Annotated in this window: 56 protein-coding genes; 32 read left to right on the top strand and 24 right to left on the bottom strand. The window is 61.9% G+C overall.

The genetic code is table 11. The features are described from left to right. Positions 1–88: 88 nt before the first annotated feature. The gene (locus L4923_RS11045; protein WP_239364808.1) at positions 89–412 is read left to right on the top strand and encodes a hypothetical protein; all 324 of its coding nucleotides are present in this window, start codon (positions 89–91) and stop codon (positions 410–412) included. 94 nt (positions 413–506) lie between these two features. Here L4923_RS11045 and L4923_RS11040 read toward each other — a convergent pair whose 3' ends face one another. Continuing rightward, complete coding sequence (locus L4923_RS11040) at positions 507–938, bottom strand: hypothetical protein (protein ID WP_239364807.1); 432 nt, start codon at positions 936–938, stop codon at positions 507–509. A gap of 218 nt (positions 939–1156) precedes the next feature. Between L4923_RS11040 and L4923_RS11035 the strand changes: the two genes are divergently transcribed. Then, complete coding sequence (locus L4923_RS11035) at positions 1157–2137, top strand: threonine ammonia-lyase (protein ID WP_239364806.1); 981 nt, start codon at positions 1157–1159, stop codon at positions 2135–2137. A gap of 24 nt (positions 2138–2161) precedes the next feature. Here L4923_RS11035 and L4923_RS11030 read toward each other — a convergent pair whose 3' ends face one another. From L4923_RS11030 to L4923_RS11010, 5 genes are all read right to left on the bottom strand, one after another. Next, entirely contained in the window at positions 2162–3298 is a 1137-nt protein-coding gene (locus tag L4923_RS11030) for an ABC transporter permease (protein WP_239364803.1), read from the bottom strand. Further along, positions 3295–4215 (bottom strand): ABC transporter ATP-binding protein, encoded by a 921-nt coding sequence (locus L4923_RS11025; RefSeq protein ID WP_239364800.1) that lies wholly within the window; start codon positions 4213–4215, stop codon positions 3295–3297. The genes L4923_RS11030 and L4923_RS11025 overlap by 4 nt, the downstream gene beginning before the upstream one ends. A gap of 144 nt (positions 4216–4359) precedes the next feature. After that, positions 4360–5310, bottom strand: coding sequence for an HlyD family secretion protein (locus tag L4923_RS11020; RefSeq protein ID WP_239364797.1), 951 nt, complete (start codon positions 5308–5310; stop codon positions 4360–4362). After that, positions 5307–6014 (bottom strand): CerR family C-terminal domain-containing protein, encoded by a 708-nt coding sequence (locus tag L4923_RS11015; protein ID WP_239364794.1) that lies wholly within the window; start codon positions 6012–6014, stop codon positions 5307–5309. Before L4923_RS11015 ends, L4923_RS11020 begins: the two co-directional genes overlap by 4 nt. Before the next feature lie 52 nt (positions 6015–6066). Further along, positions 6067–6975 carry a LysR family transcriptional regulator gene (locus L4923_RS11010; protein WP_239364791.1) on the bottom strand — a complete coding sequence of 303 codons (909 nt, stop codon included), beginning with the start codon at positions 6973–6975 and terminating at the stop codon, positions 6067–6069. A gap of 103 nt (positions 6976–7078) precedes the next feature. On the opposite strand from L4923_RS11010, the gene L4923_RS11005 reads away from it, so the two are divergent. From L4923_RS11005 to L4923_RS10995, 3 genes are all read left to right on the top strand, one after another. Further along, a complete protein-coding gene (locus L4923_RS11005; protein WP_239364788.1) occupies positions 7079–8308 on the top strand; it encodes an MFS transporter in 1230 nt (409 codons plus the stop codon). Positions 8309–8381: 73 nt separating this feature from the next. Continuing rightward, positions 8382–8855 (top strand): CYTH domain-containing protein, encoded by a 474-nt coding sequence (locus tag L4923_RS11000; protein WP_239365037.1) that lies wholly within the window; start codon positions 8382–8384, stop codon positions 8853–8855. Next, a complete protein-coding gene (locus L4923_RS10995) occupies positions 8852–9778 on the top strand; it encodes a CHAD domain-containing protein (RefSeq protein ID WP_239364784.1) in 927 nt (308 codons plus the stop codon). The genes L4923_RS11000 and L4923_RS10995 overlap by 4 nt, the downstream gene beginning before the upstream one ends. A 46-nt stretch (positions 9779–9824) precedes the next feature. Here L4923_RS10995 and sigJ read toward each other — a convergent pair whose 3' ends face one another. The 7 genes from sigJ to L4923_RS10960 form a co-directional block, all read right to left on the bottom strand. Beyond that, positions 9825–10700 carry an RNA polymerase sigma factor SigJ gene (gene sigJ / locus L4923_RS10990; protein ID WP_239364781.1) on the bottom strand — a complete coding sequence of 292 codons (876 nt, stop codon included), beginning with the start codon at positions 10698–10700 and terminating at the stop codon, positions 9825–9827. Continuing rightward, positions 10693–11256: a hypothetical protein gene (locus L4923_RS10985; protein ID WP_239364778.1), complete on the bottom strand. Its 564-nt coding sequence runs from the start codon at positions 11254–11256 to the stop codon at positions 10693–10695. Before L4923_RS10985 ends, sigJ begins: the two co-directional genes overlap by 8 nt. Next, the gene (locus L4923_RS10980; protein WP_239364775.1) at positions 11253–11624 is read right to left on the bottom strand and encodes a hypothetical protein; all 372 of its coding nucleotides are present in this window, start codon (positions 11622–11624) and stop codon (positions 11253–11255) included. The genes L4923_RS10985 and L4923_RS10980 overlap by 4 nt, the downstream gene beginning before the upstream one ends. Before the next feature lie 115 nt (positions 11625–11739). After that, positions 11740–13449, bottom strand: a complete 1710-nt coding sequence (locus L4923_RS10975) for a SulP family inorganic anion transporter (RefSeq protein ID WP_239364772.1) — start codon at positions 13447–13449, stop codon at positions 11740–11742. A 105-nt stretch (positions 13450–13554) separates the two neighbouring features. After that, on the bottom strand, positions 13555–13806 hold the full coding sequence (locus L4923_RS10970; RefSeq protein ID WP_239364769.1) for a helix-turn-helix domain-containing protein: 252 nt from the start codon (positions 13804–13806) through the stop codon (positions 13555–13557). Positions 13807–13893: 87 nt separating this feature from the next. Next, positions 13894–14598, bottom strand: a complete 705-nt coding sequence (locus L4923_RS10965) for a phosphatase PAP2 family protein (protein ID WP_239364766.1) — start codon at positions 14596–14598, stop codon at positions 13894–13896. A 61-nt stretch (positions 14599–14659) separates the two neighbouring features. After that, positions 14660–14998 (bottom strand): hypothetical protein, encoded by a 339-nt coding sequence (locus L4923_RS10960; protein WP_239364763.1) that lies wholly within the window; start codon positions 14996–14998, stop codon positions 14660–14662. A gap of 232 nt (positions 14999–15230) precedes the next feature. On the opposite strand from L4923_RS10960, the gene L4923_RS10955 reads away from it, so the two are divergent. After that, a complete protein-coding gene (locus tag L4923_RS10955; protein ID WP_239364760.1) occupies positions 15231–17237 on the top strand; it encodes a PhoX family protein in 2007 nt (668 codons plus the stop codon). Between the two features lie 32 nt (positions 17238–17269). Here L4923_RS10955 and L4923_RS10950 read toward each other — a convergent pair whose 3' ends face one another. Next, positions 17270–18400 carry a flavin-containing monooxygenase gene (locus tag L4923_RS10950; RefSeq protein WP_239364758.1) on the bottom strand — a complete coding sequence of 377 codons (1131 nt, stop codon included), beginning with the start codon at positions 18398–18400 and terminating at the stop codon, positions 17270–17272. A gap of 159 nt (positions 18401–18559) precedes the next feature. Here L4923_RS10950 and L4923_RS10945 point away from each other — a divergent pair, with 159 nt between their 5' ends. Continuing rightward, positions 18560–19600 (top strand): phosphatidylglycerol lysyltransferase domain-containing protein, encoded by a 1041-nt coding sequence (locus L4923_RS10945; RefSeq protein ID WP_239364756.1) that lies wholly within the window; start codon positions 18560–18562, stop codon positions 19598–19600. 19 nt (positions 19601–19619) lie between these two features. Here L4923_RS10945 and L4923_RS10940 read toward each other — a convergent pair whose 3' ends face one another. Both L4923_RS10940 and L4923_RS10935 read right to left on the bottom strand, forming a co-directional pair. After that, a complete protein-coding gene (locus L4923_RS10940; protein ID WP_239364754.1) occupies positions 19620–20384 on the bottom strand; it encodes an ABC transporter permease in 765 nt (254 codons plus the stop codon). After that, entirely contained in the window at positions 20381–21307 is a 927-nt protein-coding gene (locus L4923_RS10935; RefSeq protein ID WP_239364751.1) for an ABC transporter ATP-binding protein, read from the bottom strand. The genes L4923_RS10940 and L4923_RS10935 overlap by 4 nt, the downstream gene beginning before the upstream one ends. Before the next feature lie 288 nt (positions 21308–21595). Between L4923_RS10935 and L4923_RS10930 the strand changes: the two genes are divergently transcribed. Next, positions 21596–21859 (top strand): PepSY domain-containing protein, encoded by a 264-nt coding sequence (locus tag L4923_RS10930; RefSeq protein ID WP_239364748.1) that lies wholly within the window; start codon positions 21596–21598, stop codon positions 21857–21859. Positions 21860–21931: 72 nt separating this feature from the next. On the opposite strand, the gene msrA is transcribed toward L4923_RS10930, so the two are convergent. The 4 genes from msrA to L4923_RS10910 form a co-directional block, all read right to left on the bottom strand. Beyond that, positions 21932–22675, bottom strand: coding sequence for a peptide-methionine (S)-S-oxide reductase MsrA (gene msrA / locus L4923_RS10925; protein ID WP_239364745.1), 744 nt, complete (start codon positions 22673–22675; stop codon positions 21932–21934). Between the two features lie 103 nt (positions 22676–22778). Continuing rightward, positions 22779–23027, bottom strand: coding sequence for a hypothetical protein (locus L4923_RS10920; RefSeq protein WP_239364742.1), 249 nt, complete (start codon positions 23025–23027; stop codon positions 22779–22781). A gap of 98 nt (positions 23028–23125) precedes the next feature. After that, positions 23126–23821 (bottom strand): DUF1223 domain-containing protein, encoded by a 696-nt coding sequence (locus L4923_RS10915; RefSeq protein ID WP_239364739.1) that lies wholly within the window; start codon positions 23819–23821, stop codon positions 23126–23128. A 162-nt stretch (positions 23822–23983) separates the two neighbouring features. Next, on the bottom strand, positions 23984–25015 hold the full coding sequence (locus L4923_RS10910) for a TadE/TadG family type IV pilus assembly protein (RefSeq protein WP_239364736.1): 1032 nt from the start codon (positions 25013–25015) through the stop codon (positions 23984–23986). Positions 25016–25163: 148 nt separating this feature from the next. Between L4923_RS10910 and lepA the strand changes: the two genes are divergently transcribed. After that, positions 25164–26972 carry a translation elongation factor 4 gene (gene lepA / locus L4923_RS10905; RefSeq protein WP_239364733.1) on the top strand — a complete coding sequence of 603 codons (1809 nt, stop codon included), beginning with the start codon at positions 25164–25166 and terminating at the stop codon, positions 26970–26972. 840 nt (positions 26973–27812) lie between these two features. On the opposite strand, the gene L4923_RS10900 is transcribed toward lepA, so the two are convergent. Further along, positions 27813–28421 carry a hypothetical protein gene (locus tag L4923_RS10900; RefSeq protein WP_239364730.1) on the bottom strand — a complete coding sequence of 203 codons (609 nt, stop codon included), beginning with the start codon at positions 28419–28421 and terminating at the stop codon, positions 27813–27815. A 509-nt stretch (positions 28422–28930) separates the two neighbouring features. Here L4923_RS10900 and L4923_RS10895 point away from each other — a divergent pair. From L4923_RS10895 to trmB, 15 genes are all read left to right on the top strand, one after another. After that, the gene (locus L4923_RS10895) at positions 28931–30952 is read left to right on the top strand and encodes a hydantoinase/oxoprolinase family protein (protein ID WP_239364728.1); all 2022 of its coding nucleotides are present in this window, start codon (positions 28931–28933) and stop codon (positions 30950–30952) included. 288 nt (positions 30953–31240) lie between these two features. Continuing rightward, positions 31241–33412: a malate synthase G gene (locus tag L4923_RS10890; protein WP_239364725.1), complete on the top strand. Its 2172-nt coding sequence runs from the start codon at positions 31241–31243 to the stop codon at positions 33410–33412. 559 nt (positions 33413–33971) lie between these two features. Next, complete coding sequence (gene tsaB, locus L4923_RS10885) at positions 33972–34646, top strand: tRNA (adenosine(37)-N6)-threonylcarbamoyltransferase complex dimerization subunit type 1 TsaB (RefSeq protein ID WP_239364722.1); 675 nt, start codon at positions 33972–33974, stop codon at positions 34644–34646. Next, positions 34646–35140, top strand: coding sequence for a GNAT family N-acetyltransferase (locus L4923_RS10880; protein WP_239364719.1), 495 nt, complete (start codon positions 34646–34648; stop codon positions 35138–35140). Before tsaB ends, L4923_RS10880 begins: the two co-directional genes overlap by 1 nt. 27 nt (positions 35141–35167) lie before the next feature. Then, positions 35168–35962 (top strand): lyso-ornithine lipid O-acyltransferase, encoded by a 795-nt coding sequence (gene olsA / locus L4923_RS10875; protein WP_239364716.1) that lies wholly within the window; start codon positions 35168–35170, stop codon positions 35960–35962. A 55-nt stretch (positions 35963–36017) separates the two neighbouring features. After that, on the top strand, positions 36018–37409 hold the full coding sequence (gene miaB / locus L4923_RS10870) for a tRNA (N6-isopentenyl adenosine(37)-C2)-methylthiotransferase MiaB (protein WP_239364713.1): 1392 nt from the start codon (positions 36018–36020) through the stop codon (positions 37407–37409). Between the two features lie 96 nt (positions 37410–37505). Continuing rightward, positions 37506–38498 (top strand): PhoH family protein, encoded by a 993-nt coding sequence (locus tag L4923_RS10865; protein WP_425530935.1) that lies wholly within the window; start codon positions 37506–37508, stop codon positions 38496–38498. Positions 38499–38535: 37 nt separating this feature from the next. Beyond that, positions 38536–39018 (top strand): rRNA maturation RNase YbeY, encoded by a 483-nt coding sequence (ybeY, locus tag L4923_RS10860; protein ID WP_239364707.1) that lies wholly within the window; start codon positions 38536–38538, stop codon positions 39016–39018. 26 nt (positions 39019–39044) lie between these two features. Next, a complete protein-coding gene (locus tag L4923_RS10855; RefSeq protein ID WP_239364705.1) occupies positions 39045–40121 on the top strand; it encodes a hemolysin family protein in 1077 nt (358 codons plus the stop codon). A 58-nt stretch (positions 40122–40179) separates the two neighbouring features. Beyond that, a complete protein-coding gene (locus L4923_RS10850; RefSeq protein WP_239364703.1) occupies positions 40180–40524 on the top strand; it encodes an ArsR/SmtB family transcription factor in 345 nt (114 codons plus the stop codon). Further along, a complete protein-coding gene (locus L4923_RS10845; protein WP_239364701.1) occupies positions 40521–41018 on the top strand; it encodes an SRPBCC family protein in 498 nt (165 codons plus the stop codon). The genes L4923_RS10850 and L4923_RS10845 overlap by 4 nt, the downstream gene beginning before the upstream one ends. A gap of 98 nt (positions 41019–41116) precedes the next feature. Further along, positions 41117–42706, top strand: a complete 1590-nt coding sequence (gene lnt, locus L4923_RS10840; protein ID WP_239364699.1) for an apolipoprotein N-acyltransferase — start codon at positions 41117–41119, stop codon at positions 42704–42706. Positions 42707–42845: 139 nt separating this feature from the next. Beyond that, positions 42846–43265 carry a helix-turn-helix domain-containing protein gene (locus L4923_RS10835; protein WP_239364697.1) on the top strand — a complete coding sequence of 140 codons (420 nt, stop codon included), beginning with the start codon at positions 42846–42848 and terminating at the stop codon, positions 43263–43265. A gap of 200 nt (positions 43266–43465) precedes the next feature. Beyond that, entirely contained in the window at positions 43466–44749 is a 1284-nt protein-coding gene (metK, locus tag L4923_RS10830; RefSeq protein WP_239364694.1) for a methionine adenosyltransferase, read from the top strand. Positions 44750–44766: 17 nt separating this feature from the next. After that, a complete protein-coding gene (gene trmB / locus L4923_RS10825) occupies positions 44767–45468 on the top strand; it encodes a tRNA (guanine(46)-N(7))-methyltransferase TrmB (RefSeq protein ID WP_239364691.1) in 702 nt (233 codons plus the stop codon). Here trmB and L4923_RS10820 read toward each other — a convergent pair. Then, positions 45455–46873 (bottom strand): sensor histidine kinase, encoded by a 1419-nt coding sequence (locus tag L4923_RS10820; protein WP_239364688.1) that lies wholly within the window; start codon positions 46871–46873, stop codon positions 45455–45457. The genes trmB and L4923_RS10820 overlap by 14 nt on opposite strands. 24 nt (positions 46874–46897) lie before the next feature. Continuing rightward, positions 46898–47563, bottom strand: a complete 666-nt coding sequence (locus L4923_RS10815) for a response regulator transcription factor (RefSeq protein WP_239364685.1) — start codon at positions 47561–47563, stop codon at positions 46898–46900. 122 nt (positions 47564–47685) lie between these two features. Here L4923_RS10815 and L4923_RS10810 point away from each other — a divergent pair, with 122 nt between their 5' ends. The 4 genes from L4923_RS10810 (at position 47686) to L4923_RS10795 (ending at position 52019) form a co-directional block, all read left to right on the top strand. After that, complete coding sequence (locus L4923_RS10810) at positions 47686–48750, top strand: ABC transporter substrate-binding protein (RefSeq protein WP_239364682.1); 1065 nt, start codon at positions 47686–47688, stop codon at positions 48748–48750. A gap of 308 nt (positions 48751–49058) precedes the next feature. Then, the gene (locus L4923_RS10805; protein WP_239364679.1) at positions 49059–50003 is read left to right on the top strand and encodes a Bug family tripartite tricarboxylate transporter substrate binding protein; all 945 of its coding nucleotides are present in this window, start codon (positions 49059–49061) and stop codon (positions 50001–50003) included. Next, a complete protein-coding gene (locus L4923_RS10800; RefSeq protein ID WP_239364676.1) occupies positions 50000–50488 on the top strand; it encodes a tripartite tricarboxylate transporter TctB family protein in 489 nt (162 codons plus the stop codon). Before L4923_RS10805 ends, L4923_RS10800 begins: the two co-directional genes overlap by 4 nt. A 16-nt stretch (positions 50489–50504) precedes the next feature. After that, on the top strand, positions 50505–52019 hold the full coding sequence (locus tag L4923_RS10795) for a tripartite tricarboxylate transporter permease (protein WP_239364673.1): 1515 nt from the start codon (positions 50505–50507) through the stop codon (positions 52017–52019). A gap of 82 nt (positions 52020–52101) precedes the next feature. Here L4923_RS10795 and L4923_RS10790 read toward each other — a convergent pair whose 3' ends face one another. Continuing rightward, the gene (locus L4923_RS10790) at positions 52102–52260 is read right to left on the bottom strand and encodes a hypothetical protein (RefSeq protein WP_239364670.1); all 159 of its coding nucleotides are present in this window, start codon (positions 52258–52260) and stop codon (positions 52102–52104) included. A gap of 286 nt (positions 52261–52546) precedes the next feature. Here L4923_RS10790 and rimP point away from each other — a divergent pair, with 286 nt between their 5' ends. The 4 genes from rimP to L4923_RS10770 form a co-directional block, all read left to right on the top strand. After that, a complete protein-coding gene (gene rimP, locus L4923_RS10785) occupies positions 52547–53164 on the top strand; it encodes a ribosome maturation factor RimP (RefSeq protein WP_239364668.1) in 618 nt (205 codons plus the stop codon). Between the two features lie 44 nt (positions 53165–53208). Further along, positions 53209–54801: a transcription termination factor NusA gene (gene nusA / locus L4923_RS10780; RefSeq protein ID WP_239364667.1), complete on the top strand. Its 1593-nt coding sequence runs from the start codon at positions 53209–53211 to the stop codon at positions 54799–54801. Positions 54802–54833: 32 nt separating this feature from the next. Further along, positions 54834–55484: an RNA-binding protein gene (locus L4923_RS10775; protein WP_239365036.1), complete on the top strand. Its 651-nt coding sequence runs from the start codon at positions 54834–54836 to the stop codon at positions 55482–55484. After that, positions 55481–55762, top strand: a 282-nt coding sequence (locus tag L4923_RS10770) for a translation initiation factor IF-2 associated domain-containing protein (protein ID WP_239364666.1), incomplete at its 3' end; no start/stop codon positions are given. The genes L4923_RS10775 and L4923_RS10770, both read left to right, overlap by 4 nt.

Here is a 55762-nt window from a genome sequence, read left to right as displayed (position 1 = left end):
ATTCGCTGCGCGGCGAGAGCAGTGGCGGTTGCCCTTTTTATCGGCGAATGTTCACCTATATGAAGGAAAACCAACCTGGAGATTTTGCATGACGACTGCCAAGCGCGCGAAGCATATCGATGCCAAACCGGTACTCGACCTCATCGCCTCGATAGAGGCGGACCTTGCCCGCTTGAAAGACATGGTGTCGGCGCAGATCGAACCCTTCGATCCCGCCAATCCGCATAACAAGACAACGGACGGTAAACTGACCGACGAGGGTGTCGAATGTTGCTACCGGCTCTTCGACAGAGGTGAATCGCGCTATTCGGTCTCGCAGAAGATGAAGATTTCTTTCGCCGCCGCCACTCACCGCTTCAACGCCTGGCGCAAGGTCGGCGGCAACAAACGCAAGCCTACGCTGCTGGGCTAAAAAACGGCCCACATCACCGAAAGGTCGCATCTCCGCCTTCAAAGCAAAACGGGCGCCTGATGGCGCCCGTTCGCATTGTAACCGTTGAAACAGGTCAGCTCATCAGCGGGCAGCGCGGATCGCGGCGACCGAAGATCAGGCGTACGCGCTCCCCGCTGCGGGAGATGCCGCGCACTTCGATGGTACGGCGCCCGACGCCGACGACGCGGGCACGGCGTACGCCCATGCGTTCGGCCTTGTCGAGCGCACGGTCGGGGTTGCATTCGCGGCGGCGGTAGCCGTCATCATCCTCGCTGCGCCACTCGTCGGAGCGGCGACGGCCGTAGTCGTCCTCGCTGCGCCATTCATCGGAACGGCGGCGTTCGCCGCAATATTCGCGGTCCGGGTCGCAGCGACGGTCGCGCATGATCACCGGGCCGTCGGGGCCGATCTGGATGTTCAGATCTTGGGCCGATGCCGTGGTCAGCGGCAGACTCGTCAGCGCCAGCGTCATGGCGAGGGTGGAAAGGGTAAGGAACTTGCGCATTTGGAGGCCTCCTCTCATCGCCGCACAAGGTCAGGCGGCACCATCCTGTTCAAGTCAGATTTCGCTTAAGTCAGAAACAATCGGTGAGCACCTCCGACGTCCCTGATGAACCGCTGATATGAAGCGAATGAACATTGTCACGGTTACATCTTTTCATTGGCGCTCGCCCCTGCTTCGCGCACATGATGAAGGCGAATATGTGTCTTGGTGGGTTCCGCATGACAGCTTCACTTCCCGATATTGCCGACGTTCGCGATGCCGCCGAACGCTTGGCGGGTCTGATCGTGACCACGCCTTTGATCGAATCTCCGGTGCTCAACGAGCGTTTCGGCGGCCGAATCCTGTTCAAGCCGGAAACGCTGCAGCGTACCGGTTCGTTCAAATTTCGTGGCGCCTACAACAAGATTTCCTCGTTGTCGCAGGAGGAGCGCCGTGGTGGCGTAGTTGCCTTCTCTTCGGGCAATCACGCACAAGGCGTCGCGGCGGCCGCAGCCATGTTCGGCCTGAAAAGTGTGATCGCGATGCCTTCGGATGCGCCCGAAACCAAGGTTGCCAATGTGCGGCGCATGGGCGCCGAGGTGGTGCGCTTCGATCGCTTCCGCGATGACCGGATGGCGGTGGTGAAGCCGTGGATGGAGCAAGGCATGGCGCTGGTGCCGCCCTTCGACGACCCGGCCATCATCGCCGGTCAGGGCACGATCGGGCTGGAACTGATGGCTCAGGCTGCGGCCTTGGGCGTAATGCTCGACGCCGTGGTGATGCCCTGCGGTGGCGGCGGCTTGTCCAGCGGCATTTCGATCGCGGTCAAGGATGCCTCGCCGCAGACCGCTGTCTGGGTGGCGGAGCCCGAATATTTCGACGACACCCGCCGTTCACTCGTCGCCGGCCGGCGCGTCGGCAACGAACCCGGTCACGACTCAATCTGCGATGCCATTCTCACCCATGAGCCGGGCGTGATCACTTTCGAGATCAACCGCAGGAATCTCGCCGGGTCCATTGCCGTATCGGAAGAAGCGACGGCGGCGGCCATGCGCGATGCCATGGCCTGTCTCAAGCTGGTGGTGGAGCCCGGTGGCTGTGTCGGATTGGCAGCCCTTTCGTCCGGCGAAATCGACCTTGCCGGAAAATGCGTTGCGGTGGTGCTTTCCGGCGGCAACGTCGATTTCGGCACCTACGCCAGGATCATGGCAGCGGCTTGATGCAGATGCGCTGACCCCGTCGTTTTAGTCGAGTGTACGGCGGAACCGCAGCAGCGCCAGCCCCGCAAACAGCGCCACGAAGAACAGCAGCCAGCCGACCTCGGAGGCGATGGCAGGGAATTCCGCGCCTTTCAGCATCACTGCGCGCACGATGCGCAGGAAATGCGTGAGCGGAAAAATCTCGCCGAGTGTCTGCGCCCAACCCGGCATGCCGCGATAGGGAAACATGAAGCCGGATAGCAGGATCGACGGCAGGAAGAAGAAAAAGGTTAGCTGCATGGCCTGCATCTGCGTCCGTGATACGGTCGAAATCGTGTAGCCGAGCAAAACCAGCCCCAGCACAAAGACGAGGATCGACGACAGGAGCAGTCCGATGCCGCCGACGAAGGGCACATGGAACAAGAGCTTTGCTGCGAACAGCACCACCACCACCTGCACTGCGCCAACACCGGCATAGGGCAGCACCTTGCCCAGCATGATTTCCAACGGGTTGGCCGGCATGGCGAGCAGGTTCTCCATCGTGCCGCGCTCGGTTTCGCGCGTCAGCGCGATCGAAGTCATCATCACCATGGTCATCTGCAGGATCACCCCGAGCAGGCCGGGCACGATGTTGTATTGCGAGATGCCTTCGGGATTGTAGAGGCGATGGGCGATGACATCGAGTTGACTTGCCTTGCTCTCGGCGGCGGCCGCCTCCATGCCGCGGGCGCGCAGCAGGGCCTGGGACGCAACGGTGCCCAGGGTGGAGATGGCGCCGCTTGCCGATGACGGATCGGTCGCGTCGGCCTCGATCAGGATTTGTGGACGATCTCCGCGCTCGACCCTCTTGCCGAAATCAGCCGGGATGGTGACCACGAAAGAGACATCGCCGCGCGCCAGCAGGAAGTCCGCTTCGGCCTCCGTGCGGGCGATGTAGTCGAAGCGATAGTAATTGGTGTTCTCGAGCGCCGAAACCATGGCGCGGGTGTACTGGTCGTTGCTCATTGCCAGGAGCGCCGCCGGCAGCCGCTTGGGGTCGCTGTTGATGGCGAAGCCGAACAGGATGAGCAGCATCAGCGGCACACCCAGCATCATCGCAAAGGTGACGCGGTCGCGCCGCATCTGGATGAATTCCTTCGTCAGCAGCGCGCCGAGCCTGGCGGGAGAGAACAGGTTGCTCACGCCATATTGTCCTTCGAGCCGGCCATGAACTGGATGAAGACGTCTTCTAGACTGGTTTCGCCGGGCCTCACCTTGACCCCGGGATGCGTCTTCTCGATATCGGCCAATGCACGTTTGAGTGCGGTAGCGTCTGAACCCACGACATGCAGCGTCGCGCCGAAGGGGGCCACCTGATCGACGCCTGGCCGGCCCTCGAGAGCGGTCGTCACGGCGTCGAGGCGCGGCCCTTCGACGATGAAGGTGGTGAGGCCGGCATTGTCCACCACCTCGGCCACGGTGCCGGTGGCGAGGAGCTTGCCATAGGAAATATACGAGATGCGATGGCAGCGCTCGGCTTCGTCCATGTAGTGGGTGGAGACCAGGACGGTGAGCCCGCCATGTGCGAGGTGATGGATCTCGTCCCAGAATTCACGCCGCGCCTTCGGATCGACGCCGGCAGTCGGTTCATCGAGCAGAAGCAGGCGCGGCTTGTGCATGATGCAGGCAGCCAGTGCCAGCCGCTGCTTCCAGCCGCCAGAAAGGGTGCCGGCAAGCTGGTTGCGCCGGCTGGCCAGGCCAAGCTCTCCCAGCGTCCTGTCGACATGATCCTCTATCGGCTTCAGGCGATAAAGGCGGGCGACGAATTCAAGGTTCTCGGCGATCGTCAGGTCCTCGTAGAACGAGAACTTCTGCGTCATGTAGCCGACCTCGTTCTTGATCTTCAGGCTTTCAGTCCTCAGATCGTAACCAAGCACGGTGCCTTCGCCTTCGTCGGCTGTCAAAAGCCCGCACATCATGCGGATCGTCGTGGTCTTGCCGGAGCCGTTGGGACCGAGAAAGCCGACGATCTCACCCTCCGCCACGCTCATCGAGACGTGGTCGACGACGGTGCGGTCGCCGAAGCGTTTGACCAGATTTTTGACGTCGATGGCGTTCATCGGGTGCTGCGCCAGGGGACGAACTGGTTGAAAACAGGCAGTAGGCAGTAGGCAGTAGGTGACGGGGCCTTTGAAGGACCCCACCACGTGTATCTTGAAACGCTTGGCATCTCGGATGTCTCTCTACCGCCTACTGCCTACTGCCTACTCGTTATTCGCCAGATCCACGTCGACGATCTGTCCCGGCTGCAACGGCCCTGCGTCACCGATGGGTCGCGCCTCAACGAGGTAGACAAGCTTCTGGCGGTTCTCGAGGGAGTAGATGACCGGCGGCGTGAATTCGGGATCGGAAGATACATAGCTGATACGCGCCTTGAGGCCTTGCGGGCAGCCGTCGCAGCGGACGGCAAGGTCGCCTCCGACCTTGATCGAAGAGAGGCTGGCTTCAGGCACATAGACGGTCAGCTTCACGGCGCCGTCCGGCAGCACCGAAAGCACCGGTGCGCTTGGCCCCGCAGTGTCACCGGCATGGCGGATGATGTCGTCGACGCGTCCGGCAGCAGGCGCCACAAGCGTGCGCTTGGAAAGTTGCCACTCCGCCTGGTCCAAAGCGGTCCTTGCCTGCTTCACCTGGTTTTCGGCCGCCTTGATCGTCTCGGGTCGTGCCGGCAAGTTGCCGACCGCGAGATTGGCGGTGGCCTGGCCGATGGCCGCTTCGGCGACTTCGGATTGTGTGGCCGCATCGTCAAACTGCGCCTGGGTGGCGACGCCGCGCTTCAGCAGATCCTGCGTGCGGGCGAGCGTGCGGGCCGCATCTGCAGCCTGCGCCTTGGCCGAGCGCAGGGTGGCCTCCAGCACGGCGATCTCTTCCGGTCGTTTGCCCACCTGCAGGTCGGCGAGCTGTGCTTGCGCTTGGGCGAGTGCTGCCTTGGCCTGGGCCACGGCGATTTCGGCGTCGGCACTTTCCAGCGTCGCGACCGGTTGACCGGGGCCGACACGATCGCCGCGGCGGGCCGAGACAGCTTTCACTTCTGCCACTTCGATGGGAGCAAGCAGGACGAAGTCGCCTTCGACATATCCGACGGCGAGTGGAGTGGCTGCGCTGCAGGCGGAAAACAGCTGCGCTGCCAAGGGCAGTGAACACAACAAGCTCATTTCGCATCGCCCCCTTCGTGGCGTCTGGTTGTTGCGCTCCTTACGCCGAGCATCGCGTCGAGATTGGCGTGCAACGTCGCGACGATCTTGCTGGCTTCATCCTGGCCGATTGTTGTCCAGCCCATGCGGCGCATCACGGGCTCCCGGCCAATGCGGAAATAAACGGCCTGGCCGATCAGCGAGAAGATGGTTAGCCGGGTCGCCTCGCTTTCCGCCGGCTCGCCGGTGGCGCGCTCCCAGATGAGGCAAAGCCTTCTGTGCGTCGGCTCGAACAGTCCGGCATAGATGCGGTCGAGTGTAGGCGTAGGATCGGAGAGTTCCCGCAGCATGAACTGCACGATCTCGCCGGCTTCCGGGCGTGCCACCAGGAAGGTAACCATGCCTTGCAATGTGGCTTTCAGCTGCTCGCGCGCCGTCTCCGGTGTCAAGGTGGCGGAGTCAGGACCGCTCATGCCGCCCAAGGCTTGGTTGGCAATGGACTGGATTGTCCCGACTATATGGTCGGCAACGGCGGCTCGCAGACCCTCCTTGCCGCCGAAATGATAGGCGATCGAGCCGATATTGGCCTTGGCGGCCGCGGCTATCTCCCGTGTCGAGGTGCCGTCATAACCTTGCCGGCCGAACAGTCTGAGCGCGGCGCGCACAAGCGCTGCTTTCGTCATATCGGCGGGCGAGGAAAGTGGTTTTTGCGATTGGGTCGACATCACTGCAATTTAATCAATCGAATGATTAAAGTAAAGTGGACACCCGTTCTTCTTACGAAATGAAGGGAGAAGGCACTTTCAGCCCCTCAAGCAGCGCGTCGCGAAAGACTGCAATCGGCCGCGCAAGCCGTCCGGCGGGCGGGCGATGTAGCATCCAGGCACGCACCAGAGGGCGAAAATCCCGCACCTCGAGGACCTGGACTTGATCCTGCCACGGGCTTCCAGCTAGGGCGGCCGGCGTGATGATGCCGATGCCGTGGCCGCGCGCTACCAGCGACAAACGCAGGTCGGCACTCAAGGCCTCAACCCCGACATTGAAGGGCAGCCGCGCCGCCTCGAACTGGCGACGGATGAAGGCGCGGAAACCACATCCGGTCTCGTTCATCACCCAGGGGAATTTCGACAGGTCTTCCAGGCTCGCCGGCTTTGGCAGAAGAAGGCCGTTTGCCGCGACGAGCACTACAGACTGTGTTCCAAGGTCCTCGCTGACGAGTTCATCCGGGGGCTGCAGACCGTCGGCGAGGCAAACCGCTGCGGCGTCGAGTTCGCTGCGCAGAACCTGTTCCACGAGGCGCGGTGACCAGCCGGAAGTGACGCGCAGCGTCAGCTTCGGGAAATCGGTCCGCAGCCGCTCGATCGGAAGGGCGAGCGCCGCATCGGAAAGATAAGGCATGATGCCGAGCCTGAATTCGCCCTCGATATCCCCGACCGGCGAAACGCCAGCCTTCAGATCATCCAGTGAGCGCAACACGCGGCGGCCATGCTCATACGCTTCCCGGCCCGCGGCTGTTGGCTTGAACGGCTTCGACTGGCGGTCAAGAAGCGTCGCCTTCAACCTGTCTTCAAGATTCTGGATACGTCGCGTCACACCCGGCTGGGTCAGGTTCAATCGCGCCGAAGCTCCTACGATGGAGCCGGTCTCCACCACAGCAACGAACGCTTCGAGATCTTGAAGATTCATGCGAAACTCGCATAATCATTATCCGCAATTTTGATTTGTATCATAATGCAAGATGCAAATAAAGCTCTCAACGAACATGCGAGTTTGTTTGGGGAGCATTTCCATGTCCTGCGATATCACCGATGCAGCCAGCGGCATCTCGCGTCCCGATTCCATCACCGGTTGGCAGGTGTTCCTGTTCGCGGTTGCGGTCGGCGTCATCGTGACGAACCTCTTTGCTCCGCAGACCCTTGTCGGCATGATTGGGCCAACCCTCGGCTTCGAGGCAGGGACAGGCGGGCTGGTGGCGATGGCGACCTTGCTCGGCTACGCCGCAGGCCTCTTCTTCCTCGTTCCGTTGGCAGACCTGCTGGAGAACCGCACGCTCGTCCTGCAGATGCTGGGCTGCGCCGTGCTCGCCGCGACTGCCGCGGCATTTGCTCCCAGCGCCGCTCTGCTGATGGTGGTTCTTTTTGCTCTCGGCGCAGCCTGTTCGGCGATCCAGATCCTTGTGCCCATTGCGGCGTCGATGGCGGAGCCCGAGCGGCGTGGCCGCGTCATCGGCGATGTGATGAGCGGATTGATGATTGGCATCCTTCTGGCCCGCCCCGCTGCCAGCATGATCGCGGACACCTTCGGATGGCGGGCTTTCTACGCCACCAGCGCTGCCGTGATGACATTGCTGGCTGTGGTTTTGGCGATGCGATTGCCGCTACGGCGACCACTGGGCGATACCGGGTATCCGGCATTGGTCGCGTCGCTCTGGCACCTGCTGCGCTCGGAGCCTGAATTGCGGCGCCACTCTTTCACCGCCAGCCTCTCCATGGCGGCATTCAGCCTGTTCTGGACTTCCGTGGCGCTTCGGCTGGCCGAGCCTCCTTTCGGTCTCGGTCAGCGTGGCATAGCCCTCTTTGCCCTTGCGGGCGCCGGGGGCGCGGTGGTGACGCCGTTGTTCGGGCGTGCTGGTGATCGCGGCTGGACGCGAACGGGTACGATCTTTTCGCATTGTCTCATGGTTCTTGCTTTCGCCATTTCTGCGTGGGCGGGCTTTGCTCGGTCCGGTTCCGGTTCGTGGCTTCTGCCGCTCCTGCTGCTCGGGACCAGCGCGATTATCCTCGATGTTGGTGTCACCGGCGACCAGACGCTCGGGCGGCGTGTCATCAACCTTTTGCAGCCGGAAGCGCGGGGCCGGCTCAACGGTCTGTTCGTCGGTCTGTTTTTCCTTGGCGGCGCTGCCGGTTCTGCAGTCGCCGGCGTTGCCTGGGCGTGGGGTGGCTGGCTGACGGTTTGTGTTATCGGCACCGCCATAGCCGTCGTGGCGCTACTGGCGGATTGTGTTTTCCGCACACAGTGACGTACCGCCGGCGCATGCCCACCACCAGCAATTGCGGTTGATTTGCAACCGCCGCCGCGCTTTATTCCTGCTGATGGCCAAGGAAGTCGAACGCAAGTTTCTGATAAGGGACGAGAGTTGGCGCAAGGCGGTTGAGCGCAGCGTCGCTATCATCCAGTTTTATCTGGCCATTTCCGCGGAGCGGTCGGTACGCATGCGCATCAGCGACGGCAAGGCTGCCAAGCTGACGCTGAAGTTCGGGTCCGACTTGCGCGTCCGCGACGAATTCGAATATCCGGTGCCGCTCGCCGAGGCGCGCGAAATGATGACCTTTGCCATCGGCAACATCATCCGCAAGACCCGCCATCATGTGCGCCATGGCGGCTATGTCTACGAGGTCGATGTCTTCAATGACGTGCTGGACGGGCTGGTTGTGGCTGAACTGGAGACAACCGACAGCGTGCCGGACGCCCTGCTGCCCGCTTGGCTCGGGCGCGAGGTGACAGGAGAACTGCGCTTCTCCAACGCTTCGCTGGCGCTGAACGGTTTTCCGGAACTGGTGCCATGAGCGTCACGCTCGACGCGAACCTGCCTCTGGCAAACGACGCCATGCGTCTGCTGCGGCAGGATGTGCATCTGGCGTTGGACCATCTGGCGCAGGCGCATATCGAGCCGGAGGAACATCTGCATAAATGCCGGCGTCGGCTAAAGGCCGTGCGAGCAGTGCTGCGGCTTGTGCGGCCCGGCGACGAGACTTTCTTCAAGGAAGAGAATGCGCGTTACCGCGACGTGGCAGCGAGCCTGGCGGGACCGCGGGAAGCAACCGCGCTGATCGAAACGGTCGATCGGCTTGCTGGGGCGCACCCGCACCATGCAGACATCTATGCTGGCCTTCGTGCTGTGCTGCTCGAGCGTCGCGACGTCGTCATGAGCGATATTTCCGCCTTCGCTTCCATCATCGACGCGGCCACAGCGACCTGCCGCCAAGGATTGCTGAGGATAGGCGCTCTATCTCTGCCGGCCGATCCGAATGCCGCAGCCGCTATCGTTGCGGAGGGCGTGCAAAGAGGTCTCGACCGCGCGAAGAAGGCACTGACCAAAGCGCGTTCGCGCGGCGAGGAAGAGGACTTCCACGACCTGCGCAAGGCCGTCAAGGTTCACGCTGCCCAACTGGATGTTCTGGGCAAGCTTTGGCCCGGTGGGGACAAGGCGCGCCGAAAGGCATTGAACAAGCTGGGCGGCAAACTCGGCGAGCTGAATGACCTCGCCGTTCTGGACGTGTTGCTGAAGAAAGAAACCTTGGTTTCACCGGAAGCGCGGACGGTGATCGAAAAGGACCTCAAGGATGAGACGAAGCGCCTGCGCAAGGAAAGCCTGGCTGGCGCGAAAGACCTCTTCGAGCATGACTGGAAACGCAAGATCGCAAAATTGACCGAGAAGCTGCGTCTTCAATTCTCCGCCATTTCGACGACAACGCTTTGGGCAGCTTGAGATCGATCGAATCCGGTGCCTGCCAAGCCGCCTGCCTGCCCGACGCTCACATCTTCACATCCGCCAGCTTTTCAGGGTTGCGCACCACATAGACGCCCGAGATCGCCCCATGGGCGTTGACCTCGAAACTCATCGTCTGTTCGAGCTTGCCGGCAATCGTGACGACAAGTCCTGGAGAGCCGTTAATGACGGCGGGCGCCACGACGGTATGCACCGGATCCGGGTTCTTGCGCGCCACGCCGACCATGAATTTCGCCACGGCTTCGCTGCCCAAAAGCACGTTGATTGCCGCCAGGACCTTGCCGCCGCCGTCTGAAACATATTCGACGTCGGCGGCCAGCAATGCCTTCAAGGGCTCGATGTCGCCACCGCGCATCGCTTTCTCGAATACGGCAACGAAGCGGGCCACGTCCTCGTTCGAAGCCGGGAAGCGGCTTTGCTCCTGCCTCAGCATCCTGCGTGCCCGCGACGCCATTTGCCGGCAGGCAGCTGGCGTGCGTTTCAGCGTCTCCGCGATCTCGTCGAACGGTACGTCATAGAGATCGTGCAAGAAGAGCGCTGCCCGTTCCAGCGGTGAAAGCCGTTCCAGCGCCCGCATCACCGAAAATGAGATGTCGAGGGCCGCATCGTTGGTGTCGGGTTCGACAGCACCAACCCTTTCCACGATCGGTTCCGGCAGCCATGGCCCGACATAGGTCTCGCGCCGCGCCTGTGCCGAACGCAACCGATCCAGGCAGAGATTGGTGACGATGCGCGAAAGCAGCCGGGGAGCATCTTCCGGGGCGTCGACACCAGCGAAGCGCAGCCAGGCATCCTGCACGATGTCTTCCGCTTCGCTTGCCGATCCGAGGTAGCGATAGGCAAGCCGGGCCAGTCGGTGGCGTTCGCCGAGATAGGCGGCGAGTCGTGGGTCCTCAGCCATCGCTCGTCTCCAGCATCGACTCCTCTTTCGCGTCTCCGGCCAGCCAGGCCAGCACGGGCTCGCAGGTATTGCCGTGGCCAAGTCCTCGCTTGAGCAGCGGGTAGAAGGAACCGGAAACCGTCGCGGCTGCAAGCCCGGCGACACCTTTCTTGCCCCAGCGCGCCTCGCAGGCTGCAAGGATGTTCGGGAGCGCCGGATCGTTCGCAAGCACGGCTTCCGCATAGTGGCGACCAAGCGCAATATCGCGTGGCGCAGTTTTTGCGCCGTCGAGAAGCATGGCACGGATGTCCCGCATAGGCACACCTGCTTCGCGGGCCATGGCAATGGTGAGCCGCAGGCACGAGCCACAGTCGGTCTGACGCGCTGCAGTGATCTTCGCGGCAAAATAAGGCGCGGCGTCCAGCCCGAAGCGATGATCCGTGAACAGAGAGACCAGCCCAACCTTCAGCGTGCCCGTGGTGTCGGTATCGGCGAGGTCGCAGAGGTAGCCGGTGTCATACCCATAGCGTCCACCGAATTTGCGGAAGGCGCGTTTGAGCAGCATGGCAAGCATCATGCGGTCCTCCCGCCAGAAACAGTGAGCGCGGCGAGAGGCAGCAGTCCGGGCAGCGCGATCAGTACGACGTCGCGCAGCGCATCCGACGGCGTCGTGCCGTGCAGCATTTCGGCTAGATGCAGCAATGCATGACCACCAAGGAAAATGGAGGCGATGAGGACCGTTCGCCGCTCCTGCCTGACGGCGCCGATGGACAGTCCGACGCCCGCGGCGATGAAGGCGAGGCCGATATCGCGGATGAAATGCAGGTTGGCGGGACCGGTCTCGGGCACGCCCGGAATGGACGCGTACCAGAGGGCCGGGGCTAGCAGCATGAAGAGGCCGTTGGCGCCCTGATAGAGGCCGATGAAGATGAACAAGGTTCGCATGTCGTTTTCTCCTCGGCCTTTGACGGGACAGGCCGGGGAGGTGTGACATCGGATGAGAAGATTTTTTCCGGGCAACGTCTCTCGACTGGCCCGCCATCTCCCTTGAGGCGAAGGATCAGACCGTCAACTGCGCCTTCGCCTCCTTGACGGAGGCAGCAAAAGTGACCAGCGGTCGCTTGACGCCGTGGGTAATCAGCATGCGCCGGGTCTGCGGCGAAGCGCCGGCAATGATAAAGCGCACTCCGGCCTTCTTGGCTTTGTGGGCCGTGCTTTCGATGACATTGGCGGCGGTGGAATCGAGCAGTGGCACTTGGGAACAGTCGAGGATGAAGTTCTTGCGCTGATCGGCGATGCGATCGAGCACGGCCGCCACCGTCGAGGCAGCGCCAAAAAAGAAGGCGCCGGAAATACGATATACGACGGTGTCAGGGTCGCTGGCTTCGGCCGCATCATAGACGCGTCGGTCGCCATTGGTTGTGTCGGCGACGTCGTCCGCAATCAACGGCGGCTCGTTTTCGGCAATCGCCACGGCCTTGGCCATGCGGTCGATGAACAGCACCGCACCCAGCGCGAAGCCGACAACGATGCCTTCGGTGAGGTCGCGGAAGACAACGATCAGGAACGTTGCGGCGAGTACCAGCGCATCCGCCGTGGAAGAGCGCAGCAAGACCGCGATCGCCTGCTTCTCGACCATGTTCCAGCAAACGACAGCCAGCACGCCGGCGAGTGCCGCCAGGGGGATGTAGCTGGCGAGCGGGGCCGCCACCAGCATGAAAACGAGCAGGAAGACCGAATGCATCATGCCGGAGATCGGTCCGTATGCGCCCGCACGCACATTGGTGGCGGTACGCGCGATGGTACCGGTGACGCAGATGCCGCCAAAAAGGGCTGAGCCGATATTGGCGAAGCCTTGCGCCACCAGTTCGCAATTGGACCGGTGGCGGCGGCCGGTCATGCCATCGGCGACCACCGCCGACAGCAGGGATTCAATAGCGCCGAGCAGGGCAAAAGCGATCGCATCGGGCAGTACGGCGATTGCCTTGTCGAAGCCGAGCGGCGGCAGTGCAGGCAAGGGCAGGCTGCGCGGAATGCCGCCATAGCGCGAGCCGATCGTGTCTGCAGGTAGGGCAAAAAGCGCCACCACCAGCGAAGCCAGCGCTACCGCCACCAGCATGCCGGGCCAATGCGGCCGCCATCTCTTCAGCGCCACCACGGTGACGATGGAAAGAAGGGCGATGCCGGCCGCGGATGGGTTCAGTGTGTCGCCGGCCTGCCACAGCGCCGTCAGCTTGGGGATGAAAGGGCCGGGCTCCTTTCCCGGCAGTTTCAGGCCAAGCAGTTCGACGATCTGGCCGGAAAAGATGATGACCGCGATACCCGCCGTGAAACCGACGGTCACAGGATAAGGAATGTATTTGATATAGGTGCCGAGCCTCAGATAGCCGATGGCAAGCAGGAAAACGCCGGCCATCATCGTGGCGAGCAGAAGCCCGTCCAGGCCTTGCCGATCGGCGGTGGAGGCCACGAGCACGATGAAGGCGCCGGCGGGCCCGCCAATCTGGAAACGGCTGCCGCCGAGCGCCGATACGATGAAGCCGCCGACGATTGCGGTGAACAGCCCGCGCTCCGGCGTCACGCCGGAGGCGATCGCAATCGCCATGGAAAGCGGCAGCGCCACGATGGCCACGGTCAGACCCGACAGGGCATCGGCACGCAGCTGCGGCAGACGGTAGCCCTCGCGCAGCACCGTCACCAGTTTCGGCGTGAACAAATCGGAAAATGTCGGTCCGGCCTTGTGAGCCTGGCGACGACGGACCTGATCCATGGTGTGCCTTCCGCAAAAGCGGCGGCATCGTCGGCATCGCAATGGTCTTGCGGAAAGTCGGCGGTCGCCGTCGCGAACCCTTTAAGCCGACCCAGACTGGGAATCCTATACGGAGTTCCTCAGCCGCACGCCCCTGCCGCCGCGCTCGCTGGCCTGGTTGTCGCCGATCAATTCCACCCCGGCCTCGTTAAGCGCCTGGATGACCTTCATCAGCGTGTCGACCACGCCCCGCACCACGCCATCGCTGGCTTCCATACGCTGGATGGTCGGCAGCGAAACACCAGCCCGTTCCGCGAGCGTCTTCTGGTCGATGCCGGCCAGTGCGCGCGCCGCACGCATCTGTGCAGCAGTAATCACCGGTCAGAACTCCCGTCTGAGTCTGCAGTATGAATATATGATGCTTTCATAATGATGTGTCAAACATGAATATGAATTGATAATACTTTAGTTCGGCTCGCTCTCGCCGTTATTGCCGCGCGGCATGAAGCGTGCGGCCAGCCAGCACAGCATGGCCCAGGCGAAACCGGCGCACCAGCCCGCCAGCACGTCGGAAGGCCAATGCACACCGAGATAGAGACGCGATATGCCCACCATCAGCGTCAAGAGAACCGCCAGCACGAAGACATAGATCTTGGTGACGTGACCCGGCAGGAAGCGCGCCGCCAGAGTGCCGAGGGTCAGGTAAGTCACCGCCGAAAGCATGGCGTGACCCGATGGGAAGGAAAGCGAGGTCTCGACGGCGAGTTGGGACACGAGATCGGGCCTCGGTCGGTCGATACCGAGTTTCAGCACGCTGGACAGGATCTGGCCGCCGCCGACCGCCACCAGCACGAACAGCGCAGTCGTCCAACGCTTGATGAGCATGAAATAGACGACGGTCGCCGCGGTGATCAACGTCAGCACGATGGCGCTGCCGAGTGCTGTGATGTCGCGCACCGCACCCTCGAAGCGTGGCGAGCCGATCGGGTTGCCGGGGTCGCCCGCCTCCCGGAAGGCAAGCAGGATTTGCGTGTCGAAAGCGTGCGGGGCCGTATCGCGCGCGACTTCCATCAGTTCGACGAACCCCCAGAGACCGCCGGCAACGATGATGCCGGCGAGAAGCACCGGGAATTCGATCCGGTCATAAAGTGTCGAAATGGTCTTTCGCATCAGTCCTGCCGAAATGCCGTCTGTCAAAGGAGGCCGGCATTTCCCAATCCCGGCAACGCTGTCATCGGCCCTGCAAATAAGGCCCCAGCGTGACGAGTGCCACTGCAATGATTGCCAATCCAACGCCGACGGTCTGAATCGGGGTAAGCCGTTCGCCGAAGAAGGCCAGCGCCACGACATTCACCGCCACAAGCTGGATGACTGCCGAGAGGCTGAGCGAAATCGACATGCCGAAGTCGCGGATGAGCTTCAACATAATCAGATTGCCAAGCGTATAGAGTGCCAGCGTAATCACGATCTTGCCGAGGCTCGGCGCCAGTGCCCATTGTTTGGCCGCCGTCGCGGCGAGCAGGAAAATCACGGTGGAAGCGCCGAGTTGCGCCATGCCGAACACATTCATCGGATTTCCCTTCGCCAGCCTTGGCCCAGCTTGTTTCCGAAGCGCGGACGCGGGTCAAGGGTGTGGATAACAGGATGGGCAGGCGGCTTCTTTCCAGCCAGACTTCCATTGACTGCTCGCACATGGAGACGAGGAACAGTTGACGCGCACGGCGTCATGAAACTGTTAAGCCCGGCCGCTAGGCAGGTTTCGGACACGTAACCTAGCCAACCCGAACAGCCAGAGGTCAGCCATGTCGGACCAGACGCAAGACGAAATTCGTTTTCGCACCAGCCTGCTCGAAGAAAATGAAGGGCCGGCGATCAACCCGACCGACAACCGGACCATGGGCGAGATCATCGCCGCACGCTTCTCGCGTCGCGGCTTCCTGAAGGGCTCGCTCGCCGTTTCAGCCATCGCCGCCACCGTCAGCCCGCTCGCCCTGATGAGCGCCGACGAAGCGCGCGCGGGCGAAGGTGGTTCGGCCTTCGTTTTCGATGAAGTCGAGGCCGGTATCGATGACAAGCATCACGTGGCCGCCGGCTATGACGCTGACGTGCTGCTGCGCTGGGGTGATCCGCTGTTTGCCGACGCGCCTGATTTCGATCCCGCCAAGCAGACTGCTGAGGCGCAGGCCAGGCAGTTCGGCTACAACAACGACTTCGTGGGCTATATCCCGCTCGAGGGATCGGCCGAGCATGGCCTTCTGGTGGTCAACCACGAATACACCAACCCGCATCTGATGTTCCCTGGCATCGTCAAGGTGGTTGAGAAGGACGGCAAGAAGGCGCTCGAACAGGCGCCCCTCACCAAGGAACAGGTCGACATCGAGATGGCCGCGCATGGCGGCACCATCGTCGAAATCCGCAAGGACGGCGGCAAATGGCAGGTGGTGCGCGACGGCAAGCTGAACCGCCGCGTTACCGCGAACACCGAAATGGCACTCTCCGGTCCGGTCGCCGGCCATGACCGCGTCAAGACCAATGCCGATCCATCGGGCACCAAAGTACTCGGCACGATCAATAACTGCGCCGGCGGAGTAACCCCCTGGGGCACCTATGTGATGGCCGAGGAGAACATCCACGGCTATTTCTCCGGTGCCTTGCCGGAAGGGAACAAGGAGGCCGAAAACTACAAGCGCCTCGGCATTCCGGAAGGCTCCTATGAGTGGGGTGCGCACTACGATCGCTTCGATCTTGCCAAGGAGCCCAACGAGCCGAACCGGTTCGGCTGGATCGTCGAGGTCGACGTCACCGATCCGAACTCGACGCCGAAGAAGCGGACCGCGCTGGGCCGCTTCAAGCATGAGGGCGCGGAATCGATCGTCGCCAAGGATGGCCGCGTCGTCTTCTATCTCGGTGACGACGAACGCTTCGACTACGTCTATAAATTCGTCACCGCGGGCAAATTCGACCCGGCCAATCCGGCTGCAAACAAGGATCTGCTCGATGAAGGCACGCTTCATGTCGCCAAGTTCGCCGAAGACGGCGGCGTCGAATGGCTGCCGATCGTATTCGGCCAGGGCCCGCTGACCGCCGAAAACGGCTTCAACAGCCAGGCCGACGTGCTGATCGAAACCCGCCGCGCCGCCGATCTGCTCGGCGCTACAAAAATGGATCGCCCCGAAGACATCCAGCCCAATGGCGTCAACGGGAAGGTCTATGTGATGCTGACCAACAACACCAAGCGCAAGGATGACCAGATCGACGCCGCCAATCCGCGCGCCAAGAATGCTTTTGGTCACATGATCGAGATCGCCGAAGAAGGCGGTGACTTCGCAGCCACCAAGGGCAAGTGGGAAGTCCTGCTGAAATGCGGCGACCCGTCAGTGGCCGATGTCGGCGCCTCCTTCTCGACCGCCACCACCGCCAATGGCTGGTTCGGCATGCCGGACAACTGTGCCGTGGATTCCGCCGGCCGGCTCTGGGTGGCCACCGACGGCAACAACGCCAAGGAAACCGGCCGCACCGACGGCCTGTGGGCGGTCGATACGGAAGGTTCGGCGCGCGCGACCTCCAAGCTGTTCTTCCGCGTGCCGGTGGGGGCTGAGCTGTGCGGTCCGCAATTCGCGCCGGACGACAAGACTGCCTTCGTCGCCGTGCAGCATCCTGGCGATGGCGGCACCGATTGGGAGCCGTTCGGCCGGCCTTCCTACTACGAAGACCTCTCCACCCGCTGGCCGGACTTCAAGCCCGACATGCCGGTGCGGCCTTCCGTCGTCGCCATCACCAAGCAGGATGGCGGCAAGATCGGCGTGTAGGGTCGTTCAGCAATGTGGATTGCCCGGCAGGTCTAGCGCTGCCCGGCAATCTTCGCTGCTATGGCCCTTGCCTCCTGCCCGGCGGCGTAGAAGTGGCCGACGATGCTGGGCTGCATCGAGATGAACCAGAGGCCGGCCGGGCTGCTCGGCTGGTCACCATGGGTTTTGGGCATGCCCTTGCCGTCCACCACGTCGAGGCCGGCGAACATCGTGTCCAGTCCGGTTCGGTAACCTGTGGCGGCGATGACGACGTCGGCTGTGACGGTTGAGCCGTCGGCCAGCACTACATGGTCGGTGGTGAAGCCCGTCACCGATGGCACGACCTTGATGCGGCCAGCCTTGATGGCTGCGATCGCGCCATCGTCGGCGGCAATCGCGACGTGGTCCTCCTTCAGCCGGCTGATGCCGCCTTTTTTGACCGGGGCGAAGCCGAGTTTGCGCAAATCGCCGAATAGCAGGCGCTGCACCAGCGCCACTGTGAAATTACCGACCGGGACCGGCAATGCGTTGGTAACCCTGGAAAAACGCTGCACCGCGATCTTTCCGATGCGCTTGGGCAGGATGGACGGGCCGGCACGGGCGGCCAGATAGATCATGGCCGTCTTGGCGCCGACCAGATAGTTCAACGCATCGAAGCCGGAATTGCCGGCGCCGATCACCAGCACGCTCTTGCCTTCATAATCCTTCGGGCTGCCGAACCGAGCAGCATGGATCAGGTGTCCTTTGTACTCCGATGCGCCCGGCCAATCCGGCATCCAGGGTATCTTGTCGTGACCGGTGGCTATGATGATGTTCCTGGCGCGGCGGCTGCCTTTGTTGGTGTGAGCGACCCATTGATTGCCCTCGCGGGTGACGCGCTCGACTTCGGTGTCGAATTCGATCGCAATGCCGCGTTGTTCGGCGAAGGTCTCCAGATAGGAAACGACAGCCGCCTTGGGAGGAAAGGCGGGAACGCCTTTCGGGTAGGGCAGGCCGGGCAGGTAGGACATGTCGCGATGTGTGTTGAGCGCCAGCCTTTCGTGACGTTGCCGCCACGGTTCGGCGACGTGGGCTTCCTTTTCGAACACGCTGGCCTTGATGCCATGCCGAGCCAGCGCATCCGCCGCAGCCAATCCGGCCGCGCCCGCGCCAATCACGATCACCTCTTCGATCGGTTCGGTCATATTTCCACCAAATCCTTTCGCGACACCCCCGTCCATTCTGATTGCGCTATGTGGCACGAACCGCGATATGGCAAGAGAGGGCTGAGGGGTGGCAGCGGCTTGTTGATTCGGGAACCGGATTGATGGGCTGTCTTTCGGGTTATCATCTGGGCGTAATTCATGGGCTCGCTCCGCAAGAGCATAGACCGCTTCCTCGACAATCGCGCTCCCGCTGTTCCGCGCGCGAACCTGTCGCTTGCCAAGCGGTTGGAAATGCTCGCCCAGCACGGCGATTTCTCGCTTGCCTATTCCACCGCCACGCAGCCGCTTCTTTCTTATTTCGGTGACGAAAACGGCTATGTCGCTTTCCAGACCATGATGGGCCGGCACTATGCTCTGGCCGATCCGGTCGTCGGCGATGCCGATCGCAGCGCGCTGATTTGCCGCTTCGTCGAGGTCGCCGATTCGCCCTGGTTCGTTCAGATCGGTGAGGCAACGGCGAAAATCCTGTCGGGCCTCGGTTATCAGGTGAGCCGCATCGGCTACGACACGCGTCTGCCGCTGCCGGCGCATGACTTCTCCGGCAAGCCCAACGAGACCGTGCGTTATTCGGAGCGCTGGCTGATCAAGAAAGGTTTCACGCTGGCCGAGGACACGGACAATCTGGTCGACGCGGATGATGTGCGGCGTCTGTCCGACGAATGGCGGGCTGGGCGTATCGTCGCGCGGCGCGAAATGGCGTTCCTCAACCGCCCGTTTCCGATCCTGCCCGGCCCCGGCATGCGCCGTTTCGTGCTGCTCGACCCGGACGGCAAGCTGACTGCGGTGCTCGACTTCGATCCGATCTCCAAGGGCGGCAAGGTCACCGGCTACACCACCGCCTTCAAGCGCAAGCTGGCAGGCGCCACGCCGCACGCCGAGATCGGCCTGACGAAGTTCGCGGTCGATCAGTTCCGCAAGGAAGGCCTTTCTTCGGTGACGCTGGGCCTGTCGCCGCTGGCCGACATGGCGCCGAGCGGCTTTCCCGAAAGCGCGTTCTGGCGCGGCGCGTTCAGCCGGGCGTTCGATTCCAAGCTGGTCAACCGCCACCGCTTCAACCTGCAGGGCCAGGCTGCCTTCAAGCGCCGTTTCCACGGCGTGGAAGAGCCGGCCTACATCGCGTTCAGGCGCGGCACCGCCAGCGGGATGCTGGCCTTGCTGAGATTGCTGAAAGCGATCTGACCTCGAAGGTCAGGGAGAGCTACGTCCGTAGCCGGTAGCCGGTCTTGAAGATCCAGCCGACGATACCGATGCACAACGCCAGGAAACCCAGCGTGATGGCGAGGCTGATCTCCACCGGCACATCGGGCTCGCCATTGAAGAAGGCCCAGCGAAAGCCGCTGACCAGATAGACTACCGGATTGAACAATGAGATCGTGCGCCATTCCGGGGGAAGCATGTCGATGGAATAGAATGAGCCGCCCAGGAAGGTGAGGGGCGTGACCACCAGCAGCGGCACGAGCTGCAGCTGTTCGAAGCTGCCGGCCCAGATGCCGATGATGAAACCGAACAAACTGAATGTGACGGCGGTGAGCACCAGGAAGGCAAGCATCCAGAATGGATGCTGGATGTCGAGCTCGACGAACATCGAGGCCGTGGCCAATATGATGAGGCCGATGCCGATGGACTTTGTGGCGGCCGCCCCGACATAGGCGATGACGACCTCCAGATAGGAGATCGGCGCCGACAGGATCTCGAAGATGGTCCCGACGAACTTCGGAAAATAGATGCCGAAGGAGGCGTTGGAGATCGACTGCGTGAGCAGCGTCAGCATGATCAGCCCCGGCACGATGAAAGCGCCGTAGCTCACGCCGTTGACCTCGGTGATGCGCGAACCGATCGCCGCGCCGAACACCACGAAATAGAGCGAGGTGGAAATGACCGGCGAAATCACGCTTTGCATGATGGTGCGCAGCGTGCGCGCCATCTCTACCTTGTAGATTGCCCAGACGGCGCGGTAGTTCATGCCTGCCTCCTCACCAGGGAGACGAAGATCTCCTCCAGCGAACTGTTTTCTGTGTCGAGATCGCGGAACTGGATGCCGGCCTGTTCGAGGTCGCGGATCAGAGAGGCAACGCCCGGCCGTTCCGCTTGATTGTCATAGGTATAGGTGAGGCTGCTGCCATCCGGCGAAAGATCGAGATTGTAGGTCTCGAAGCCGGCGGGCAGGGCGGTGAGCGGGTTGCGCAACTCCAGCTTCAGCAGCTTGCGGCCGAGCTTACGCATCAGCTCCGCCTTTTCCTCCACCAGGATGATCTCGCCTTTGTTGATGACGCCGACCCGGTCGGCCATCTCCTCGGCCTCCTCGATGTAGTGCGTGGTCAGGATGATGGTGACACCGGATTCACGCAAGGTGCGGACCAGGGCCCACATATCCTTGCGCAGTTCCACGTCGACGCCGGCGGTGGGCTCGTCGAGGAACAGGATCTTCGGTTCGTGCGACAGCGCCTTGCCGATCATCACCCGGCGCTTCATGCCGCCCGACAGCGTGATGATCTTGGCATCACGCTTTTCCCACAGCGACAGATCCCTCAGGATCTTTTCGATGAAGGCCGGGTTGGCCGGCTTGCCGAACAGACCGCGGCTGAAAGCCAGCACCGAGCTCACCGTCTCGAAGGATTCGACGGTGAGTTCCTGCGGCACCAGGCCGATCAGGCTGCGCGCGGCGCGATAGTCGCTCGAAATGTCGTGGCCATCGACGGTGACGGTGCCGCTGGAGCGGTTGACGATGCCGCAGATAATGGAGATCAGCGTCGTCTTCCCGGCGCCGTTCGGGCCGAGCAGCGCGAAGATTTCACCGCGTTTGATGTCGAGATTGATGTTCTTCAGGGCACTGAAGCCGGTGGCGTAAGTCTTCGAGACACCGGAAACGGAAATGACGGATTGCATGATGAAAAGGTCTGATTGGAAAGGATTTGCGTTGTGCGCCTGAATGTTGGTTCCTGCAACCCGAAATCAAGGCGCCTGCTGACATATCTCGCCACCACTGGCCATGTGGTTAGGAACGGGGGCAGCTTCCCAATCGCGGGGAAGCCGCCGGTCGACCGCTCTGCGATGTCAAAAATTCACTGGGCGGTCTCTTCAGCGCTTGCGGAACGATCGCCAATGCCGTGAGTTATGCAAAGGGCGTTTGGGCATATTGAAACGCGCGTCGCGCGTCAGTCTCGGAGGGATCAAATGCGTGTCATCACAGCTCTTTCGGCCGTTGCCTTGATTGCTGTCGCGGTGTCGGCGAATGCTCAGGCCCGCGACGTGCCGCCGCCGAATGCCAAGAAGCTGTCGGAGATCATCGCCACGGTCGAGAAGCGGCCGGACTTCTCCTACATCAAGGATGTGGAGTGGGACGAGAAGGGCTACGAGGTCACTTATTTCACCAAGGATGATGCGAAGGTCGAGATCAAATACGACCCGGTCACTGCGACACCGATGAACCTGCAGTAAAGGCTCGTTCCTATCAAAAAAAACCGCGCCGGCGAAAAGCGGCGCGGTTTGATTTTGGCAGCGTTCAGCTCGTCAGCTCTTCGGGCTGGCCATGACCAGAACGGGCTTGTCCGAATAGAGATCCGGGAACATCGCCTTCAAATTCTCGATCTTCGGCAGGTCGTTGTAGACGATATAGGGATAGGTCGGGTTCCGCTCGAGGAAATCCTGATGATAGTCCTCGGCCGGATAAAATGCCTTGCCGGTTTCCAGCGTCGTCACGATCTTTTTGGGAAACGCCTTCACGGCATCGAGCTGGGCAATATAGTCGTTGGCGATCTTCTGCTGCTCGGCATTGGCTGCGAATACCGTTGACCGGTACTGCGTGCCGTAGTCGGGGCCCTGATAGTTCAACTGGGTCGGGTTGTGCGCCACCGAAAAATAAACCTGCAAGAGTTTGCCATAGCTGACCTTGGCGGGGTCGTATGTGACCTCGACCGACTCGGCATGACCGGTGTTGCCTGAGCCGACGCGCTCATAGTCGGCCGTATCGGCGGCACCTCCGGCATAGCCGGAAGCGGCTTTCGTCACGCCCTTGACGTGCTGGAACACGCCCTGCACGCCCCAGAAGCAGCCGCCGGCGAACACCGCCTTCTGCAACCCGGCAGCCGGCTTTTCGTCAATCGCCGGTGGCGGGATGTTCACCGCCTCTTCGGCTGCCTGTGTCGGCGCCTGCAGGAAAGTGAGCGCGGTCGCAGCCAGTGCGAGACCGGCCAGGGCGGACAAGCCCAAAGCTTTCCACGGCCTTGCCGCCTTTGAGTTACGGTTTCGGATCATGCAGGAACTCCTTTTCAAAGGGCCGGCGGCGATGCACGCACTATACGACGATCGCGATCGAATGGATTTCACGATCCCGTGCACCGCCTTCCGGATTCAGGTTTTACTGCGCAGGTTTCATCGCATCGGCGGGTTTCATGGCGTCGGCGGGCTTCATGGCGTCGGCGGGCTTCATGGCATCGGCGGGCTTCATGGCATCGGCGGGTTTCATGGCGTCCGCAGGCTTCATGGCTTCGACGGGTTTCATCGCGTCAGCCGGCTTCATGGCGTCTTCGGCATAAGCACCAGTGGCAGCAAAAGCGGTCGCGGTAAGGGCGAAAGCCAGCGCTTTGAGGCTGATTGGACGGTTCATGCTGTTCTCTCCTTGGAGGTTTGGTGGCGCATCCGACTGCGCCGGTTGTGCGCGGCCTCTGTTGACCGTGCAATTCGAGCGGCCTGGGTCCGCTACAGCTAGTTGATGGCGGCCGCCAGGATTGGCCCGCCACGTGGGGCCTGCACCAGAACCGCTGTGGCGAGGCCGTCATCGGCCTTCGGCAGCGGTAGCGTCGCTGCTTCGCCGGTCCAGCTGCCGAGCCGGGTCAGCGCGTGAACGACGTTGGCGTGCGGCAGCGTGTGGCCGCTGTTTTCGCCGCGCCCGACAGGCACGTCCACGACACCCGGTCTGTAATGCACCAGCCAGACATCGGCGCCGCCGGCAGGTGCCGTGCCGGAGCCGATGGCCGCCTTGCTGTCGGTCAGCGATAGGGTCGGGCCGTTCGAGGGCTTGTCCTCGCCGATCAGCGTTTCGATGTCCGAAAGGCGATTGCCGACGGTGTCGGCGCGGCCGTTGACGACGATTTGCGGCGTGAAGGGACCGCTGCGGCCGAGCGCCGGTTCATAGGTCACCTGGCGCTGGGTGAATTCCGGCCTGCCGAAGGTATCCTTCCAACCGAGATAGTCCCAGTAGGTGACGGCGAAGGAGAGTGCCAGCACGCCCGGCCGATCCTTCACCTTGATCAGATTGGCGTTGGCGGGCGGGCAGGAAGAGCAGCCCTGGCTGGTGAAGAGTTCGACCACCGTCAGCGGTTCCGCCGCCGCTGCCGCCACGCCGGCCATCAGCACGGCGCCGGCGGCCACACCTTTTACAACCATGAACTTCGATCGCATTGCACGCTCCCGTTGGCAGCCGCCAGGCGGCTTCATCCCGGGCATTCGTGGCTGGACGGGTGCGCGTTACGCCCGATCACCGCTTCGTGATCCCGCGATAAAAAGAACCCGCCGCGGCGAGAGCCGGGCGGGTCGAGCAGACGAGAGTAAACTGGGCAGGGATTATTCGGTGAGCGCGGTGGTCGACGGCTTCTGCGAATATTCGCATTTGCCGCTCACCGTGTAGAAGAAGTCGGCGTTGGAGACCGGCGCCGGAACGGCATTGCCGCCATCTTCCCAGGCCTGTGAACTCGATTTGCCGCAGGGCACGACCCGGAAGATGTCCACCGTCTGGCCGGTTTCTACCTCGACGCCGTCAAGATAGAGCCGGTTGGAGGTGGTCTTGTCATTCGATCTCAGTGTCTGGGGGGTGCCGGAGGGCACCTTCATCTCCAGATAAAGCTTTTCCATCGTCTTGACGTCGATGATTGCGCCGGGGCTGTTGGCTGGGGTCATGGTGCAAACGACCTGCTTGTTGCCGTCCTGGAAAGCGCCGATCTTGAGTGGGCTAGTCAGCGCGGTGGTGGCGCATGTCTGGGTCTGCCGCACAACCGTCAACTTACCGTATTTATCGGGCGTATAGACTATCGTCGTGCCATAACCTTTGGTGCCGCCGCCATTGTTATACTGGTAGTCGATCAGCATCAGTGCCTTTTCCGTGGTCTGGCCGATGGCTGTGCCGAACAGCGTCATCTTCTTGCTCCAGTAGCCCGACACCTTGTCGATCTTGAAGGTCGCTTCCACCAGCGCCGGGGTCTTGGTCGCGGCGGAGGTCACCGTGATCGAGACATTGTCGATGGTCGCAAGCCGCATGAAGTTGGTGGGCATGTCGTAGCTTGCCTTGCTCTTGGCGTGCGCCGTGCCGTCGCTGTCGACCGTATAGCCGGTCAGTGTCGCAACGCCGTCGCCCCTGTTGGCAAGGTAGAAAGCCTGCAGCTTTTCCTGCCGCTCGCCAAGCGTCGTGGTGATCGGCAGCGTGGTGATGGCAAGTGTCGCCGCATCCAGCGCGTTCTGCATCTCGTTCTTGCTGTTGACGCCGGAGGTGTAGTCGACCGACATGCCAAGCACCGCGAACAGCGGCAGCATCGACAGAGCGAAGGCTGGCATGAACGAGCCGCTTTCCGATTTCAGGAACTTCGGGCTGAGCTTGGACATGGTTGTTTCCTGGGGCAACGACGCAGTACCGATAACATCCAGCTTTCCAACGCCCGGCTAACGCAACCTCTAAAGATTTAACGGTTCCGCTCAAACCCAGCCGTGCCACCGCTTGCCGGAGCATTCCGCCCCTGATAAAGGCCGCGCCATGAGCACGCCCATTTCCAACATCCGCAATTTTTCGATCGTGGCCCATATCGACCACGGCAAATCGACGCTGGCCGACCGCCTCATCCAGATGACCGGCGCGCTGGAGGCGCGCGAGATGACCGAGCAGGTGCTCGACAACATGGACATCGAGCGCGAGCGCGGCATCACCATCAAGGCGCAGACCGTGCGCCTGAACTACAAGGCCAAGGACGGCAAGGACTACGTCCTCAACCTCATCGACACGCCCGGCCATGTCGACTTCGCCTATGAGGTGTCGCGGTCGCTGCGCGCCTGCGAAGGGTCGCTGCTGGTGGTCGACGCCTCGCAGGGCGTCGAGGCGCAGACGTTGGCCAATGTCTACCAGGCCATCGATGCCAATCACGAGATCGTCGTGGTGCTGAACAAGATCGACCTGCCGGCAGCCGAGCCGGACCGCATCAAGGAGCAGGTCGAGGAAGTGATCGGCCTCGACGCCTCCGACGCCGTGCTGATTTCGGCCAAGACCGGCATCGGCATCGAGGAAGTGCTGGAAGCGATCGTCACCAAGCTGCCGCCGCCACGCGAGGGCGATGCCGCCAAGCCGCTGAAGGCCATGCTGGTCGACAGCTGGTACGATGCCTATCTCGGCGTCATCGTGCTGGTGCGCGTCATCGACGGCGTGCTCAAGAAGGGCCAGACCATCCGCATGATGGGCACTGGCGCCAAATATCCGGTCGAGCGCACCGGCTTCTTCACGCCGAAGATGATCCAGGCCGACGAGATCGGCCCGGGCGAGTTCGGCTTCATCACCGCCTCGATCAAGGAAGTGGCCGACACCCGCGTCGGCGACACCATCACCGAAGACCGTCGCCCGACCACGGACCCCCTGCCGGGCTTCAAGCCGGCACAGCCGGTGGTGTTCTGCGGCCTGTTCCCGGTCGATGCCGCCGATTTCGAGGACCTGCGCGCCGCCGTCGGCAAGCTGCGCCTCAACGACGCGTCTTTCTCTTATGAAATGGAAACGTCAGCGGCGCTCGGCTTCGGCTTCCGCTGCGGCTTCCTCGGCCTTTTGCACCTGGAGATCATCCAGGAGCGCCTGGAACGCGAGTTCGACCTCGACCTCATCGCCACGGCCCCCTCAGTCGTCTACCGCATGGCACTGACCGACGGCACGGTGAAGGAACTGCACAATCCGGCCGACATGCCCGACGTGGTCAAGATCGCCCATATCGAGGAGCCGTGGATCCGCGCCACCATCCTGACACCGGACGACTATCTTGGCGGCATCCTGAAACTGTGCCAGGACCGGCGCGGTATCCAGGTCGACCTGTCCTATGTCGGCAAGCGCGCCATGCTGGTCTACGAACTGCCGCTCAACGAAGTCGTGTTCGATTTCTACGACCGGCTGAAGTCGATCTCCAAGGGTTACGCTTCCTTCGACTATCATCTGACCGACTACAAGGAAGGCGACCTCGTCAAGATGTCGATCCTGGTCAATGAGGAGCCGGTCGACGCGCTCTCCATGCTGGTGCACCGCACGGCGGCCGAAAAGCGCGGCCGCGCCATGTGCGAGAAGCTGAAGGAGCTGATCCCGCAGCACATGTTCAAGATCCCGATCCAGGCCGCCATCGGCGGCAAGGTGATCGCGCGCGAGACGATCTCTGCCCTGCGCAAGGACGTGACCGCCAAGTGCTACGGCGGCGACGTCACCCGCAAGCGCAAGCTGCTGGACAAGCAGAAGGAAGGCAAGAAGCGCATGCGCCAATTCGGCAAGGTCGACATCCCGCAGGCGGCCTTCATCGAAGCGCTGAAGATGGGGGATAATTAAGGACGCTGCATCTGCGAAGCTAATCGGACTGGAGACAGAAAGATCTTATATTATACTTCTATATTATGAGCTTAGCGGAAAGTTCGTCGCGAATCCTCTTTGAGCCCAGGTCCGTTAGTCGATAGCACCCGCTACTGAGTAGGATAACCTGCCGCATGGAAGGGGAGCAGAGTTTCTGTAGCGTGCGAGTGACGGTCGGAGCAGAAAGTCGCGCAAAGCGACCAATCAGTTTTCGGCTGAAGCCAGCTTCGCCGGCATAATGAAGAAGTACAAGGATCTCCTCTTCTGGAATAAGGTCTGTGCGTTGAACTAGAATGTCGTCTTCAAATCTGCCGACACAGGGAACATCAAATTGCAGCAATTCCCTAATGGCAACCGCGACGGTTTCTCGATCTCCATTCCAAAATATTCGAAGTGTCTCGTTCATGACCCAGCGAATGTTCTCGATGATTAGTCGAGCATCCATGTGGTTCGGGCTGTAATTGGGGGATACATGGACTGCCCCACGCTGGCTCCGAAATTTATATACGGTCCTAAGAACTTTAGAAATGTGCAGAGCATCGTGACGCGGTTGGATCGCGTGAGATAAGGTGTCGTTTTCAATATATTTCAGGCAATCATCGAAAGATTTCGAACGATTACAAGTTCCGCTGTCTATGTGATAGTAAATTCTAGCGGCAATTTCGGAGAATTGCCCTCCGTCGAGTTCTGCAGGCTCCCAATCTCTTTGGATGAAGCGTTTTTCGGCCGAGATAAACTCATCTATCAACTGGGTGACGAGTAGATGGTCTCCTGGAGGGCTAAGGGCGGATATTATGGTCGACCGCTCAATGAGTCCCATTAAATCTTGGTGCCTTCGCTGATAGACTCTTGAGCAGATTTGATCCCTTCGTCTGTAAGAAACCACTCTGTCGGAGATTTAGCCGTATCTTCTCCAACAAGCGACGGCTTGCTCGTTTTGGCCCTTCCGAGGTCTCTTGAAACATTACTCGTATTGATTGTCTTGAATTGACGAAACTTTCTGTTGAAAATTTCAACTATTTGAGAGGTCTGTAGCTGTGATACTTTGGATATTTGAGAAACAACATATATCAGCCATATAGATTTTTTGGCGGTGCTCCATGTTTGCTGAGGATTGCCGAATTTGGAGGGGTCGTGGGTCCATTCGATTGGAGGGATATTGGCGCCGTTGGCCTGTGGTTGAGGGTTGGTGCGAGGCCGGCGCTTTGTTCTCTTGTTCGTGGATTTATCCTCGATCGAATGATTAATTGTCAGGGGCGAAAATGAAGGCTCAGTACCGTCTTTTTCGGAGGCAATGTCTGCCGCGGGTTTCATTAACCCCGCTAGCTGATTCCCTATATTCTGAGTTATCAGAGGAATGTCTTCTCGAGATCCCTCCATCTCCAACTCAAGCCCCGTCAGTTTCAATTTGAATTTGAACTTTGACATGAATTTTACCCCGCCAGCTTCTTCGATAAGATTTACCTAGAGAACTTTCGTCGTCAATATTCACTGTGATGGCCGGTGCTCGCAACTGTAATAAGTGTCGGAAAAAGACCGATTTTCTCACTTGTGCTGGGCAGTTCAAAGAGATTATCGCTCAAGCGCACAACTCGATCTGCCCTAATGTGCTTTTCTCGTGCTTCCTTGTCTCGCTACCCTCGCCCTACTCTCCTGCGCCATGGTTCGTCCCCTCGTCGTAATTCTGTTTGTCCTGCTATGTGCCTGCGCGTCAGGGCAGCGGGTGCCCCCGGCTCCGATCAAGACCGCAGTGCCCGAGACCGCCGAGCCGCTCGATCCATCGATCAAGCCGCTCAGCCAGGAACTGGAGGAAGCCGGGCAACAGAAGCGCGGGCCCGCCTAGGCGCTTCGGGATGCCTGGCCCAGCCCATCCGCCTTTCCCGGTTGGCGGCGATGGTCTAAAGCCCGCATAACTTCTGTCTTGCTTGGGTCTTGCCGTGACTGCTTCTTCCTCCGCTCCGCTCTTCCTCGGTATCGATACCGGAGGCACCTATACCGATGCGGTGCTGTGGTCAGACACGGGCAGCAAAGGCACCGTGGTCGCCAAGGCGAAGTCGCTGACGACGCGACACGACCTTGCTGTCGGGATTTCCGGCGCGGTCGGGCAGGTGCTGGAACAGACCGGCGCCGATCCTGCCTCGATCAAGCTGGTGTCGATGTCGACCACGCTCGCCACCAACGCATTGGTGGAAGGGCAGGGCGGACGCGTTGCCCTGATCATGATCGGCTTCGGACAGGCCGATCTCGAGCGCGACGGGCTGAAGACAGCGCTCGGCACGGACCCGGTGTTGTTCTGCCCCGGCGGGCATGATGTGCATGGCAATGCCGCGGTTCTTGACCTTTCCGAACTGGAAGCGGCGCTGCCGGAGCTGGGCCGTTCGGTCTCGGGTTTCGCCGTCTGCGCTTATTTCGCCACCCGCAATCCCGCGCATGAGCTCGCCGCACGCGAGCTGATCCGCGAAGTGACTGGGCTGCCGGTCACCTGCAGCCACGAACTGTCGTCGAAACTCGGCGGGCCGCGCCGTGCGCTGACCACTTTGCTCAATGCACGGCTGATCGCCATGATCGACCGGCTGGTCGCGGCCACCGAAGGGTTCCTGGTCGAGCGCGGCATCGCGGCGCCGCTGATGGTGGTGCGCGGCGACGGCGCGCTGGTTTCAGCCGATTTCGCGCGCCAGCGGCCGATCGAGACCATTCTTTCCGGGCCGGCCGCCTCTCTGGTCGGTGCCCGCCACATGACCGGGGTGGACGACGCCGTCGTCTCCGACATCGGCGGCACCACGACTGACGTTGCCGTGCTGGACAAAGGCCGGCCACGGCTCGATCCGGAAGGCGCTACCGTCGGCGGTTTTCGCACCATGGTGGAAGCCGTTGCCATGCGCACTTTCGGGCTCGGTGGGGATTCAGAGGTCACCCTCGAAGAGGGCGGGCTGACGCCGAGGATCCAGCTCGGACCCCGCCGCGTCGTGCCTCTGGCGCTGGCCGGCCTTGCCCATGGCGCGGCGGTGATCGACGAACTGGAACGGCAACTGCGCGCACCCAATCCCGGCCGCATGGACGGACGCTTTGCGGTACGCACCGGCGTGCCGGAGCGGCTGGCGGCGGGGCTGACCGCGCCGGAGGCCAGGCTCTATGAGGCGATTGGCAGCGTGCCGCTGCCGATCGACCGACTGCTCACCTCCAACGCGCAGAACGCGACGCTGAGCCGGCTGGTGGCGCGCGGGCTGGTCCACATTGCCGGTTTCACGCCTTCGGATGCCGCGCACACGCTTGGCAAGCAGGCCAACTGGCACGCCGGCGCTGCTCGTCTTGGCGCCGAACTTTTTGCGCGCCGAAAGGATGGGCGCGGCCAGCCGATCGCCGCCTCGCCCGAGGAGATTTCCGAACGGGTGTTGGTGGCGCTGACGCGGTTCTCGGCGGAAGTCATCCTGGAAACGGCCTTTTCCGAGGACGGGCTGGACGGCGCCGCAACCGTGGCGCACGCGCTGGTGCAGCGCGCGGTCGACGCTCATCCGGGCATTGCACGGTTGACCGTGGCGCTCGACCGTCCAGTGATCGGCCTCGGTGCCTCGGCGCCCCTGCATTATGCAGCGCTGTCTCCGCTGGTCGGCAACGATTGCGTGGTGCCGGTCGACACCGACGTCGCCAATGCGTTGGGGGCGGTGGTCGGCCAGGTGCGGGTGACGGCGGAGGCGCGGGTGAGCCAGCCGAAGGAAGGGCTATTCCGGGTTTCGTCCGGCGAGGGTGTGCGCGACTTCACCAGGGAAGAAGAAGCCATGGCAAAGGCGGAAGCCGATGTGCGCAAGCTTGCCGCTCTGCGCGCCGGGGAAGCCGGCACCGACACCGCCGAGATCGACGTCGCGCAGGATATCAGGGCATCGGTCGTCGAAGGTCAGCGCATGTTCATCGAGGCGCATATCGTGGCGACCGCAGCCGGGCGGCCGCGTATCGCGGCGTGAGGCCACAGGTTTAAAGCGGTACTCGGCCTACTTGAATATGCGCAAAATCGCACCGCGTTGTTTGTGGCAAACTCTAAATCGATTGTTTTCCAGCGACACCCGGTTTGCGACTGACGACGAATTGACCGGGCGGCGCTGACATGCCAAAGCCCGCCCCATCCCTGACCAACCGTGCACGGCTGGTCAGGCTTGTTATTTGCCGCAGGTTCCCACCGCAAAACCGTGGGACACTTTGCGGAACCTGCGTGGCCGCCCAGCTCCCAGGCGGCATTTCTGGAGACTGTATATATGACCGATCGGATTGAGATCGCCGGATTGCAGATCGCCCGCGAACTCCACGACTTCATTGCCAATGAGGCAGTTGCCGGCACTGGCGTGGACGCGGCCGACTTCTGGACCGGCTTTTCCAAACTGGTGCATGATCTCGCGCCGAAAAACCGCGCGCTCCTGAAAAAACGCGACGACTTCCAGGAAAAGATCGACCGCTGGTATCGCGACAACGGCGCGCCGGTCGATCTCGCCGCCTACAAGGATTTCCTGAAGGAGATCGGCTACCTGCTGCCGGAAGGTCCGGCCTTCAGCGTCTCCACCGAGAATGTCGACCCGGAAATCGCGGTTGTGGCCGGTCCGCAGCTCGTCGTGCCGGTGATGAATGCACGCTATGCGCTGAACGCCGCCAATGCGCGCTGGGGTTCGCTCTATGACGCGCTTTACGGCACCGACGCCATTCCCGAGACCGACGGCGCCGAGAGGGGCAAGCACTACAACCCGAAGCGCGGCGAAAAGGTCATTGCCTGGGCGCGCGATTTCCTCAACGAGGCCGCACCGCTGGACGGCGCCGCCTGGCAGGATGCGCGCTCCTTCACGGTGACCGGCGGTGCGCTGCGCGTGTCGCTGAACGGCGGCCGCACCACGGGCCTGAAGCGGCCGGAACAGTTCGCCGGTTATCTCGGCGAGTCGGCCAGCCCAGGCCAGTTCCTGCTTGCCAACAACGGCCTGCACATCGAGATCCTGATCGATCCGAACTCGACCATCGGCAAGAACGATGCCGCTCATATTTCCGACATCTGGCTGGAATCCGCGCTCACCACCATCATGGACTGCGAGGATTCGGTCGCGGCCGTTGATGCCGAGGACAAGGTCGTCGTCTATCGCAACTGGCTCGGCCTCATGAAAGGCGACCTGGCCGAAGAGGTGAGCAAGGGCGGCAAGACCTTCACGCGCAAGCTCAACCCCGACCTCGACTATACCGCGCCGGACGGTTCGACCTTTCCGCTGAAATGCCGTTCGCTGATGCTGGTGCGCAATGTCGGTCACCTGATGACCAACCCGGCCATCCTGCTCTCCGACGGCGCGGAAGTGCCTGAAGGCATCATGGACGCCGCCATCACCGCGCTGATCGCGCTGCATGATGTCGGCGAAAACGGTCGCCGCGCCAATTCGCGCGAAGGCTCGCTCTATGTCGTGAAGCCGAAGATGCATGGACCGGAAGAGGTTGCCTTCGCTGTCGAGATCTTCGACCGGGTCGAGAAGCTGATCGGCATGAAGGCCAACACCATCAAGATGGGCATCATGGACGAGGAGCGGCGCACCACCGTGAACCTCAAGGAATGCATTCGCGCCGCCAGGGAACGCGTGGTGTTCATCAACACCGGCTTCCTCGACCGCACCGGCGACGAGATCCATACCTCCATGGAGGCCGGCGCGATGCTGCGCAAGGGCGACATGAAGCAGGCCGCCTGGATCTCGGCCTATGAGAACTGGAATGTCGACACCGGCCTGGAATGCGGTCTCGCCGGCCATGCCCAGATCGGCAAGGGCATGTGGGCGATGCCCGACCTGATGGCGGCGATGCTGGAACAGAAGATCGCCCATCCCAAGGCCGGCGCCAACACCGCCTGGGTGCCGTCGCCGACAGCGGCGACGCTGCACGCCACGCATTATCACAAGGTCGATGTGCACGCGGTGCAGGAAAGCCTGAAGAGCCGGCCGAAGGCCAAGCTCGACGACATCCTGACGGTTCCGGTGGTCAAGCGTCCGAACTGGACGCCGGACGAGATCCAGCGCGAGATCGACAACAATGCACAAGGCATTCTCGGCTATGTCGTGCGCTGGATCGACCAGGGCGTCGGCTGCTCCAAAGTGCCGGACATCAACGATATCGGCCTGATGGAAGACCGCGCGACGCTGCGCATCTCCTCGCAGCACATCGCCAACTGGCTGCACCACGACATCTGCTCGCACATCCAGGTGCTGGATTCGCTGCAGCGCATGGCGGTCATCGTCGACACGCAGAATGTCGGCGATCCGAGCTATCGTCCGATGGCGCCGGATTTCGATCAGTCCATCGCCTTCCGCGCCGCCTGCGACCTGGTGTTCAAGGGCCGCGACCAACCGAACGGCTATACCGAGCCTGTTCTGCACAAGCGTCGGCTCGAGCTGAAGGCCAAGCAGGGCTAGCGGCTGTCGAAGAACTGGTGGGTGCGTCCTTCGAGGCTCGCCCGCCAGATGTCATGCTCACTTTCGAGCGTTTTGCGGGCTCGCACCTCAGGATGAGGGCCGCTGTGCGACGGCGTTCAAGATTCGAGACGTTGCGGAACTTGTCGCCAATGCGCGCCGCCTGATGTTCAAGGGCCAGGATCAATCGAACGGCTCACGGAGCCGGTGCTGGATGAGCGTCGCCTTGAGCTGAGTGCCAAGTAGGGCTAACGGCTGTTGAAGGAACCTGTGGTGCGTCCTTCTAGGCTCGCCCGCGAGATGTCGCGCTCACTTTCAACCGTTTTGCGGGCTCGCACCTCCGGACAAGGGCCGTCGCATGATCGCGGCCAGGTTCCACAACGTCTCGAAGCTTGGACGCCGCTGCACCGCGGCCTTCATCCTGAGGTGCGAGCCCGCAGGGAGCAGCAGGCGCAATCCTGGGCGGGCGAGCCTCGAAGGAAGCACCAGGCCTCGGCAGGCCGAGTGATCCAACATCAAGCCGGCTTGTAGCCGGCGCGGCGATCGGTTAGGCGAAGCTGACATGAAACTGCTCGCCGTAGATTGCTCTGCCAGCCTGTGCGCCGCTTGTGTCTATGACACGGCGACGGACCAGCTTGTCGGCCGGCATGTGCTCGATCTCGGCAAGGGGCATGCCGAGCATCTGATGGCAGTCATCGACACCGCCCTGGCGGGAGCCGGCGTCACCTACGCCGATCTCGGCGCGATTGCCGTCTCGACCGGCCCAGGCTCTTTCACCGGCATCCGCGTCGGCGTGTCGGCCGCGCGCGGTCTGGCGCTCGCACTGAAGGTCCCGGCGATCGGCGTCACCACGCTGGAAGCGCTGGCGGCGGAAGCCGCGAAGTCCTTTCCGGATCGTGCCGTGCTCGCCGTGCTCGACGGCGGGCGCGGCGAAATCCATGCCGCTCTGTTTGGCGCGGATGGTGCAGTCCTCCACGGTCCTGCCATTGCCACTTTGGAGGAAGCCTCCGGGATGGCCAGGAACAATGCGGCCGTGCTTGTCGGTACGGCAGCGGAAACGGTTGCTGCTGCAGCAGGCGGCGGGTTCGATCTTGGTCCGTTTGCGGCCACCGCCGACATCGCCACCTATGCGCGTCTGGCTGCGCTGAAGGAGCCTGGCGAAAAACCCAGGCCCGTCTATCTGCGCGACGCGGACGCCAAGCCGCAGGCAGGCTTTGTTTTGCCGAGGGCCGGCTGATGCGCATTCCGTTCCTATCGTCGCGCCGTCGCGAATATGCGCTGGACCCGCTGACGGTGGCCGATGCCGCCGCCGTTTCTTCATTGCATCAGGAGGATTTCGTGCGGCCGTGGACCGACGGCGAATTCGCGACGCTGCTCGAACAGGACACTGTTTTCGGTTTCGCTGCCCGCGAGGTCGGCCACGGTGCCGAACCGCCGGTCGGTTTCGTGCTGGCCAGGCTCGCCGCCGGAGAGGGCGAGATCCTCACCGTCGCGGTCGCCCGCACGCACCGCAGGCAAGGCCTCGGCTGGCAATTGATGGATGCGGTGTTGCGCAATCTGCATGCCGAACGTGCAGAGGCATTGTTCCTGGAGGTGGACGAAACCAACCTCGCAGCGCTGACTCTCTACCGCCGCCTCGGCTTCCGCGAAGTGGGCAAGCGCCCGAATTATTATCGTTCTCCCGAACATGGTCCCACCGGCGCGCTTGTCATGCGCCGTGATCTCCGCTAGCGCCTTCATGCCGCAATCGGGGACGTGATGGTCGGAAAAATCAGGACAGTTCTGGCCTTCGCTTATGTCGTGCTGGCGACTTTGGTGCTGGTGCCGCTGCAACTCATCTCGATGAAGACGGGCTGGTGGCCGGAAACCGTCATCCTGAAGATCTGGCATCGCGCCGTGGCGCGTGCTCTTGGCCTTCGTGTCCATGTGCACGGCACTTTGTCCAATCAGCGGCCGCTGCTGGTTGCTTCCAACCACATCTCGTGGACGGACATCCTCGTGCTGGGCTCGCTGGTCGATGTGAAGTTCATTGCCCGCGCCGATATGGAAAACTGGCCGGCGATCGGCAAGCTGTCGAAGCTGCAGCGTACGGTCTTCATCGAGCGCGAGCGCAAGCGCACATCCGGTGACCAGGCCAATGAGATCGCGGGCCGGCTGGCCAAGGGCGATGCTATGGTGCTGTTCGCCGAAGGCACCACCGGTGACGGCAATATGGTGCTGCCTTTCAAGACGACGTTGTTCGGTGCTGCTTCCATGGCGATTGCCGAGGGTGCGGCGGACGAGGTGTTCATCCAGCCGGTGGCGATCGCCTATACCCGCCTGCATGGCGTGCCGCTCGGCCGGCGCTGGCGGCCGGTTGCGTCCTGGATCGGCGATCAGGATCTTGGCCCCCACCTCATGACCTTGCTCGCCGAGGGGGGGCTCGATGTCGAGGTGCATTTCGGTGAACCTGTGGCTTTTTCCAAACGCTCCAACCGCAAGGAGACGGCTCGCGTTGTCGAGGCACGGGTGCGCGGGATGATGCAGGCAGCACTCAGCGAACCCGTGAAGTAGGGCTGTTGGCGGAAACGGCTGTTTTTCGGGATCGAAAAGCGTTAGAAGCCGCCGCATGGAACTGGAAACGCTTTCACCGAACCCGGAAAAGGGTGCCGAGACACCTCAGCCGAAGAAGGTCTTCGTCAAGACCTATGGCTGCCAGATGAATGTCTACGACTCGCAACGCATGACCGATGCGCTGGCGGCTGACGGCTATGCCGAAACCAATGTCATCGAAGACGCTGATCTTGTGTTGCTCAACACCTGCCATATTCGTGAGAAGGCAGCCGAAAAGGTCTATTCCGAGCTCGGACGTATCCGCGAACTGAAGAATGAGAAGGCAGCCGAAGGCCGCGAGATGCTGATCGGCGTCGCCGGCTGTGTCGCCCAGGCCGAGGGCCGCGAGATCATCCGCCGCGCTCCGGCCGTCGATCTTGTCATCGGCCCGCAGACCTACCACCGCCTGCCGGATGTGCTCGCGCGCGTTCGCAACGGTGGGCGTGTGGTCGAAACCGAATATGCCTTGGAGGACAAGTTCGAGCACCTGCCGCAGCCAAAGCGCGCGCAGGTCGCCAAGCGCGGAGTTGCCGCCTTTCTCACCGTGCAGGAAGGCTGCGACAAGTTCTGCACCTTCTGCGTGGTGCCCTATACGCGCGGTTCGGAAGTATCGCGGCCGGTCGCCCAGATCCTTGCCGAGGCGGAGCGTCTGGCCGAGGCCGGCGTGCGCGAAGTGACCTTGCTGGGGCAGAACGTGAATGCCTGGCATGGCGAAGGGCCGGATGGCGCCGAATGGGGACTGGGCCGGTTGCTCTATCGCCTGGCTGAAATCCCCGGCATCGCTCGCCTGCGCTACACCACCAGCCACCCGCGCGACATGGATGACGAATTGATTGCCGCGCACCGTGACCTGCCGACCCTGATGCCATATCTGCATCTGCCGGTGCAATCGGGCTCGGATCGCATCCTCAAGGCCATGAACCGCCGCCACAAGGCGGAGGATTATCTGCGGCTGATCGAGCGCGTGCGCGCCGCCCGTTCCGACATTGCGATGTCGGGCGATTTCATCGTCGGTTTTCCTGGCGAGACCGATGCCGATTTCGAAGACACGATGCGACTGGTACGCGAGGTCGGCTACGCGTCCGCCTTCTCGTTCAAATACTCGCCGCGTCCTGGTACCCCAGGGGCGGAAATGGATGACCACGTTCCGGAACAGCTGAAGGACGAGCGCCTGCATACGTTGCAGGCGTTGCTGGTCGAACAGCAGCAGGCGTTCACCGCTTCGATGGTCGGCCGCACCATGACGACGCTTATCGAGAAACCCGGCCGTCAGGCCGGCCAGAAGGTTGGCCGTTCACCTTGGCTGCAGCCGGTGATTGTTGATGAAAAGGTCGGCGAAATCGGTGACATTATTGAGGTGCGAATCACGCGGCCGGGCTTCAACAGCCTGTACGCCGAACCTATCTGAGTTGTGGGTCAAAATGACGGGTCAGATGAGGAGAGACGTTTGAGCGCCACGGAACTGAAGAACGTGCCCCCAAGCACTGCATCCGGGGCCTCGGACATGGCGCATATCGTCCTGACCTTCGATAACAACAAGCTGGCCAGTGCGCTTTACGGCCAGTTCGACGAGAATCTGGCGCGACTTGAGCAGAAGCTCGGCGTCGATATCCGCTCGCGGGGCAATCAGCTCACCATCAAGGGTTCCTCGACCGCGGCCGAACAGGCGCGACGTGCCTTGGACAACCTCTACGAGATCCTGCAGAAAGGCGCCCATATCGCGCAGTCGGATGTGGATGGCGCCGTGCGTATGGCGGTTGCCGCCGACGACCAACTGGTGCTGCCGACGATGGAACGCAAGGGCAAGGTATCTGCCGCACAGATTTCGACCCGCAAGAAGACGATCTATGCCCGTTCGCTGAATCAGGACGCCTATATGCGTGCGCTGGAGCGTTCGGAGCTGGTATTCGGCATCGGTCCCGCCGGTACCGGCAAGACCTATCTGGCGGTCGCGCACGCGGCGATGCTGCTGGAGCGCGGCATGGTGGAACGCATCATCCTGTCGCGGCCGGCGGTCGAAGCAGGTGAGCGGCTGGGCTTCCTGCCGGGCGACATGAAGGAAAAGGTCGATCCCTATCTGCGACCGCTCTACGACGCCCTTTACGACATGATGCCGGGCGACAAGGTGGAACGTGCCATCGCGGCCGGTGTCATCGAGATTGCGCCGCTGGCCTTCATGCGTGGCCGCACGCTGGCGCATTCGGCCGTCATCCTCGATGAGGCGCAGAACACCACCCAGATGCAGATGAAGATGTTCCTGACGCGTCTGGGCGAGAACTCGCGCATGATCATCACCGGCGATCCGACCCAGATCGACCTGCCGCCCAACACCAAGTCGGGTCTGGTCGAAGCGCTGCGCGTTCTGGACGGGGTTCCCGGCATCGTCACGGTGCGCTTCGCCGACGGAGACGTCGTGCGTCACCCGCTGGTAGCCGAGATCGTCCGGGCCTATGACCGGGACGGCAAGGTTTCGCGCGGCCTGGGGGCAGACAACTGATCCTGCCAAGCATGCTCGTCTGCCAGGACAAGTTCCGATGACGTCGCCTGATCTGCCACTCGATATCGATCTTGCGGTCGAAGCTGGTGCTTGGCCGTCGGAAGCGGAGTTGCTCGCTCTTGTGGAGCGCGCCGTGGGTGCCGCCTTCTCCGAACTCGACTTGGTCGGGACGTCAGAGCTCAGCGTTATGTTCACCGACGATGCCGCCATCCGCGCGTTGAACGCGGAGTGGCGGGGCAAGGACAAACCCACAAACGTGCTGTCCTTCCCCGCTTTCCCGCCAGCCAAGGGTGGTCCACTCCCGCCGATGCTTGGCGATATTGTGTTGGCCGCAGAGACGGTGGCGCGCGAGGCGCAAGAGGAAAACAAGCCGCTTGAGAACCATATGACCCATCTTGTGATCCATGGCTTGCTGCATCTGCTCGGCTACGATCATGAGACCGACGATGAAGCTGACGAGATGGAAGCAGTCGAGCGCGCGGCGCTGGCAAGACTTGCCATTCCCGATCCGTATGCGTAACTAAACATTCAATTGACCGGACGACGATGAACGAGAAATCAGAAACTGCCGCCCCCACGGACGCCGGCAGTGCCTTAAAGGCTTCCGGAAAGACGGAAGAAACGCCCAGTCCGAGTACCAGCTCCGGCAGCTTAGCAAGCGAGTCTTCTCCTGCCGGCCCCTCCCTGTTTGAGCGCGTCCTGGGTCTTTTCCGCCAGCGCAATGGAACCTCACTGCGCGAGGAAATCGCTGACGCGCTAGCCGAGACAGAGTCTGGCACGGAATCCTTCTCGCCCGGCGAAAGGGCGATGCTCAACAACATCCTGCGCTTGCGCGAGGTTCGCGTCGAGGACGTGATGGTGCCACGCGCCGACATCCAGGCGGTGGAGATCGGAACGACCCTGGGCGACCTGCTGGTGTTGTTCGAGCAGTCCGGCCATTCCCGCATGCCTGTCTATTTCGAGACGCTGGATGATCCCCGTGGCATGGTTCACATCCGTGACGTGCTCGCTCACATCACGCGTCTTGCACGGGTCAAGAGGCCCGGTCGCGCCAGCCGCAAGACGCCGGCTGCAGCGCTGCTCGATCTTACCCAGGTTGATCTCGCGCGCACCATCGGCGAGCTCAGCCTGATCCGGCCGGTGTTGTTCGTGCCACCTTCCATGCTGGCTTCCGACCTCATGGGCCGCATGCAGGCCGCGCGGACGCAGATGGCCCTCGTCATCGACGAATATGGCGGTACCGACGGTCTCGCTTCGCTGGAAGACATCGTCGAGATGGTGGTCGGCGACATCGAGGACGAGCACGATGACGACGAGCCGATGATCACCCAGGCTGGCGACGGCATCTATGTGGTGGACGGCAAGGCCGAGATCGATGAAGTCACCAAGATGATCGGCGAGGATTTCGCAGCCGGCGAACATGGCGAATCGGTCGACACGATCGGCGGTATGATCTTCAACACATTGGGCCGTGTACCGGCGCGCGGCGAGGTGGTGCAGGCCGTGCCGGGTTTCGAGTTCCACATTCTCGATGCCGATCCGCGCCGCGTGAAACGCGTTCGCATCGTCGAAAGCCAGAAGGCGATCGAGCGCCGTCGTCGCGCGCGCGCCGAACAAGCGTAGAGATTCATATTTTATAGTTAGCCCTTGCGCTAAGTGTCTTGGAGTGATACTTAGCCTTATGGATCAGTATTCAGCACGATTGGACGGGATTTTTCAGGCGCTCGCCGATCCGACGCGGCGAGCCGTTCTGGTGGAACTCGGCAAGGGGCCGGCCACTATCAGCGACCTCGCAAAGCCGTTCGACATGGCGTTGCCGTCCTTCATGAAGCATATCCACTTCCTCGAAGGGAGCGGCCTGATCCGGACACAAAAGCAGGGGCGGGTGCGGACCTGCGCCATTGAAACCAAGCAGTTTGCGATGATCGAAAACTGGCTGTCGGCCCAGCGCGCGATTTGGGAAGGCCGCAATGATCGCCTGGAGCGTTTCGTTCTCGCCGAACAGAACAAGGAGAAGCCGGAATGACCGAGACCGTGAATCCCGAGACCGATCTGACGCTGTCACGCATCATCAGGGCGCCGCGTTCGGCTATCTGGAACGCATGGACCGATCCGGCAAGCTTCGCGCGCTGGTGGGTTCCGGCACCGGCCAAATGCAGGGTCGAGAAAATGGAGCTTCGTCCTGGTGGTGCTCTCGTCACGCGTATCAGCGAGGACGGTGGCCCGTTCCAGCCGCATCTCGACGCCTGTTTCCTGGCCGTCGACGAGCAGGAACGCATCGTTTTCACCAACGCGCTCACCGGAGGCTGGCGTCCCGCCGACCAACCCTTCATGACCGCGATCATCACGCTGCGCGAACATCCGCAAGGCACGGATTACACAGCCCATGTCATGCACAAGAGCAGGGCTGAACGAGACATGCATGAGGAGATGGGTTTCCACGACGGCTGGGGTACGGTTGCCAGGCAACTCGCCGAACTGGTCGAACCGGCGGAACGGCTTGCTCGGAAATCGGCTTGAAACCGTGTAACCGGCAGGGACGGCCCCTGCCGGTATTTGGAGCGCAGGGCACGGCCTGATACATCTGCGGCCATGATTCTCGCGACTCGGAAGAATGCATGGAGCGCCTCGCCGGCCGTATAATTCTGTTGTGGGGTTGGCGACGCGCGCTTGCGGCCTTTCTGGCCGGCGCGTTGGCGGTGTTCGGGCAGGCTCCCTACGATTTTTTTGCCGTCTGCTTCATTTCTTTTCCTGTCTTGGTTTGGCTGCTGGACGGCACCACAGGCGAAGCGTCGGGCGGCTTTCTCAGACGTCTGCGACCAGCTTTCGCGGTGGGCTGGTGGTTCGGCTTCGGTTATTTTCTGGCCGGCCTGTGGTGGATTGGCCAGGCGCTGCTTGTAGAAGCCGACGATTACGCTTGGGCGCTGCCCTTTGCGGTGGTCGGTATCCCGCTTTTGCTCGCCTTTTTCTATGGTTTCGGCACCGCGGTTGCGCGGCTGTTGTGGAGCAGCGGGCTGGGCCGAATTGCGGCACTCGCTTTCGGTTTTGCCCTGGCGGAGTGGTTGCGTAATTTTGTCCTGACAGGTTTCCCTTGGAACGCGGTCGGCTACGCGGCGATGCCGGTTCCCCTGCTGATGCAGAGCGTATCCGCCATCGGCATGAATGGCATCAACGCGTTAGCGGTTTTCGTCTTCGCCATGCCGGCACTGCTGGCGGGTCGGCGCGGTCTCGTCACGGGCATGGTGCTGGCGCTCGCTCTTGTCGCTGTGCATGTCGGTTTCGGTTACCTGCGGCTTACGACGCCGGTGCCTGCCGACAAGGCGCTCGATGTCCGTATCGTTCAGCCTTCGGTCGACATGCGCGAGAAATGGGACGCTTCGGTACGGGACCGTATCTTCGCAACCTTGCTCGGCATGTCGTCGAAAACACCGGATACTGGCAAAAAAAAGCCTCAGCTGATCCTCTGGCCGGAGACATCCGTGCCTTTTCTCTTCACCGAGAGGCCTGACGCGTTGACCGCGCTGGGCGACATGTTGGCCGACGGTCAGATGCTGATCGCCGGCGCTGTGCGCGAGGAAGGGGCATCGGCCAATGCCGGCGCGCGGTATTACAATTCCGTGGTTGCCATCAACGACAAGGGCGAGATCGCAGACGCTTTCGACAAGATTCATCTGGTGCCATTTGGCGAATATCTGCCCTTCGCGGATCTTCTGCGGCGTGTCGGCATCGAGCAGTTGGTTGCCGGGCCGACGATGTTTTCCGCCGGAAACGATCGCCGTCCGATTTCATTGCCCGGTGCAGTCCGGGGTCTGCCATTCATTTGTTATGAAGTGATTTTTCCTGAGGAAGTGGCAGTTGACGCTGCGTCAAGCCAGCTTATTGTGAACCTTACCAACGATGCATGGTTTGGCGATACTCCCGGACCATACCAGCATTTTCGTCAGGCACAGATACGCGCAGTGGAAAACGGAATGCCTCTGTTACGTGCGGCTAACAATGGCATCTCCGCAGCCGTGGATGCGCGCGGCCGAATCCTCGACGCGCTGGCCATCAATGCGCGCGACACCATCGATCTGAGCATCCCAGTTGCATCGTCGTCGGATGTCATCTCAGCCGGCCAACGACGCGTTAACGGATATCTGATTATGCTCGCCCTTGCCCTGATTGCTTTCGCCTTTTCCGTAAGGCACAAGCTACCGGCGAATTGACAGCCAGTATTTTAGAAACCCATTATGGAGTGGTTTGGCATCTTTCGCACGCTGTCGCTTTTTTCGAATGAGGTGGGAGCCGAGGTCAGAGGTTAGGCGTCAAAAACACAAGAAGCCGGAAGAATTCGGCGAGGATAAGATGGTAGAAGAAAACAAGAAAAAACCAAACCCAATTGACATCCATGTCGGCAGCCGCATTAGACTTCGGCGTAATATGCTTGGAATGAGCCAAGAAAAACTTGGCGAAAACCTCGGAATAACTTTCCAGCAAATCCAAAAATATGAGAAGGGTACCAATCGTGTTGGCGCCAGCCGCTTGCAGGCGATCGCCTCGATCCTCAGCGTGCCCGTTGCCTTCTTCTTCGAGGATGCCCCAGGGCAGGAGGGCACCAGCCGTGGCGGTTTCGCAGAAGACAACGCGATGGCACTCGCCGCGGAATTCTGCTCGACCCCAGAGGGCCTCCAACTCAACCGTGCTTTCGTGAAGGTTGCCGATCCCAAGGTTCGCCGGCGGATCATCGATCTGGTCAAGTCGCTCGCTGGCGACGAAGCAGGCTAATCCAGAGGCGATTTTCCGCTGTTGCAGATGCGGCGGTAAGCTTCTCCCTCAATCTCGCAGTCCTGGGTATTTTGTTCCATTGCTGCGTTGGCCTTTGATATTCGTTGCTCAGCAATCGTCTTGACGAGGCTGGCGCGGCCCCGCTAACACGTGGCGCGCCAGATCGGCAGTCTGCCGATTGCTTTCTAGAGGGGACACCCGTGTCGCGGCAGAATTATCTCTTCACCTCCGAATCCGTTTCCGAAGGCCACCCCGACAAGGTGTGTGACCGCATCTCCGACGAAATCGTCGATCTCGTCTACCGCGAGGCCAAGAAGACGGGGATGGACCCTTGGAAGGTCCGCGTCGCCTGCGAAACGCTCGCCACCACCAACCGTGTCATCATCGCCGGTGAAGTCCGCGTGCCGGACACGCTGCTGAAGAAGGACAAGGCCGGCAATATCGTGAAGGACGCCGCTGGTCACCCGGTCGTCAATCCTTCCAAGTTCAAGTCGGTCGCGCGCAAGGCCATCCGTGCCATCGGCTACGAGCAATCGGGTTTCCACTGGAAGACCGCCAAGATCGATGTGCTGCTGCATGGACAATCGCCCGATATCGGCCAGGGTGTCGATAACGCCGCCGACCGGCAGGGTGAGGAAGGGGCCGGCGACCAGGGCATCATGTTCGGTTATGCCTGCCGTGAAACGCCGGACCTGATGCCGGCGCCGATCTATTACAGCCACAAGATCCTTGAACTGCTGGCTGACGCGCGTCACAGGAACCATGGCGATGCCGGCAAGCTGGGTCCGGACGCCAAGAGCCAGGTCACGGTGAAGTATGTCGACGGCAAGGCCGCCGAAGTCACGCAGATCGTGCTGTCCACCCAGCACCTCGAAGAAAGCTGGGATTCCAAGAAGGTTCGCAAGGTCGTGGAGCCTTTCATCCGCGAAGCGCTGGGCGAGCTGAAGATCGCGAATGACTGCAACTGGTACATCAATCCGACCGGCAAGTTCGTGATCGGCGGTCCTGACGGGGATGCAGGCCTCACCGGCCGCAAGATCATAGTCGACACCTATGGTGGGGCAGCTCCGCATGGCGGCGGCGCCTTCTCCGGCAAGGACACCACCAAGGTCGACCGTTCGGCTGCCTATGCCGCCCGCTACCTTGCCAAGAATGTCGTGGCCGCGAAGCTGGCGGACCGCTGCACCATCCAGCTTTCCTACGCCATCGGCGTTGCCCAGCCGCTGTCGGTCTATGTCGACCTGCACGGCACCGGCGCTGTCGAGGAGGCCAAACTGGAAGCGGCGCTGCGCGAGGTCATGGACCTGTCGCCGTCCGGTATTCGCCGTCATCTCGATCTCAACAAGCCGATCTACGCCAAGACCTCGTCTTACGGACATTTCGGTCGCAAGGCTGGCCGGGACGGCTCCTTCTCCTGGGAGAAGACCGACCTGGTGAAGGCACTCAAGGACGCTGTCGCCAACAAGGTTGCGGTGGCCGCCTGAGGGCGACCGTTTCCGACATGGAAGACGAACCGCGCCGCAGCCGGATGAGTGAAGCCTTTTTCGGGCGGCGGCGCGGGAAGACCATCCGTCCCGCGCAGGCGAGCGCATTGGAGGTTGGCCTCCAGCACTATCGGCTCGATCTGGCGCGACCGGCGCCGGCAGACCTCGGCAGCCTGTTCCGGGCCTCTGTTTCTTCGATCCGGCTCGAAATCGGTTTCGGCGGCGGCGAACATCTGCGTCAGGAGGCGCTGACGCATTCCTCCACCGGCTTCATCGGCGCCGAACCTTTCGTCAACGGCATGGCCAAGATGATGGTGGCGCTGGCAAAAGAGCCGGCCGACAATCTGCGTGTTTTCGACGACGACGCGGCTCTGTTGCTCGACTGGCTGCCCGAAGCCTCGCTTGATTGGATAGACCTTCTCTACCCGGACCCATGGCCGAAGAAGCGTCACTGGAAGCGGCGTTTCGTTAGCCCGGTCAATCTCGACCGTTTCGCGCGTGTGTTGAAACCGGGTGGCAGGTTCTGCTTCGCTTCCGATATCGACACCTACGTGAATTGGACACTCCAGCATTGCCGGGCGCACCCGGCCTTCGCCTGGCAGGCACAGGAAGCAGCTGATTGGCATACTTCCTATCCGGGCTGGGAAAGCACCCGCTATGAAGCCAAGGCGATCCGCGAAGGGCGTCGCACTGCTTACCTGACCTTCATTCGGTCGTAGCTTTCTCTTCGGCCTGATTGCTGGCCGGCAAGCGCGGAAACGTTACGCGTGCGATGAGCCCCGTGCCGGAGGCCCGAGGTTCAAGCGTGAGTCTGCCCCCGAAAAGCTCGGCAATTTCCTCCACGATCGGCAGGCCCAGCCCGCTGCCGGGTTTGTCGGCGCCCGCTCCGCGTGAGAACCGGGCTCGCACCGCAGCGAGTTTTTCCGGCGCAATGCCTGGGCCGTTGTCCTCGACTTCCAGGACCGCTTCCTCCCCACCGGACACGCGCACCGTGATTTCGGCTCCGCTGCCGGCATAGGCAATAGCATTGTCGACGAGGTTGCCGGCCAGTTCCCCGATAAGCAGCGCTTCTGCCCGGATCGGAACCACTTCACCGCCCTCGAAGCCGAGATCGGCACCGGCTGCATCCGCTTTCATCACCCGGTCGGCGACGCTTTCCATCGTGATGGCGGTGAGATCCACCGGTATCGCTTCGATCCCGTTCGATGCAGCTGTCTCGATGCGCGCCAGGAGGAGCAGTTGCGATAGGACGTGCTCGGCGCGCACGATAGCCTTGTCGGCAGTCTGGGCTGCTGCCTTGGCCTCGTCGAGCGACCGCGCGCGGCCGGCAAGCGCAAGCTGCGTGCGCACGATGGTCATCGGCGTCCGCAACTGGTGGCTGGCATTGCCAGTGAAGTTGCGCAGGCCCGACAGGGCGCCGCCGAGCCTGACCATGAAGGAATTTACCGTTTCGACCAGGCCACGCACCTCGCCAGGCACCCGGTCGTCGATGGGATGAAGGTCGTCGGGGCTGCGCTCTGCGATTGCCGCCCGCAGCCTGTAGAGCGGTTGCAGGGAGGCATTGACGGCGAACCACGCGATCAGGGCGGCACCGCCGATCAGGACAGCCAGCCGCAGAGCGGAGTGCAGCAGGATCGTCTGCGCGAGTTGGGTTCGCGCGATGGTGGTTTCGGCAACGGTCACGACGAAGGGGATGGAATCGACCCCTGTCGATGCAGAGCGGGCCAATGCAGCGAGCCGGATCGGCTCGCCGCGGAAACTCGCATCGGAAAACTGCGCCTTCTCCGGTGGCGGTGCCGGCATGGTCGGCAGCGTATCATAGCCAGTGATGAAAGTGCCCGGGGGACCGTCGACGCGGTAGAACACCCGGTCCTGTGCCGCTGAGGTAAGCATTTCCAGCGCAACATAGGGGATATCCACTTCGAGGGTGCCTTCCTCGGAAACCACGACACGTTCCGCAATGGCCAATGCCGATCCCGCAAGCACACGATCCGAGGCGGCGTTTGCCGTTCCGATCGCCTCTCTCCAGGTGTCGAGCAGAGCGATCAACCCGATCGCTATCAATGGAACGAGCAGCCAGAACAGCAGCCGACGGCGCAGCGAATAGGGCGCGGCGGCTGCCATCAGCGAATGTCCCCCATGCCCAAGCTACACTTTCTCAAGATAGTAGCCGATGCCGCGAGCAGTACGCACGGTCACGCCGTGGGGAGCAAGCCGCCGTCGCAGCCGGCTGACATATTGTTCGATCGCGTTGAAGGACAACTCCTCGTCGAAGCCGGCGAGCGATTCCAGGATCGATTGTTTCGGCACCACCTTGCCGGCGCGCAGGAACAGCGTTTCAAGCAGGCTCACCTCTCGCGCCGGCAAATCGAGCGGGGTGCCGCTGCCGGAAAAGCTGCGCGAAGTGAGGTCGAAGGTTACGTCGCCGAACGACACAAGCGACGATTTGAGGCCGGCATGACGCCTCAGCAGCATGCGGACGCGCGCTTCGAGCTCATCGACGTCGAAAGGTTTCGTCATGTAGTCGTCGGCGCCGAGGTCCAATCCCTTGATCTTGTCATGCAGGTCGGCGCGTGCACTGAGGATGAGCACGCCAGGGCCATCCTGGCGGGTGCGGATGTTGCGCAGCACTTGTAAGCCGTCCATGCCGGGCAGGTTGAGATCGAGGATGACGAGGTCGACCCGCTCGGCAGCGAGCACCGCCAGTGCCGATTGCCCATCGATGACGTGGTCGACTGCATAGCCGCTGCCCTTCAGCACGGCCACAAGGCCGTCGGCCAGGGTCTGCGTGTCCTCCACCACCAGAATGCGCAACCAGGACTCCTTGCTCGGATATCGTTTTCCCAAAACAACTTAGCAGGAGTTTCGTACACGCCAAACCACCCGCGACAGGCGACAGCTTGTGGATGACAGCGGGCTCAGGCAAGTTGACCGCCATGCGTTTTCTTATCTTTGTTCTGCTGACTTTATTTGCCAGGCCCGCGCTGGCTGAGACGACACTTTTTCCTGCTCTCAACGGCGACGCCGGCGCGCGAACCGTTATCGTTTATTCAGCGCTCGACGCGCCTTTGGCCAAAGGCATGATCGAAGGATTTCGTCGCGCAAATCCCGCTATTGCCGTGCGCTATGAGGAACTGCTCACGGGCGATATCTATACGCGCATCATCGAAGAGACCAACGCCGGCCAAAAGACCGGCGACGTGGCCTTTTCTTCGGCGATGGATCTCCAGGTCAAGCTTGCCAATGACGGCTATGCGCAGGAAAGCGATCTGCCGATGAGCGCACGCTGGCCGCGCTGGGCGAACTGGCGCAACACCGCGTATGCGCTGACCTTCGAACCGGCTGTCTTCGTCTACCATAAGCCGAGTTTCCGCAATGTCTCGCCGCCGGCCACTCGCGCGCAGTTCGTCGATTATCTCGAGCGCAATGCGGACGTCGTCCGAGGCAGGATCGCCACCTATGACATTCAGCGGTCCGGTGTCGGTTTCATGTTCATGGCGCGCGATCAGGAGCAGTTTCCCGACGTCTGGTCGGTGATCCGCAGCATGGGAAGGGCCGGTGTGAAGCTCTATGCGAGGAGTGCCGCGATCTTGGAACGCATAGCCGATGGGCGTGCAATATTGGGATACAATATCCTGGGCTCCTATGCGACGGATTGGGCGGCGCGCAATCCCGATGTCGGCATCGTCATGCCGAGGGACTATACGGTGGTCATGTCGCGCATCGGTCTCGTTCCGAAAGCCGCGGCCTCGCCGGATCTTGGCCGTGCGCTGCTCGGTTATTTCATGTCGGCCGAGGGCCAGACCATCATGGCGCGCGAACTCCATATCGCCGCCATCAATCCGGATGTGTCGGGCGAAAACACCGCCAATGCCATCCAGGCCACGATGGGCGCGCAGCTTCGTCCTGTTCCGGTCAGCCCCGGTCTTCTCGTCTACCTCGACCAGGTCAAACGCAACCGCCTGGTGGAACGCTGGAATGCCGCCTTGCAGGGCCGCTGACAGCAGCCTGTGGCCAAGTCCGGATGTTTGGGTCATGATCACGGGACGGGCAGGATGTCAGTCAGATGTCAGCTTGCTCGGTTAGCATTTCTGCAGGTCTGGCTGTTGGAGGCGGCTTGACCTGCAGGTCTGGGAGGAGAGGGGCCGCAACGGCCGGCGTCGGGGGCAAGGCAATAGCCTTCCGCGACACCATCCAAAGTCACCATTCTCCCAGGGTTGTCTCGACGCGACGCCAAGCGTGCGGCGCGAACCAATGCGAACATGGCGCCAGCTGACCCCAATTGGCCGCGCCCCAAGGGAGAGAGACTGTGAAGAAATTCCTTCTGGCGACCATCGTGGCAAGCGTGATGGCCATTCCGGCCTTCGCCGCTGATTACAAGATCATGGCTCCCGCAGCACCGGGCGGCGGCTGGGACCAGACTGCACGTTCCATGCAGACCGCGCTGCAGGACGAGAAGATTTCCGGGTCTGTGCAGGTGACCAACGTTCCGGGCGCTGCCGGTACCATCGGACTTGCGCAGTTCGTCAACCAGGCCAATGGCGACCCGTCGCAATTGCTGGTCGGCGGCTATGTGATGGTCGGCGGCATTCTCACCAACAATTCGCCGGTGACGCTGGAGCAGGTGACGCCGATTGCGCGACTGACCGGCGAATATGAAGTCGTCGTGGTGCCTGCGGCATCCGATATCAAGGACATGGCCGGCTTGATCGCCAAGCTGAAAGCCGATCCCGGTTCGGTTTCCTGGGGCGGCGGCTCGGCTGGCGGCACCGATCACATCACCGCCGGCCTGATTGCCAAGGCGGTCGGCGTCGATCCGACTAAGGTCAACTACATCGCCTATTCGGGCGGTGGCGAGGCGCTGGCGGCTCTGCTCGGCAACCAGGTCACGGCAGGTATCTCCGGCTATGGCGAATTCTCCGAGCAGGTGAAGGCCGGCACGCTGCGGCTGCTGGCTATTTCCAGCGAGCAGCCGGTGGCTGGCATCGACGCGCCGACCTTCAAGCAGGCGGGCGTTGACGTTGCCATCCAGAACTGGCGCATGGTGGCCGCCGCCCCCGGCATCAGCGCCGAACAGAAGGCAGCGATCCTGGCCGACATCGAGAAGATGGCCAAGTCCGCCGCGTGGCAGAAGATCCTGACCGACAAGGGTTGGGAAAACACCTATCTGGCCGGCGACGAATTCACCGCACAGCTGAAGAAGGACACCGAGCTCACCGCCGGCATCCTCAAGGACATCGGCCTGGTCAAATGAGCGAAACGCCCGCCAAACAAACGACGCGCCGCCCTGACTGGGCGGCGCTTGCCATTGCCGTCATCCTGGCAGTGGTCGCCGCTGTGGTCGTGTGGTCGACGGCGCGGCAGGGCGGAGCCGCGAGCTACGCCCGCATCGGACCCACGACATTCCCCTATGTGATCGCCGGTGCCTTCTTCATTCTTGCGATCTGGACGGCGTTCGAAGCCTGGCGTGGTGATTTTCCCGAGCGCGAGCGTCAAGAGATCAGCCCCATCCTGTGGATCGTCGGCGGCCTGGCTGCGCAAATGCTGCTTTTGAAGACCGCCGGTTTCTCGATCGCGACCGGACTTCTGTTCGCTGCCACCGCCCGCGCCTTCGGCAGGGGGCCGTTGTGGAAGACGATCCCGCTCGGCACCGTGCTTGCCTACATCGTCTGGGTGATCTTCGCCCGTGGCCTGTCGCTGTCGCTGCCGACCGGCCCGCTTGAACACCTTTTGTTTTGATTGGCGGACAAGACCCATGACGACGTTCGAACTTCTCGCGCACGGGCTCGTGGTTGCCCTGCAGCCGATGAATTTGCTCTATGCGCTGATTGGCGTGACCTTGGGTACTGCTGTCGGTGTCTTGCCGGGCATTGGTCCGGCACTGACAGTCGCCCTGCTTCTGCCGGTTACCTACAAGCTCGACCCGGCCGGTTCACTCATCATGTTCGCCGGCATTTATTATGGTGGCATGTATGGCGGTTCGACCACGTCGATCCTGCTCAACACGCCGGGCGAAAGCTCCTCTATCGTCACGGCGCTCGAAGGAAACAAGATGGCAAGGGCCGGACGCGGCGGCCCAGCGCTTGCCACCGCCGCCATCGGCTCCTTTGTCGCCGGCCTGCTCGCCACGATCGGCCTTGCCTTCGTGGCCCCGACAGTGGTGAAGCTGGCGCTTTCCTTCGGCCCGGCGGAATATTTCGCGCTGATGGTGCTGGCCTTCATGACGGTTTCAGCCGCTTTTGGAGAGTCGACACTGCGCGGGCTGACGTCGCTGTTTATCGGGCTCCTGCTCGGCCTGATCGGCATCGACCTGCAAACCGGCCAGGCACGGCTTGCCTTCGGCATTCCGGACCTGCTCGACGGTGTCGAGGTGACGACGCTGGCTGTCGCCCTTTTCGCCATCGGCGAGGCACTTTCAGTGGCTGCGACCAAAGGGGGCGATTCGACGATCCAGGCGATCAAGGGCTCCGTTTGGATGACGCGCGAAGACTGGCGCCGGTCCTGGAAGCCATGGCTGCGCGGCACCGCGATCGGCTTCCCGATCGGCGCCATGCCGGCCGGGGGCGCCGAGATCGGCACATTCCTGTCCTATTCGGTGGAAAAGCAGCTGACGACAAAGCCGGAGGAATTCGGCAACGGCGCCATCGAGGGCGTTGCAGGGCCCGAGGCGGCCAACAACGCCTCCGCGGCAGGCACCCTGGTGCCATTGTTGACGCTCGGCCTGCCGACGACGGCGACCGCAGCCATCATGCTTGCGGGCTTCCAGCAGTTCGGTCTGCAGCCAGGGCCGCTGCTGTTCACCAGCAACCCGCAACTGGTCTGGGGGCTGATCGCCAGCCTGCTGGTGGCCAATCTGATGCTGCTCGTTCTCAACCTGCCGCTGATCGGGTTGTGGGTAAAACTGCTGACCATCCCGACACCATGGCTCTATGCCGGCATCCTGATGTTCGCGACGCTCGGCACCATCGGTGCGAACCCGTCGACCTTCGAACTCGGTCTGCTTCTGGCGTTCGGCCTGCTCGGCTACGGCCTGCGGCGGTTCCACTATCCGATCGCACCGGTGGTGGTGGGCTTGATTCTCGGACCACTGGCCGAACAGCAATTGCGGCGCGCAGTCGCCATCAGCCAGGGCGACCCTTCGGCGCTGTTCCATTCCTGGATCGCTGTTGTGTTGTGGCTGCTTGCGGCGGCAGCGGTACTGGTGCCGCTCTACCTACGCTGGCGCGGCAAGGACAAGATCCTGTCGCAGCTCGGCGGCGACGAAGACTGATCTGACGCTTCGACCGGCGCGCAATCGCCGGACCGCGTCCATCGAAGCGGAGGTTTGCACCTCCGCTTTTTCAATAAGGCGGTCAGATGCGGCGGATCTTGGCGAATTCGACAGGGTCGATGCCAAGGCGGCGCAGGTCGCGGCCCTTTGGATTATGGTTGCCTTCCACGGCGCCGGCCGCATTGATCGCGCTGCCGACGATATCGATCAGGTTGCGGATCGCGGTTCTGCTGGTACGCACGGTTCTGCTCCATTTGTCTGGCGCAACGTTTTGCTGCGCTGCACAAAAGATAGGAGGCCCGCGTGTCGACTAACAGGCCTTTCGCGGCAAGCCTGCTATGCGGTTTCCGCATGGGTACCGTGTTTGGCGGCCATGTTTGGTGTATGGCAGTGCAGCCTTGCAATTCTCTGCTGTGGTTGTTATATCGGCTTCAAATTCTTGGTCGGTATGACGAAGAGTGGGTCCACCCGGTCCCGCTCTTTTTTGTTACCGGCCGTCGCCAAGAGATTCGAACAGCGGACACCGGATGACATCAAGCCAGGCCGATAGCGACGATCGTATCATCCGCGAGAGCGGTATTGATGCACGCATCGCCATCATCGTCGAGCCGGTGCTGCGCGGCATGGGTTTCCGTCTCGTGCGCGTACGTCTGTCGGGTCAGCATGGTTTGACGCTGCAGATCATGGCCGAGCGTGAAGACGGCACCATGACCGTCGAGGATTGCGAAGAAGTCAGCCGTGCCGTTTCACCGGCGCTGGATGTCGACGATCCGATCGAGAAGGCGTATCATCTGGAAGTGTCCTCGCCTGGGATCGACCGGCCGCTGGTGCGCATTTCGGATTTCGTCACGTGGACCGGCCATCTGGTCAAGCTGGAGACCTCGGTTCTCGTCGCCGACCGGAAGCGCTTCAAGGGCAAGATCGCCGAAGCCGATGCCGCCGGCATCCTGCTGGAGCGCGACAAGGCGGCTTACGGCGAGGAGCCGACGGTTCGCATTCCTTATGACACGATCGCCGAGGCTCATCTCGTGCTGACCGATGACTTGATCCGCGAAGCCCTGTCCAAGGACAACCGGGCGCGCAAGGAAGCCAAGAAACACCGCGGCGAAGCAGATGCCGCAGAAGAAACCGAAGCTGAGAAGTGAATGAGCGGCCGCCGGCATAGGTGGCCCTGTTCAGGGAGACAAAGATGGTTGTAAGCGCCAACAGGCTCGAACTCCTGCAGATTGCGGATGCGGTCGCGCGCGAAAAGTCGATCGACAAGTCGATCGTCATTGCCGCCATGGCCGACGCGATCCAGAAGGCTGCGCGCTCGCGTTATGGCCAGGAGACCAACATTCGCGCGGACATCAACCCGAACACCGGCGAGATGAAGCTGCAGCGGCTGATGGAAGTGGTCGAGAATGTCGAGGACTATGCCACGCAGATAGCTTTGCTCTCGGCGCGCGAGCGTAACCCCGACGCGCAGATTGGCGATTTCATTGCGGAGCAGCTGCCGCCGATGGATTTCGGCCGCATTGCCGCTCAGTCCGCCAAGCAGGTCATCGTGCAGAAGGTCCGCGAAGCGGAGCGCGACCGTCAGTATGACGAATACAAGGATCGTATCGGCGAGATCGTCAACGGCACGGTCAAGCGTGTCGAATACGGAAACGTTATCGTCGACCTTGGTCGTGGCGAAGCGATCATCCGGCGCGATGAACTGATCCCGCGCGAAAACTACAAGTATGGCGACCGCGTTCGCGCCTATGTTTATGACGTGCGCCGCGAACAGCGCGGCCCGCAGATTTTCCTGTCACGTACGCATCCGCAGTTCATGGCGAAGCTTTTCACCATGGAAGTGCCGGAAATCTACGACGGCATCATCGAGATCAAGTCGGTGGCCCGCGACCCGGGCTCGCGCGCCAAGATCGCGGTCATCAGCCGCGATTCTTCGATCGACCCGGTCGGCGCCTGCGTCGGTATGCGCGGTTCCCGCGTCCAGGCCGTTGTCGGCGAATTGCAGGGCGAAAAGATCGACATCATCCCGTGGTCGCCTTCGGCTGCTTCCTTCATCGTCAATGCCTTGCAGCCGGCAGAGGTCGCCAAGGTGGTTCTGGACGAAGATGCCGAGCGCATCGAGGTGGTGGTGCCTGACGATCAGCTGTCGCTGGCTATCGGCCGCCGCGGCCAGAATGTGCGCCTTGCCTCGCAACTGACCGGCTGGGATATCGACATCCTGACCGAACAGGAAGAGAGCGAGCGTCGCCAGAAGGAATTCGTCGAGCGCTCGAACCTGTTCATGGAAGCTCTCGACGTGGACGAGATGGTTGGCCAGGTGCTGGCTTCGGAAGGCTTCACCTCGGTCGAGGAAGTGGCCTATGTCGAGGCCGGAGAAATCTCCTCGATCGACGGTTTTGACGAAGATACCGCAACCGAAATCCAGAATCGCGCCCGCGAATATCTGGAAAAGGTCGAGGCCGAGCACGACGCCGCCCGCAAAAAGCTGGGCGTCAAGGACGAACTGCGTGAAATTCCAGGCGTGACCACCGCCATGATGGTGACGCTGGGCGAAGACGGCGTGAAGACCATAGAGGACTTCGCCGGCTACGCCGCCGACGATCTTGTCGGCTGGAAAGAGCGCAAGGACGGCGAAACCAAGGTGTTCCCGGGCGTGCTTGCCGCGCACGGGATCTCCAAGACCGAAGCCGAGCAGATGGTTTTGGCTGCGCGCCTCAAGGCTGGTTGGATTTCCGAAGAGGAAGCCCAGGCCGAGGCTGCCGACGCCGAAACAGCCGGCGCGTAAGATGAGACCGGCCGGAGCAGCCCTTGTCCGAGATGAACGATCGCACCTGCATCGTCACAAGGAAGACCGCCGAAACGGATGAACTGATCCGTTTTGTCGTCGGTCCGGATTCGGCTGTCGTTCCAGACCTCAAAAGGTCACTGCCTGGTCGGGGCTGCTGGGTCAGCGCCGACCGCGCCACCGTCGATAAAGCCTCGGCCAAGGGGCACTTTGCCCGGGCCTTCAAAAAGCAGGTCATCGTTCCGCCGGAACTCGGCGCGATGGTCGAGGGGTTGTTCGTGCGCTCGGCCCTGGGTGCACTCGGATTAGCCCGTAAGGCCGGTGTGGTTGCGCTTGGCGCCGCCAAGGTCGATAGTGTCGTGCGCTCCGGCAAGGCGGCACTTGTCCTGCACGCATTCGAAGCCTCCGAGGACGGAGTGCGAAAGATCACCCAGGCACGCCGGGCCACCGCCCATCTCGGCGGCCCCGCTATTCCCGCATACAAACTTTTCGCGGAAGCGGATTTGGGTTTGGCATTGGGGGGGACAAATGTGATACATGCTGCCGTTCTCGCGAGCGACGCGGGTAAGGCGGCCGTGAAGCGCATGGTTGCGCTCGACCGTTACCGGGGCGGTTCCCCGGACGATCTGGCAATGATTGCGGCTGTTGCCGGCGATGATGATGCCGCAGAGGATATGGAATGAGTGATACGAATTCGGGCGACGACAAGACGCTGAGTGTTACGCCCAAGAAGACATTGACGCTGAAGCGCCCGGGCATCGAACAGAGCACGGTGCGCCAGAATTTCTCGCATGGCCGCACCAAGCAGGTCGTCGTGGAGACGAAGCGCAAATTCGTGAAGCCCGGCGAGCAGGCTGCGCCAGCCCAGCAGACGGTGTTCGCGCCTAAGCCGGCTACACCTCAGCCACAACCTCCGGCCCAGCCGCAGCCGCAGCCGCAGCCGCAATCCCAGGCCCAGCCT

Source organism: Terribium retamae (assembly GCF_022347545.1).
Classification (GTDB): domain Bacteria; phylum Pseudomonadota; class Alphaproteobacteria; order Rhizobiales; family Rhizobiaceae; genus Mesorhizobium; species Mesorhizobium retamae.
Note: the sequence above shows the minus strand (reverse complement) of the source record. Positions and strands in the feature narration are given on the sequence as shown.

Excerpts from the sequence above, each read along its gene's own strand:
- L4923_RS11045 (WP_239364808.1), top strand. The coding sequence starts at position 89 with ATGACGACTGCCAAGCGCGCGAAGCATATCGATGCCAAACCGGTACTC.
- L4923_RS11040 (WP_239364807.1), bottom strand. The coding sequence starts at position 938 with ATGCGCAAGTTCCTTACCCTTTCCACCCTCGCCATGACGCTGGCGCTG.
- L4923_RS11035 (WP_239364806.1), top strand. The coding sequence starts at position 1,157 with ATGACAGCTTCACTTCCCGATATTGCCGACGTTCGCGATGCCGCCGAA.
- L4923_RS11025 (WP_239364800.1), bottom strand. The coding sequence starts at position 4,215 with ATGAACGCCATCGACGTCAAAAATCTGGTCAAACGCTTCGGCGACCGC.
- L4923_RS11020 (WP_239364797.1), bottom strand. The coding sequence starts at position 5,310 with ATGAGCTTGTTGTGTTCACTGCCCTTGGCAGCGCAGCTGTTTTCCGCC.
- L4923_RS11015 (WP_239364794.1), bottom strand. The coding sequence starts at position 6,014 with ATGTCGACCCAATCGCAAAAACCACTTTCCTCGCCCGCCGATATGACG.
- L4923_RS11010 (WP_239364791.1), bottom strand. The coding sequence starts at position 6,975 with ATGAATCTTCAAGATCTCGAAGCGTTCGTTGCTGTGGTGGAGACCGGC.
- L4923_RS11005 (WP_239364788.1), top strand. The coding sequence starts at position 7,079 with ATGTCCTGCGATATCACCGATGCAGCCAGCGGCATCTCGCGTCCCGAT.
- L4923_RS11000 (WP_239365037.1), top strand. The coding sequence starts at position 8,382 with ATGGCCAAGGAAGTCGAACGCAAGTTTCTGATAAGGGACGAGAGTTGG.
- L4923_RS10995 (WP_239364784.1), top strand. The coding sequence starts at position 8,852 with ATGAGCGTCACGCTCGACGCGAACCTGCCTCTGGCAAACGACGCCATG.
- sigJ (WP_239364781.1), bottom strand. The coding sequence starts at position 10,700 with ATGGCTGAGGACCCACGACTCGCCGCCTATCTCGGCGAACGCCACCGA.
- L4923_RS10985 (WP_239364778.1), bottom strand. The coding sequence starts at position 11,256 with ATGATGCTTGCCATGCTGCTCAAACGCGCCTTCCGCAAATTCGGTGGA.
- L4923_RS10980 (WP_239364775.1), bottom strand. The coding sequence starts at position 11,624 with ATGCGAACCTTGTTCATCTTCATCGGCCTCTATCAGGGCGCCAACGGC.
- L4923_RS10975 (WP_239364772.1), bottom strand. The coding sequence starts at position 13,449 with ATGGATCAGGTCCGTCGTCGCCAGGCTCACAAGGCCGGACCGACATTT.
- L4923_RS10965 (WP_239364766.1), bottom strand. The coding sequence starts at position 14,598 with ATGCGAAAGACCATTTCGACACTTTATGACCGGATCGAATTCCCGGTG.
- L4923_RS10960 (WP_239364763.1), bottom strand. The coding sequence starts at position 14,998 with ATGAATGTGTTCGGCATGGCGCAACTCGGCGCTTCCACCGTGATTTTC.
- L4923_RS10955 (WP_239364760.1), top strand. The coding sequence starts at position 15,231 with ATGTCGGACCAGACGCAAGACGAAATTCGTTTTCGCACCAGCCTGCTC.
- L4923_RS10950 (WP_239364758.1), bottom strand. The coding sequence starts at position 18,400 with ATGACCGAACCGATCGAAGAGGTGATCGTGATTGGCGCGGGCGCGGCC.
- L4923_RS10945 (WP_239364756.1), top strand. The coding sequence starts at position 18,560 with ATGGGCTCGCTCCGCAAGAGCATAGACCGCTTCCTCGACAATCGCGCT.
- L4923_RS10940 (WP_239364754.1), bottom strand. The coding sequence starts at position 20,384 with ATGAACTACCGCGCCGTCTGGGCAATCTACAAGGTAGAGATGGCGCGC.
- L4923_RS10935 (WP_239364751.1), bottom strand. The coding sequence starts at position 21,307 with ATGCAATCCGTCATTTCCGTTTCCGGTGTCTCGAAGACTTACGCCACC.
- L4923_RS10930 (WP_239364748.1), top strand. The coding sequence starts at position 21,596 with ATGCGTGTCATCACAGCTCTTTCGGCCGTTGCCTTGATTGCTGTCGCG.
- msrA (WP_239364745.1), bottom strand. The coding sequence starts at position 22,675 with ATGATCCGAAACCGTAACTCAAAGGCGGCAAGGCCGTGGAAAGCTTTG.
- L4923_RS10920 (WP_239364742.1), bottom strand. The coding sequence starts at position 23,027 with ATGAACCGTCCAATCAGCCTCAAAGCGCTGGCTTTCGCCCTTACCGCG.
- L4923_RS10915 (WP_239364739.1), bottom strand. The coding sequence starts at position 23,821 with ATGCGATCGAAGTTCATGGTTGTAAAAGGTGTGGCCGCCGGCGCCGTG.
- L4923_RS10910 (WP_239364736.1), bottom strand. The coding sequence starts at position 25,015 with ATGTCCAAGCTCAGCCCGAAGTTCCTGAAATCGGAAAGCGGCTCGTTC.
- lepA (WP_239364733.1), top strand. The coding sequence starts at position 25,164 with ATGAGCACGCCCATTTCCAACATCCGCAATTTTTCGATCGTGGCCCAT.
- L4923_RS10900 (WP_239364730.1), bottom strand. The coding sequence starts at position 28,421 with ATGTCAAAGTTCAAATTCAAATTGAAACTGACGGGGCTTGAGTTGGAG.
- L4923_RS10890 (WP_239364725.1), top strand. The coding sequence starts at position 31,241 with ATGACCGATCGGATTGAGATCGCCGGATTGCAGATCGCCCGCGAACTC.
- tsaB (WP_239364722.1), top strand. The coding sequence starts at position 33,972 with ATGAAACTGCTCGCCGTAGATTGCTCTGCCAGCCTGTGCGCCGCTTGT.
- L4923_RS10880 (WP_239364719.1), top strand. The coding sequence starts at position 34,646 with ATGCGCATTCCGTTCCTATCGTCGCGCCGTCGCGAATATGCGCTGGAC.
- olsA (WP_239364716.1), top strand. The coding sequence starts at position 35,168 with ATGGTCGGAAAAATCAGGACAGTTCTGGCCTTCGCTTATGTCGTGCTG.
- miaB (WP_239364713.1), top strand. The coding sequence starts at position 36,018 with ATGGAACTGGAAACGCTTTCACCGAACCCGGAAAAGGGTGCCGAGACA.
- L4923_RS10865 (WP_425530935.1), top strand. The coding sequence starts at position 37,506 with ATGGCGCATATCGTCCTGACCTTCGATAACAACAAGCTGGCCAGTGCG.
- ybeY (WP_239364707.1), top strand. The coding sequence starts at position 38,536 with ATGACGTCGCCTGATCTGCCACTCGATATCGATCTTGCGGTCGAAGCT.
- L4923_RS10855 (WP_239364705.1), top strand. The coding sequence starts at position 39,045 with ATGAACGAGAAATCAGAAACTGCCGCCCCCACGGACGCCGGCAGTGCC.
- L4923_RS10850 (WP_239364703.1), top strand. The coding sequence starts at position 40,180 with ATGGATCAGTATTCAGCACGATTGGACGGGATTTTTCAGGCGCTCGCC.
- L4923_RS10845 (WP_239364701.1), top strand. The coding sequence starts at position 40,521 with ATGACCGAGACCGTGAATCCCGAGACCGATCTGACGCTGTCACGCATC.
- lnt (WP_239364699.1), top strand. The coding sequence starts at position 41,117 with ATGGAGCGCCTCGCCGGCCGTATAATTCTGTTGTGGGGTTGGCGACGC.
- L4923_RS10835 (WP_239364697.1), top strand. The coding sequence starts at position 42,846 with ATGGTAGAAGAAAACAAGAAAAAACCAAACCCAATTGACATCCATGTC.
- trmB (WP_239364691.1), top strand. The coding sequence starts at position 44,767 with ATGGAAGACGAACCGCGCCGCAGCCGGATGAGTGAAGCCTTTTTCGGG.
- L4923_RS10820 (WP_239364688.1), bottom strand. The coding sequence starts at position 46,873 with ATGGCAGCCGCCGCGCCCTATTCGCTGCGCCGTCGGCTGCTGTTCTGG.
- L4923_RS10810 (WP_239364682.1), top strand. The coding sequence starts at position 47,686 with ATGCGTTTTCTTATCTTTGTTCTGCTGACTTTATTTGCCAGGCCCGCG.
- L4923_RS10800 (WP_239364676.1), top strand. The coding sequence starts at position 50,000 with ATGAGCGAAACGCCCGCCAAACAAACGACGCGCCGCCCTGACTGGGCG.
- L4923_RS10795 (WP_239364673.1), top strand. The coding sequence starts at position 50,505 with ATGACGACGTTCGAACTTCTCGCGCACGGGCTCGTGGTTGCCCTGCAG.
- rimP (WP_239364668.1), top strand. The coding sequence starts at position 52,547 with ATGACATCAAGCCAGGCCGATAGCGACGATCGTATCATCCGCGAGAGC.
- nusA (WP_239364667.1), top strand. The coding sequence starts at position 53,209 with ATGGTTGTAAGCGCCAACAGGCTCGAACTCCTGCAGATTGCGGATGCG.
- L4923_RS10775 (WP_239365036.1), top strand. The coding sequence starts at position 54,834 with ATGAACGATCGCACCTGCATCGTCACAAGGAAGACCGCCGAAACGGAT.